Source organism: Blautia sp. DFI.6.71, from assembly GCF_020593585.1.
In the GTDB taxonomy this organism is placed as follows: domain Bacteria; phylum Bacillota; class Clostridia; order Lachnospirales; family Lachnospiraceae; genus Blautia_A; species Blautia_A wexlerae.
On sequence record NZ_JAJDMJ010000009.1, the window covers coordinates 57,672 to 101,975 of the forward strand.

Consider the following 44,304-nt stretch of genomic DNA (forward strand, 5'->3'; position numbering starts at 1 on the left):
TTTGCGGAACTTCCGTTAATCTTCTTTATACTTCTTTCAGATGTTGTGACACAGGCTTTCGGCACTGCTTTTACATAATAATAATATTCATCATCCTCATATTCCAGTCTCTCGGTACGGGTATAGTCACCACCAAATACAAAGAATTCAAGAAGTAATCCTATCACCACGGAGATCACTGTATAAATAATCAGCGTAACAACATCAATATCCAGTCTGAAATAAAATCCACCTGCAATAATCATCAGAACATACACAACTCCACCTGCAATAATGGCAATTCTCCATGCATAGTCAAAAGAGCGGGTACGTATCAGATTCACCAGCAGAATCACTGCGATAAAGGCAATCACTGTGATCCACATTCCCCAGTTCTGCACGATTCCATCTGTCAGAAGTTTTAATTTGTCAGCTATGGCAACATCCGGGTTTTCCAGAAGTTTATGCTGTACACGTATAAAACGGATAAAATAGTAAATAATCACTCCGCAGCCTGCAGGAAGTGCAGAAAACGCATTGCACAAAAGTCCGCTTCCGATAGGAAGAAGCGTCGGAACACTGAACCCAAAGGAAAGCGGTGTAAATACAAGTACTAAATTATTGTCTGAACTGAATCTCAGGAAGAGAATTGCCATAAACAGGATCAGCACAAGCATAAAACCTGCAACTTCTATCCCCAGTGCATAACCATGTGCGACCATCAGGGCAAATCCTACAAAAATCATTACACCCGAAGGAAGAATGGAACAGATCAGTGCAAGGATCAGAACAATAAATATATTATCGATCTGCTTCATATATCCCATATTGGTATTGATCCATATGAAATAAGCCATTGCCAGAACAAAACGTAAGACAGGCAGGATATAAATCTCATACTGGCTGTATAAATTCTTTATTCGCTGTTTTAATTCGAGTAATGCTGTCATTTTTTATATCCTCCTGTAACTCCTCTGGCTGAAGATTTTTTATCTTCGCGACCGTAGATTTTACTTAATTGTGTAAGTTCTTCATAATAATTTTTCACACTTTTCTTTGCTTTATGGTATTTCACCGTATATTGGATATATGTCAGGACAGAAAACAGTACCAGCACTGCCACATACCCCAGAATAACTTCCACGCCCAGTGAAACAAGGTTCATCTTATGAACATTATCTATCAGATATTCAGCAAAATATGCTGCGATACCGGCCAGAATCAGGCAATACCCAATCGTAACAAGGAAAAAATTCTTAATCATGGCAAGTCCGATATAATCACTACGGTAGTACCTGCTGACCGGAAGATATTTCTTTCCTTCACCCTGTTCATACATGGCAAGTTTATTCATGATTTTTATCTTCTCTTCATTTAACATAAATTACTCCTTACTGTATGCTTTTCCTTTTGCTATAATCCGCTATTACTGTTCACTCTGTTCTCAGCAACAACCTGATATCATTCATATAATCATACAGATTAATTGTAACATATATCATTATGTATGAAAAGTGTTTTTTCTTATCTCCTGCCTATGCAAACCGTAAGAAAATAAACATTTCCGGCACCTTTTCTCTTCAGGCATCCGGCCATTGCATCGATCGTACTTCCTGTTGTATACACATCATCTATCACCAGGATATTCTTTCCCCTGACATCTCCGGTCACGCAGAACGCTTTTTCCAGGTTTTTTCTTCTCTGCAAAGCATTCAGTTTTTTCTGCGACTTTGTCTTTAAGACTTTCTGCACAATATTGACATCTGTGGAAATCCCGGTATAATGGCCGAGTTTTTCCGCCAGATATGCAGCCTGATTAAAACCTCTCTGCCGCTCCTTCGACCTGTGTACGGGAACCGGCACGATCAGATCCGGCTTCCATTCCCGCAATTCTTTCTGCGCATATCGATACATTGCTCTGGCATAAAAATCACCGTATTCTCTGCATCCATAGTACTTATATCTGGTAACAGATCTTCTCATTATGTCATCATAGACAAAAATACCTCTTCCCTGTTCATACACATGCCTGTGTTTCTGACAGTCTCTGCAGTATTCCCCTGTTTCTATGGTTTTTCCACATTTATAGCATCTGGGATGACCAATCGGACGAAGTTCTTTCTCGCATTCCGGACAGATCATCCTTCGCTGATCTGCCAGTATTTTCTGACAGACCGGACAGCATCTCGGGTAAAAAATATCAGCAACCATGTTCAGAAACCGTTTCATTTCCATTTCCTTCCACTATTTTACTCTCTGTTTTGCTATCCTCTGTATTTCTGTATTTCTCATATTATCGGAATAAATTTTTCTCTGTTATTATTCAGTCATCAGATCACAGTCTGCAATATCATTCTTCACCATCTGTATGATTATCCCCTGTAGTCTCACTCAGTTCTCTGATCCGTTCATCCAGTGCACTGTATCTCTTCTGCTGTTTTTCATTGCGTATCATCTCTGCAAAGGTCTCCTCGTTTCCCACAACTGTCACACATTTTCTTGCTCTGGTAACTGCGGTATAAAGAAGGTTCCTGTTTAAAAGCATCTGTGGTCCGGAAAGCAATGGAAGTATGACTGCCGGATACTCAGATCCCTGAGACTTGTGGATTGTAATAGCATATGCAAGTTCCAGTTCCTCCAGCTGTTTGAACGAGTACATTGCAAAACGTCCATCCTCAAATTCCACTTCTGCTGTCTCAGCAAATTCATTGATTTCCCTGAGAATTCCGGTGTCTCCGTTAAATACTCCCACGCCTTTCTCAATGACAACCCCATATCGTCCCCGGATTTCCCATTCCATCTGATAATTATTTCTGATCTGCATGACCTTGTCCCCTGTGCGGAACAGCCGGTCTCCAACCGCCCTCTCGGATTTTCCGTCTTCCGGCGGATTCAGGTATCTCTGCAGAATCTGATTCAGCCGCTCTACTCCCAGAAGTCCCTTTCTCATAGGTGTCAGTACCTGTATCTCAAAGGGTTTGGCATCTACATAGCGCGGCAGTTTCTCCTGGATCAGCGCGATCACTACTCTTATAATGATATCTGCATCATATCTCTTCAGAAAAAAGAAATCCCTGCTCTTATTATTGATCTGAACCTGTTCTCCCTTATTTATCTTATGAGCATTTACAACAATATCACTCTCTGATGCCTGTCTGAATATCTTAGTCAGTTCCACTACAGGGAAACATCTGCTTCGGATAATATCTCTCAGCACATTGCCCGGGCCTACACTCGGAAGCTGATTCTCATCCCCCACAAGGATCAGTCTGGTTCCTGCTACCACTGCAAGAAGAAGAGAATGCATCAGATGGATATCCACCATAGACATTTCATCAATAATGATCACATCTGCCTCCAGCGGATTCTGCGCATTCCTCTCGAATTTAGCTGAATGCCCGTCCCTCTCTTCTTCCGGCATTCCATTCAGTTCCAGCAGACGGTGAATTGTCTGCGCCTCATATCCGGTAGTCTCTGTCATTCTCTTTGCAGCACGTCCGGTAGGTGCAGCCAGCCGAATCTCTGCACCTTCTCCCTCAAAAAAGCGGATGATCGCATTGATCGTTGTCGTTTTACCTGTACCGGGGCCTCCTGTAAGAATAAAGAGTCCACGATCCGCTGCTTCAGTGATTGCTCTCTTCTGCATTTCATCCAGAACAGTTCCTGTCTCTTTCTCGATCAGCTCAATTCTGTGCCTGACAAGCTCTTTATCCTCAGGACACACAATATTCAGTTCATTAAGCATCCTGGCAGTGTTCAGTTCCAGATAATAATACTGTGCCGGATAAACGATAGTTTCTCCGCTTTTTTCTTTCAGCACCAGCTTCCTGTCAATAACCATATCCATAAGGTGTTTCTCCATATAGGATTCATCTACTCCCAGAAGTCTGGCACATCTTGTAAATAACTGTTCCCTCGGAAGATAAGTATGTCCTTCTCCCGAAGCCTGCAGAAGAGTATACAGCATTCCGCTGCGGATTCTGTAATCTGAGTCTGCGTGAATACCGACTCTGGCAGCAATCTCATCAGCAATCTTAAATCCCACACCGGAAATATCTTCCGCAAGTCTGTAAGGATTCTCCTGAAGGATCGTATAGACAGATTCCTTATATTTCTGATAAATCTTTGCGCCCAGATTCAGGGAAATCCCATATTTCTGCAGAAAGATCATTACTTTTCGCATCTCTGCCTTCTCACTTACCTGCGCAGCGATCTCCCGGGCTTTTTTCTCACTGATTCCCTTTACCTCTGCAAGCCGCTCCGGCTCTTCTTCTACGATACGGAGTGTGTCATCTCCAAACTTCCGCACGATCCTGGCAGCCAGTGCAGCACCGATTCCCCTAATGGCGCCCGAACCCAGATAACGTTCTATTCCATATGTATCCTCCGGCATCTTCTCTGTAAAAGAACTGATCTGAAACTGTTTGCCATATACCGGATGATGGATATATACTCCGGTTGCTTCAATAGATGCCCCCTGTGTGATCGCAGGGAAACTTCCCACGCAGGTCAGCTCTTCCTCTTTTTTTGTACCTTTCAGTACCATAACTGTATATCCGTTATCTTCATTTCTGAAAATAACATGATCTATATATCCTGTGACAGTTTCACTCATGTGCTTTTCTCCACACCTCCTGCTTCTTTGATCCTCTGACAACGCAAAAAGGCACTGCACTGTGCAGTACCTCCTGCTTTATCCGTCAAAACGTGCCATTACCTCTGCATACTTACCGGTTCCCACTGCGACCACGCTCATTGCATCCTGCACAGTCAGTGTACTTACTCCGGTTCTCTGCTCGATCAGTGTATCCATCCCATGAAGAAGGGCACCGCCGCCTGTAAGTACGATTCCTCTGTCTACAATATCCGCAGCCAGTTCCGGCGGTGTCTTTTCCAGAATTCCATGAACAGTCTCCACAATCTGGCTTGTAGCATCCTTTAACGCCACACGTATTTCTTCTGAGGTAAGTGTCACTGTCTTCGGCAGACCGGTGATCACATTTCTCCCCTTTACTTCCATTGTTCTCGGATTTGATTCCTCTATAGCCGTACCAATCTGAATTTTGATCTTCTCTGCCATATCTTCTCCGATAAAAAGTCCATGATTCTTTCTCACATAGTTCAGTATAGCCTGATTAAAAGTGTCCCCTGCAACTTTCACAGAAGCGGAAACCACAACCCCCGCAAGAGAGATAACCGCAACATCCGAAGTTCCGGCTCCAATGTCTACGACCAGATTTCCAAAGGGCTTGGTCACATCCACCCCGGCTCCGATTGCCGCAGCTATAGGTTCCTCCACCATATAGACATCTCTGGCACCAGCCTGATAGGTTGCTTCCTCCACTGCCTTTTTCTCAATCTCTGTAATTCCACTGGGAACACAGATACTGATCCTGGGCTTGCGGAAAGCTCTTCTTCCTATTGCTCTGGATATAAAGTATTTCAACATCTTCTCTGTAACTGTATAATCAACGATCACGCCCTGTCTGATGGGACGGATGATCTCCATATCTGAAGTAATGCGCCCTTCCATCAGACGGGCTTCTTCACCGATCGCACGTATCTTCTCTGTATTTTTATCATAAACTACGATCGAAGGCTCATTTAGCACAAGCCCCTTTCCTGTAGAATAAGCCAGACTGTTCCTGGTTCCCAGGTCAATTCCAATATCACTTGTCGGCATGGAAATCCCCTTTCTGTTCTTACGTTCTCCTCATCCCCTTCAACTGATCATTACTTTTTACAGTCTCTACCGGGGACTTATCCGGTTTAGTTATAACAACTCCATAAAATAATGCGATCAAAACAGTCCAACAGGGCTTCACATCCTGATAAGCCGGATCAAAATATATTATTTACGAGAATTGCTATAAATAATCTCTTCTATTATATACAACTTCCATTTAAAAAGAAAGTCCTGCAATATGATTTCAAGATTATTTCAGATATTTCTTTACATATTTTCCGGTATAGGAAACCGGTGACTGTGCCACCTCCTCAGGAGTTCCCTGAGCAACTACGGTACCTCCTTTGTCTCCGCCCTCCGGTCCGATATCAATGATATAATCTGCGGTCTTAATCACATCCAGATTATGCTCGATCACAACTACTGTATTACCGCCCTCCGATAATCGTTTCAGAATCTCCACCAGCTTATGCACATCCGCAAAATGCAGACCTGTGGTAGGCTCATCCAGAATGTAGATAGTCTTACCTGTGCTGCGCTTGCTCAGCTCTGTGGCAAGCTTGATCCTCTGTGCCTCTCCTCCGGAAAGCTCTGTGGACGGCTGTCCCAGCCGGATATAGGAAAGTCCTACATCATAAAGAGTCTGTATCTTTCTTTTAATAGAAGGAACATTCTCAAAAAAAGTCAGTGCTTCCTCCACCGTCATATTCAGCACATCGTAAATATTCTTATCCTTATACTTTACTTCCAGGGTTTCTCTGTTATATCTCTTACCTTTGCAGACCTCGCATGGTACATATACGTCCGGAAGGAAATGCATCTCAATTTTGATAATACCGTCACCGCTGCATGCCTCACATCTTCCGCCCTTTACATTAAAACTGAATCGTCCTTTCTTATATCCTTTTGCCTTGGCATCTGCTGTTGCTGCAAAAAGATCTCTGATCTGGTCAAATACCCCGGTATAAGTCGCAGGATTGGAACGTGGAGTACGGCCAATAGGTGACTGGTCAATATTGATAACCTTATCCAGTTGGTTTGTTCCCAGAATATCCTTATGTTTTCCCGGAATCACTCTTGCCCGGTTCAGATCTCTTGCCAGACGTTTATAAAGAATCTCATTGATCAGAGAGCTCTTTCCGGAACCGGAAACTCCTGTGATACAGGTCATGATCCCAAGGGGAATTTTCACATCAATATTCTTGAGATTATTCTCTGCCGCTCCCTTGATAGTAAGAAAACCAGTTGGCTTCCGTCTCTCCAAAGGTACCGGAATTTTTAATTTTCCGCTCAGATAAGCTCCTGTGATGGAATCCTCGTTCTTCATCAGATCCTCTGCAGTTCCCATGGCAACCAGTTGTCCGCCATGCTCCCCTGCACCGGGACCTATATCTACAATACAGTCTGCGGCACGCATGGTATCTTCATCATGCTCCACAACGATCAGGCTGTTTCCAAGATCACGCAGTTTCATCAGAGAACCAAGAAGTCTGTCATTATCCCTCTGGTGAAGTCCGATACTCGGTTCATCCAGAATATAGGCAACTCCTACCAGCCCGGAACCAATCTGGGTAGCCAGACGGATTCTCTGCGCCTCGCCGCCGGAAAGAGTTCCTGTCGCACGTCCCAATGAAAGATAATCCAGTCCTACATCTGACAGGAAACTTACCCTTGCCCTGATTTCTTTCAGAATCTGTCTGCCGATAAGCTGCTGTTGCTCGGAGAGCTGCATATCCGCCAGAAAGGCTTTCAGCTTCTCTATGGAAAGATTGGTGACCTCATAAATATTCTTATCCGCCACAGTCACAGCCAGTGATTCCTTCTTCAGTCTCTGACCTTTACAGGTTTTACATGGAGTAATGCGCATGAAAGATTCATACTCCTGCTTCATGGCATCAGAGCCTGTCTCTCTGTAACGCTGCTCCACATTTCGGATCAGCCCCGGAAACGCCACATCGTAAACGCCCTCTCCGCGCTGCCCTTTATAGTAAACCTTTACAGAATGTCCATTAGTTCCGTTGATCAGAATGTCCTGTATCTTCTCCGGATACTCCTCAAAAGGTGTTGCCAGGCTGAAATCATATTCTCTGGCAAGAGCATCCAGGATTGCCCTGGAAAAGCTTCCCTCATTTGTGCAGGACTGCCATCCTGTGACCACAATGGCACCATCCAGGATACTCAGAGATCTATCCGGGATCATCAGATCAATATCAAATTCCATTTTATACCCAAGTCCCAGACAGTCCGGACAGGCGCCAAAAGGATTATTGAAAGAAAAGCTTCTCGGTTCGATCTCATCTACACTGATACCACAGTCAGGACAGGAGAAACTCTGGCTGAAATTGTGAATATTTCCATCCATAGTATCTACCATCAGAAGGCCCTCTGCCAGATCCAGCACTGTCTCAATGGAATCTGAGAGTCTTTTCTCAATCCCGGGCTTCACGATCAGACGGTCTACCACAATCTCTATATTATGCTTGATATTCTTGTCCAGACTGATCTCCTCGGAAAGCTCATACAGGTTTCCGTCAATCTGCACACGTACATATCCGCTTCTCTTTGCCTGCTCCAGAAGCTTTGCATGAGTTCCCTTGCGCCCCCGCACAACAGGCGCCAGAAGTTGGATCTTCGTTCTCTCCGGAAAAGACATGATACTGTCCACCATCTGGTCAACTGTCTGCTTCTTAATCTCTCTTCCGCACTTCGGACAATGAGGGATTCCCACTCTGGCATACAGAAGTCGGAAATAATCATAGATTTCTGTCACTGTTCCTACTGTGGAACGTGGATTGCGGTTGGTAGATTTCTGATCAATGGAAATGGCCGGCGGCAGACCTTCGATGCTCTCCACATCCGGCTTCTCCATCTGTCCCAGGAACTGTCTTGCATAGGAAGAGAGAGATTCCATATAACGGCGCTGTCCCTCTGCATAGATGGTATCAAAAGCCAGTGAAGATTTACCGGAGCCACTCAGTCCTGTAAATACCACAAACTTGTCTCTGGGAATATCCACACTTAAATTCTTAAGATTATTAACATTGGCACCTCTGATCCTGATAAAGTGCTTCTTCGTTGTATCTGCTGCCATTGTGGGCCTCCTGTTTCTCATTTATAAATAATAACTGTTTCTTACCTTGACAGTTACACCTTTTTCGTATGTTATGATATTCATGGATTGTGCGCAGTTTCGCTGCCCCGCAATCCTCATGGCATCAGTATAATACAGGAACATTTGTTCGTCAAGGCGTTTACGGCAAAAAATCCGCCATAACGGAATTGCTTACATGAATTCCCTCTCTGCTCAGAAAAATCCTTCCGTTTTCTTCCAAAAGCAGTCTCATTGACTTATATTTTCTCAGAACATCCCCGTATATTGCATCTATTTCACTGCCAAACTGCCGCTCAAACTCAGCTTTTGAGATTCCTCTGGTCATACGAAGTCCCAGAAACATGAATTCCGCCATCTCATCCTCCCTGGTGAGGGGCGGCTCTTTTTCTCTTATTTTTTCCGGAGTTCTGCTGTTTTCCAGATATTTTTTCATATCCTGTGTATTGGCAAAACGTTCCTTTCCATAAAGAGAGGAAGCTCCCAGGCCAAACCCCAGATAATCCTGTCGGATCCAATAGCCCACGTTATGCCTGCATTCTCTGCCTTTCTTTGCGTAATTGGAAATCTCATACTGCTCAAAGCCATATTCTCTCAGAATCTGTGCTGTTGCCTCATACATATTGTACTCCGCATCTTCATCCGGCAAATTCAGCGTCCGCGATGCAAAAGGTGTGCCCTCCTCAATGATCAGGCTGTATGCGGAAATATGTTCCGGATCCAGTCCTGCAACAGTGCGAAGATTGTGGATCCATCCTTCATAAGTCTGATCCGGGATCGCACTCATCAGATCAATATTGATATTGTCGAACCCTGCCTCTCTTGCACTTCTGTAAGTCTCCAGAAACTGCTCATAATTGTGGATTCTTCCAAGGATCTTCAGTTCTCTGTCATCCGGCGACTGTAAACCTATGCTCAGGCGGTTGATTCCATATGTTCTGTATGCCTGCAGTTTGTTTCTGTCTGCAGTCCCCGGGTTTACTTCTATTGTGATCTCAGCATGATCCGCAATCTGAAATTTTCGTCTTATATGATTTAAAATTTCTCCTATGAATCTCTCATCCAAAACAGAAGGAGTGCCCCCTCCAATAAATACAGAGGATACACTCCTTCCTTTTCCTTCTTCTGCTGCATTGATTTCTTCAAGCAGAGCATCTACATAATCAGCCTGCTCCTTTGGACCTGACGGACCGGAAAGGAAATCACAGTAATCACATTTTTTTATGCAAAATGGAATGTGGATATAGATTTCCATGGGAGAATCTGTGATATTCCTTCTCTCCATTGTAATCTGCTCCTGTTATGACCTGTTTTCTATTCCTCAGTATCTGATGTACTGCTGTCTTGCTCATTGTTATCTGCTGAGTCGACACTGTTATCTGTACTGTCGGCATCACTTTGGCTGTCTGAACTTTCCGCAGATGAGATACCTGCTGCATCCTGCTCTGCCAGATACGTATTTACCATTGTCAGATTACCATTGGTGGTAACTGCTGCGGAAGCTACCTGATCCGGTGCCGGAGTGGGACTTGTCTCTTCCGGCGCAACACTGATCTGGATCACTTTGGAGGACGCTTCATCTACCTCCCTGGTTTTCCCACATCCGGAGACAGAAATTCCAAGCAATAACATACATAGTATAACTGTTTTTCGCTTAATCATTTTCTTCAATATTTTAACCTTCTGTTGAGATGAGCACTATTCACAGATAACTGTTCAGTACCTTCACAGTTATGTGGACAGCAGGCTGCCAAATAGTTACCATTCATACTTTATTTATCATCCAGTTTCAATACACTCATAAATGCTTTCTGCGGAATCTCCACATTGCCTACCTGACGCATACGTTTCTTACCTTCCTTCTGTTTCTCCAGAAGTTTCTTCTTACGGGAAATATCACCGCCGTAACATTTGGCAAGTACATCCTTACGCATGGCTCTGACTGTCTCTCTGGCAATAATCTTGCTTCCGACAGCTGCCTGGATCGGAATCTCAAAAAGCTGGCGGGGAATCTCGTCTTTTAATTTCTCGCACATCTTACGGCCTCTCTCATATGCTGTATCTGCATGTACGATAAAGGAAAGAGCATCCACTTCTTCTTTGTTTACCAGAATATCCAGTTTCACAAGCTCGCTGCGCTCATATCCGCAGAGTTCGTAATCCAGAGAAGCATAGCCTCTGGAGCGGGATTTGAGGGCATCAAAGAAATCATAGATAATCTCATTTAACGGCAGCTTATATTTCAGAAGCGCACGTGTTTCTTCCATATAATCCATTCCCAGATACTGCCCTCTTCGTTCCTGGCAAAGATCCATAATGGCGCCGATAAATTCAGTTGTTACCATGATCTCGGCATTTACCATTGGTTCTTCCATGTATTCAATCTCTGATGGATCCGGCAGATTGCTTGGGTTTGTCAGATTGATAACTTCGCCGTTAGTTTTGTATACTTTATAAATAACACCGGGAGCTGTGGTCACAAGATCAAGGTTGTATTCTCTTTCCAGACGCTCCTGAATAATCTCAAGATGGAGCAATCCCAGAAAACCACATCGGAAACCAAAGCCAAGGGCTACAGATGTCTCCGGTTCATAGAACAGAGAGGCGTCATTGAGCTGAAGCTTCTCAAGAGCATCTCTCAGATCACCGTATTTGGCACCATCTGCCGGGTATAATCCGCAGTATACCATAGGATTTACTTTCTTATAGCCCGGAAGTGCTTCTGCACATGGTCTTTCCTTATCTGTAACTGTATCACCTACACGAGTGTCACCAAGGTTTTTAATACTCGCAGTGATGTATCCTACCATGCCTGCTGTCAGTTCCTCGCATGGAATGAACTGTCCTGCACCAAAGTATCCGACTTCCACAACTTCTGTGGTGAAGCCTGTTGCCATCATATGAATCTGGGTGCCTCTTTTCACACGGCCATCCATGACACGGCAGAATACGATAACGCCTTTGTATGCATCATAAATTGAGTCAAAGATCAGGGCTTTTAATGGTGCATCTACATCGCCATGAGGTGCCGGGATCTTTGTTACGATCTGTTCCAGGACTTCTTCTACATTAAGTCCTGTTTTGGCAGAAATCCTTGGTGCGTCATGGGCTTCAAGGCCGATGACATCTTCGATTTCATTTACCACACGATCCGGTTCTGCACTTGGCAGATCGATTTTGTTGATGACCGGAAGGACATCCAGGTCATGGTCAAGGGCAAGATATACATTTGCCAGTGTCTGGGCTTCGATTCCCTGAGCTGCATCTACTACCAGGATTGCACCGTCGCAGGCTGCAAGGCTTCGGGATACTTCGTAATTGAAGTCTACATGGCCGGGGGTGTCGATCAGGTTGAAGATGTATTCTTCGCCGTCTTTGGCTTTGTATACGATTCGTACTGCCTGAGATTTAATGGTGATTCCACGTTCTCTTTCAAGTTCCATGTTATCCAGTACCTGTGACTGCATTTCACGTTCTGTCAGAGTGCCGGTCATTTCGATGATTCGGTCGGCAAGAGTGGATTTGCCGTGGTCTATGTGTGCAATAATACAGAAATTTCTGATTTTGCTCTGGTCTATCATTAAGGAATTCCCTCCTGAGTTCTTTCTTATATACTATAATTGATGGGTTTGCTAATTTTGTATTATAACATATGGGGGAAGGGTTTGTCATCTATTTATCTACATGGACGCACAGAAACATCCTGGTAATTATTATCTTTGCCGTGCGTCGGCACGCCTGCAGGTATCTTCCTTGTCCTTCGCACTCTGCTGAACTGTCTTGATTGCATTATTTTATGGAATTGCTATAGAATTTATCCTTGCAGTACCTTGTCTAAGATGTCGGCAAATGGTTCCATGGCATTTTTTACTTCCTGGACTGTGTTTGTCTGGGCTCCGGCTTCCAGGAGAAGGGAGCGTGGACGGAGATGGAGATTGTAGCGGTAACCTGCAAGGTAAATTCCCCGGTAAAATTGAGGATAGTATTGGGCTGCCTGGTATTCCAGCTGAAAGGAGAATGCCAGATTTTGCTGTATGTATGGATTTGGCAGATAGTCCAGGGAACCTTTGGATGTCGTATAACTCAGTCCATTGTAAAAAAGGATCTGAGCTGTGGGTTTTCCATTGATCTCTGTTACAAGATGCCGGTCTTCAGGGACGCCGTCCCGGTGCAGGTCTATGATCACCTGGATATCCGGGTTTTCCTGAAGATAAGGTTCCAGATAATCGCGGGCATAATCATAAGCAGCGCTGCGGTCCAGTTCACCGCCTGCCATGTCAAACTGCTCTTTGAGATGGACTACCTGATAACCGTAGTTTTCTGTGAGAAGCTGTGTCAGATAATCTCCTACTCCTACAATCGTGTCGGATTCTTCCCCTTCTCTGGAATCTGCGAAGGTTTCCTGCGAATGGCTGTGATAGATCAGAATCTGAGGGGTATCGGTTTCTTTGGTAATTTTTAAGTCCTGTTTCAGAAAATCCCCGGCATTGATCTGTACGGCATCTGCTTCTGTGTTGGAATCTACGATATAGAATTGTCCCAGAAGATAATTATAATCTGCCAGTTTTTCGGGGGACAGGTCGATTATTGGATGAGGAACTGCAGCAGCAATGGTTTCTGTGCTGTTCTGAATATTTTGGTCATTCTGCGCTGCTGACTCTTGCGGCTTCTGTGATTTGTCCGTTTCATGATTTTCCGGTGACGCAGTTATCTTTTTCGGTTTAGGTGTCTTGTCTGATTTTTTTGAAGTTTGTTCTGATTCTGATATTTTCGCTGACTCTGATATTTTCGCTGATTTTACTGTTTTCGAAGGAATTGCTGTTTCTTTCGGTACCGGTGTAGATTCTGGTATCTGTAATTCTTCAGATTCACCTTTTTCTGCCAGCAATTGTTCGGACTGTGCACGCTCTCCCAGATATTTTCCGTTTTCTCCTGCTATTTTTTTATAAGTTTCAATATCTTCATAGGAACTCATATGAGCTCTTTTTTCCAGAAAGCGGTACAGGGGCAGATGCCTGTACACATTTTCTCCTGTAAAAAATGTCCCTGGCAATACTGCCAGAGTGGCAAAAAAGCACATGCTAAGCAGAATGCAGAACGCTTTCTGAACGTTTGTCACATGGATCACCTCTTGACTTATCCTATGTCCATGTTTTCCCATTTATACCCTGTTCACACTGACGGAACAATTTTCCGGTCAGCCGCCTATTTCCTCAAACGCCATGTTCAGTCCTTCTGAGATTGTGAAACTCAGGTATTTTACTGTCTCATCCACATCTTTGGGAGTTACAAACATGGTGTGAAGATGGGGCGATATCATTTCTTCCAAAAATTCTTTCTGTTCTGCCTCTTCCAGCGCTTCCAGAAGGTGTGCCATGGAATCATGGACGATAGTTGCCGCATCTACTACGGTGGGTACTCCGATCCCGATCACTTTTACCTGCAGATTTTCTTCTGTAAGCCCCACTCTGTGATTGCCTACACCGGAACCCGGGTTGATTCCTGTGTCTGTGATCTGGATCGTACGGTTCAGGCGTCTGGTGCTTCTTGCTGCCAGCGCATCAATGGCAATCACTATGTCCGGCTTTGTCTCTGCCACGATTCCCTGTATGATCTCAGACGTCTCCATGCCTGTCTGTGCCATTACTCCCGGGATAATTCCACTGATACGGTGCATTTTTTCTTTTCCAAGGCTCTGCAGGCCATACTCTCTTATCATATGTCTCGTTATATGAAGATTTTCTACCACATGAGGCCCCAGGGAATCGGCTGTGATCGCTGAATTTCCCAGACCTACTACCAGAATGGACAGCTCACGTTCCAGATTGATCACATTCTGTAAATGACGGGCGATTTCCAGGGAAATTTCTCTGTGATAATCCTCATCATGTACAGAAAGCCCCGGAGCTTCTATCGTAATATAGCTTCCCTGGGGTCGTCCCATTGTCCGGGCACCGTTTTCTGTGGTGATTTTTACCACAGTGGTACGGATATCTTTCTCTTCATTATAATCTTCGTGGATCTCCACTCCCCGGACTTCTACGTTTTCCTCTGTAAACCGTTCGGTTGCCTCCAGCGCCAGGTCTGTTCTTATTCCGTAATTATCCAGCATCTCTTTTCCCTCCGTACTTCATTCAATATTTGTTACTGTTTACTCCGTTCTTATAACAACTTTTTATATCTATTTTTAGCTTTTTTTATGGAAATATGTATTGACAAGGAAGATTATTTGAGATAATATATATAAGCATGTTCATAGGAGCGCCCGTGTCTGTTTCTATGACAGGAGTATAATAATATTTTATCGAATTAAATTGGAGGTGTACGAATTGGCTAACATTAAATCTGCTAAGAAAAGAATTTTAGTAAACAGAACTAAAGCAGCAAGAAACAAAGCAATCAAATCTGCAGTTAAAACTTCTATGAAGAAAGTTGAAGCAGCAGTAGCAAATAAAGATAAGGCAGCTGCAGAAGTAGCATTAAAGGATGCTGTTTCCACAATCAGCAAAGCTACATCCAAAGGTGTTTATCATAAAAACAACTGTGCAAGAAAAGTTGCCCGTTTAGCTAAAGCTGTTAACAGCATTGACTAATTATAGATTGAATTTTTAATTATAAGCTTATGATTAAAAAGGACAGCCATCACCGTCATGTGGCTGTCTTTTTTGTTATTATCTTTTGTAACTGCCAGAATATCCGGCAGTTACCGTTTTTCCTATTTTACTTTACTGCTGTACTTAATGATCAGTAATTCTACGCTCAGCTTATCTTCCAGTCGTCCTGTTTTTACTGATTCTTCCGCATCCACAAAATCTTTTACTGCCTGTTCCAGTTCAGATATGGCGTAAGCTCTGGCACATGTTGTAATGTTTCTCACAACAAATCCGGGAACTCCCAGTTTCGAAGCTATTTCTGTCTGCGCAAGTCCTGCTGCCGCAAACTGTTTTGCCAACAGTAGCTGGCGATACTGCTTCGCAAGAAGAAACAGGATCCTCATCGGCGGTTCTTTCAATGTCAGCAGATCATAATAAAGTTCCAGTGCACGCTTCTGATTTTTCTCTGTTACTGCACGCACCATATCAAAAATTCTGTTGGTTGTCTGGGTGGTGCAGATTTCTTCAATATCCTCTGCAGTCACCACATCCCTGCCTTCTGTATAACTGATAAGCTTCTCCATCTCCATCCTGAGATTCCCCATATCAGTTCCTGTTTTGGTCAGCAGAAGTTCCATGTCTCTCTGGGTGATCTTTTTTCCGGCTTTCCCCAGGATCCCTGCTGCCCAGCGCATCAGAGTTTTTTCATCCTGTCTGATAAATTCCGCAATACTTCCGCAGGCTTTTACTGCTTTGTACATGCGGTTTCTCTTGTCTACTTCCGTTTCTGCAAAAACCAGATACAGATAGTCCGGCAGCTCTTTCATATAATCTGCCAGTTCCTCACACTTATTTTTGAAAAAACCTGTATCTTCCAGCAAAACAACTCTGCGCTCTGCAAAAAATGGCATGGTTTCACAGAGGTCGATCAACTGTTTTACATCAATCCCCTTGCCTTCATAGTGATTGAAGTTCATAGTATCCCCATCCGGATTCAGTGCCTTTACCAGATTCTGTTTATACTGTTGTTTCAGATATGCTTCCTCTCCATAGAGAAGATACACCTGTTTAAAATTTCCTGATTTAATGTCTGCCTGTATGTTTTTCAATTTTCTACTCCTGAGGCTGTTTTGTCTGTAACTGTTCAGCAATCTGTTGTTCTATTCACAGATACCAAGATATCAGACTGCAGAGCAGTTACTTTGTTACTGTTCTCAGTAACGTTACTTTTATTGTATCAATTCCATGACATAATAGCCAGCAGAAAATTTCAGATTATTATTCAGCCGCCCAGCTCCACCATTCTGTGAATGCATCTTCCGGCGCCTTCCATGATATTTTCCGGAAGGAGGATTTCTTCCCCGCCCTGTCCTTTCAGGCAGTTGTAGATGTCCATTAAGGTGGTAACCTTCATATTCATGCATGTAAGCTGTACTGCAACCGGGTAAAATTTCTTATCAGGACATTCAAACTGAAGATGCTCTACAATGCTGTTTTCTGTTCCGATGATAAATTCTTTATGTTCAGATTTCTTTGCAAATTTCATGATTCCTGTGGTGGAGCCTACATAATCAGCCTGCTCTACTACTTCCTGACGGCATTCCGGGTGTACCAGGAAAAGTGCATCCGGATGCGCTGCGCGGGCTTTTTCTACATCTTTTGCACTGACCACGATATGTCTCGGACATCCGCCTTTATAAAATGCAAAAGTTTTCTCCGGAAGCTTTTCCGCCACATAATGTCCCAGGTTCGGATCCGGAATAAATAAAATCTTATCCTGCTCCAGCTTTTTGCAGATTTCAACTGCTGATGAGGACGTAACGCATACGTCACATTCTGTTTTCAGTTCTGAAGTTGTATTAATATAGGCGACAACTGCATAATCCGGATACTGTGCTTTTAATTCACGCAGACCTTCCAGATCCAACTGCTCTGCCATAGGACATCCGGCTACAGGATTAGCCAGCCAGACTTTTTTCTTCGGGCTTAAAATCTTGCAGGTTTCTGCCATAAAACGAACGCCGCACATGATCACACCGCTGCAGTCTCTTTTGGATGCCTGTACACTCAGGCCATAGGAATCTCCTGTATAGTCCGCCACTTCCAGAATCTCCTGACCCTGATATGCGTGTGCAAGAATACAGATATCCTGTTCTTTTTTCATTCGCAGGATTTCCTGCTGAATTTCTGCTATTGTCATCTTCTGAATCCCTTCTTACTTATATATTATGATGTTTTTCCTTTTCCCATGGCTGAAGTGGTGCAAGGAAACCTGCTTTCTTTAACTGTTCTCCGATCAGATCCAGCCTTTCCTGGCTGGATGCTTCTATCAAATGATAGTGATACCCGGAAGTAGCACTGCTTAATACGCTGGAATGGCTGCTGTTGATTGCCTGGACAAATTCATTCACATCCTGTCTGGAACGAATATCCATTTCTGCAGTGACACGGCCATAAACCCTGTGGCTGATGCTGATATTTTTCACTCGCCCGCCACAGTCCACGATCAGATTCAGTTCCTCCGCTGCCTGCTCCTGCCCATGGCGTACTTTAAATTCTCTGGTGCATGCAATATCTTTATCCTGCTGCAACACATATCCTCTGGTCGTTGACAGGATTCCCGGTGTAGATGCACGTATCACAGCCATATCCTGCACGATCACCTGTCTGCTTACTCCGAACTGTGATGCCATCGCCCTGGCAGCCACAGGTTTTTCTTCCTGCTGAAGGAGCTTTAAAATTTCAGTTCTTCTCTGAGCAGTATTCATACTTTCCCATCCTTTCTCCACGATATAATCCTATAGCAAATTATCCGCTGCAAAACAGCTTCGCTGCCATGTTATTATATTGCATGAAGATTCTTCATGGAAATGTCAAGGATTGGAGCAGAATGTGTCAGTGCACCGCTGGAAACAAAATCCACACCTGTTTCCAGGATTTTGGCGATATTTTCCTTTGTGATATTTCCGGAGCATTCTGTCTGTGCCCGGCCTGCGATAAGCTCTACTGCTTCTTTCATCATTTCCGGTGTCATATTGTCAAGCATAATGATATCTGCTCCTGCTTCTACTGCTTCTTTTACCTGTTCCATAGTCTCTACTTCAATCTCGATCTTACGGACAAATGGTGCATATTCTTTTGCCATGGCCACTGCTTTCGCTACGCTTCCGGCTGCTCCGATATGATTATCCTTAAGCAGTACTCCGTCAGAAAGATTATATCTGTGGTTGCATCCGCCGCCTATACGTACAGCATATTTTTCAAAAACACGACAGTTCGGAGTTGTCTTTCTGGTGTCCAGAAGTGTTACCTTACTTCCTTCCAGAAGCTTTGAAACCTGTTTTGTATAAGTAGCGATACCACTCATTCTCTGGAGATAATTCAGGGCAACTCTCTCTCCGGAAAGAAGCACCCGGATATCTCCTGTTACTGTTCCAAGAAGATCGCCCTTCTTTACTGCCTCACCGTCTTTAAAGTTGAAACTGATCTCTGTTTTCTCATCCAGAATCTGGAATACTCTCGCATATACATCCAGTCCGGCAATGATTCCGTCTTCCTTTGCGATCAGATCTACGGTTCCTTTTACTGCGCTTCGCATCACTGCATTCGTGGAAACATCCTCACTGGTAATGTCCTCCTGAAGCGCCATACGGATCAGCTTGTCTGCCTGCATTTTCATTGTAATACTATTCATGACTTTTTTTCATCCTTTCAATCTCTTTTAATACGGTTTCGTGGCAGGCATTAAGCAGTTCTTCTCTGCTTTCATACATATTCATATCAATTGCATCTGCCCGCACATATTCCGGTGTCTGTCCAAATATCATATCATCTGCAGCCTTTCTTGCAAAGACCAGAGATTCCAAAAGAGAATTACTTGCCAGACGGTTTCTTCCATGAACACCATTACAACTTGTCTCTCCACACGCATAAAGTCCCTTCATGGAAGTTTTGCTTCCCAGATTTACCTTGATCCCACCCATAAAATAATGCTGTGCCGGAACAACCGGGATTGGCTCTTTTCTCGGATCAAAGCCTTCTTCCACGCACTGTTCATAAATATGAGGAAAATGTTCCAGAATTGTTTTCTCTCCCAGAGGGCGCATATCTTCCCATACAAACTCTGTTCCATCCTTTTCCATCTGGGCAAAAATCTTCTGGCTCAGCAGATCTCTCGGCTGTAATTCGTTTGTAAAACGCTGTCCGTTCTTATCATACAGAAGAGCACCTTCTCCTCTGACTGATTCTGAAACCAGGAAACGCCGTCCGGGTTTCTTTGAATAGAGAGTTGTCGGATGAATCTGGATATAGTCCAGATTTTCCATTTCCACATGGTGCTTCATTGCAATTCCCACACCATCTCCCGCAATATGCGAAAAGTTGGTAGAGTTTTTAAAAAGCCCGCCGATTCCGCCGCAGGCAAGAACCACATACTGAGAATAAACAGGAAATGCCTGATCATTCCGGTCCATTGCAATGATTCCGCAGACTGTATTATCTTTGGAGATCAGGTCTACCATAGTCATATATTCACAGATTTCAATATTTTCTTTTATTTTTGCAGCAGTTAAGAGAGTCTGTGTGATTTCTTTTCCTGTAATATCCTCATGAAAAAGAATTCTTGGCTGGGAATGTGCTCCCTCTCTGGTAAATGCCAGATTTCCCAGACCATCCCTTGCAAAATCCACATGATAACGCAGAAGATCTCTGATAATATCATTGGAGCTGCGGATCATCAGATCTACTGCCCGTTTATTATTCTCATAATGTCCTGCCCGCATGGTATCTTCAAAATAATTTTCATAGTCATCTTCGCCGCGCAGCATACAGATTCCGCCCTGTGCCAGGAATGAATCTGACCGGTCTGCCTCCTGCTTGGTGATAAGCAGGATTTTCATTTTCTCCGGAAGGTTCAGTGCACAGTACAGTCCGGCTGCCCCTGTTCCCACAATAATGACATCATAATGTTCTTTCATCTTTCTTTCCTCACATCATGCCTGATTTTCGTTTGTCTGTGCAATTATACTCCCCGGATATATAGGTGTCAAGACACCTGTATATAATTATGACAACATTGTTTGCTTTGAGTTACTGTGAACGTAACCACTTTGAAAATCCTACTGCTTATTGCTTTTCACATCTCCACAGGGGGCTTACTTGATTCGGTTAAAGGCAGAAACAGATTTTCCATTGACTATTGTAACCGCCCCACAGTCTCTGGTGATCAGCACTCTGCTTCCACTCTTCTTCAGCCGTTCCAGCGTATCCGGCGACGGATGCCCGTATGTGTTTGTTGCAGAACAGGAAACAACAGCCAGTTCCGGTCTGACGATTTCCAGAAACTCTGCTCCTGTAGAATATCTGGAACCGTGATGAGCAGTTTTCAGGAAGTCCACATCTTCAAGACACCCATTCTGTATCAGTTTTTCTTCTGTCACCATCCCGATATCTCCGGTAAAAAGCCCTTTGAAATCTTTGCTTATCATTTCCAGAACCATCGCATCTTCATTTACTTCCTTCCCTGATGCTGTGGACTCCGGCCACAGAACCTTCAGTCTGACAGTTCCATATCTGATCTCATCTCCTGCTTTCATAGTAAGCACCCGGACTCCCGCTGACTCTGCCAGCTCTGTCAGCTCCCGATAATTTTTATTCTCCTGAATATCGCTCCATTTGGGCAGGATCAGATTCTCTATGCGCAGAGAAGTCAGATCTTTCTCAACAAATTCCAGAAGTTCCCGCACCCCGCTGATATGATCTTCATCTGTGTGAGAAACATAAATTCCGTCCAGTCTGGAAATCCCTCTGCTCTTCAAGTATGGGAGCAGCTGATATTTTCCCAGTTCATTCTTATTCGTACTGCCCCCGTCGATCAGGATATTCCATCTGTTTTCTATTTCCACCACAATTCCGTCTCCCTGTCCCACATCCAGACAGGCGATACGGAAATCTTCATACGGTCTGTAACTGATCAGCAGAATTGCAAAGCATACCATACCTGCATATACAGCCCGGATTTTCCACGCAAAGATCTTACCATTTTCACTTTTCTTCACACCCGCTCTGTACATCCACACCGCTGTTGCCAGAACCAGATAATATCCAACGATCTGCCACACTTCCGGCTTTCCGCCGATCCATGTACAAAACGAAAGTCGCCCCAACAGCACTGTCAGGAACTCATATCCTCTCAGAATAATCCTGCCCGGAACAACAGCCAGAAACGCTCCTCTGACAGTGACTAATCCAAGTAATGCACCGGCAGTTCCGCTTCCCAGTACAATCCCCACAGTAGGAAGCACCAGCAGATTCAGAAAAATCCCCATCACCGACACTTCTCCGTAAAACCACAGCACTATGGGAAGTGTGGTAAGCTGCACAACTCCGGATGCCAGAAATGACATCAGAAGTTTATTTCTGATTTTTCCCTTCTCATTAACCTTACTTCGTTTTTTCCGGTTTAATACATCCATCCCCTCCTGCACCATTGGCCAGACACAGCCAATCCCAATCACCGATCCAAAAGACAGCAGAAAACCTCCATCAAGCAGATACGCCGGATTTTCCATAAGGATCAGGATCGCCGCAGCCGCCATTCCTGTAGGCATATCATAAATCCGTCCTGCAATCTTTGCACCTACAGAAAGTAAAAACATACATACTGCCCGCATAGTTGAAACAGTCCCTCCGGTCATCATCCCATACTGAAGCATGATCACCAGCGCCAGCAGGCCTGCCGGCCAGATACCCAGACCGATTTTTTTCAGCAGATTATACAGTCCCATTCCAAGAAGACTGATATGGAGCCCCGAAATCGCCAGAATATGTATAATTCCTGCCATCTGATAACGCATTTTCAACTCCGGATCCAGATTTGTTTTATCTCCCAGCACGATTGCTTCAAACGCTCCAGCTTCCATTCCACAGGTCTTCTCCAGAATACCTGCAAATTTCTGCTGCATATCGATCAGGAACTGCCCATATACAGAATGACTCTGCGACTGCTTCTTTATCTTTCCTTTCTTCATCACATAATAGATCCTCTGGCAGCCATAGTATGCTTTACTGTCAAACTCTCCCGGATTCGTGGGGCTTTGCACCTCTTCCAGTTTTCCGGACACCAGAACAAGACTTCCTGCCAGAAGTTTATCAACATCACTGTTACCGCTATGATTCTTTTTTTGTTTTAAATAAACCTTTATATTATCAATGGAAACTTTTTCAGAATTGTAAATAAGATAAGTATTTCTAAGATATACAGATTGAAAATCTTCATTCTCCCGGCACCTGACCACCTCCCCGCAGATGGTGGATTCCGGATGCTTTCTGATCCATGTCTGCACAGACTGTGGCAGTGGATTCCCCCTTATCAGGGAAAATCCCAGCCAGTCTGTCACACACAGAAAAACAACCAGAAGCATGCACAGGATACACACAGGGCGTCTCCTCACTTTTGTGCCTCCTCTTCGTTTATGAATATCACTCTTTTTCCTTGACTACCAGCTTATCATTTCTTTCATAAAAATGATACAGCTCCATCTTCTTACCAAAGGTATCCAGCCTGTCCTTCCCGCCGACCGTAATCTGCACTTTGTCTGCATCCAGCGCATCCAGCAGCGAATTTACCACAGAATATACCGGTATTTTCTCCGATACATCCAGCGCATAGGAAGAAAATACTCCGTCAAATGCCACATAGCAGATTCTGTCTGCTATGGTCACATTCAGAACCTCCGTATTCTCCGGAATTGTGGGGTAATGCCCTTTTTCCAGCGGTCCCTTCATTAACTGTTCCAGAACGATCCTCTCTTTGGGGATACTGCGTTTATACCGCACAGTACGCTGTTCTTTTACCAGCTTCTGACCACTCTTATCAGTAAAATAAAGCGTAAAGGTATTGCTGCAATAGGCATCCGGTTCAGTTCCTGTGAACTCGGCAAAGGTATCTGCAGTCATATTTCCCACAGCCTGTCCCCTGGAATCTGTCAGATCTTCATTTTCTATTGTAAAACGCACAGAATTAATCCCCGGAACCTGAAGGAAAGTCTTCACAACACCTGCCCGCACAAGTAATTCCCTGGCGCGGCTCATGCTGCTGTACTGACTGTTAAAGTTGACCACCAGCACGTCCTCTTCTACACTGTAATTCATCTGTACTCCTTCAGGAAGCAGACTGACCCGGTTCTGCGAATCTGTCTGCTGGCTGTTCATCCGCTGCATCATATCCTTAAGCATATAGTCTGCAGTTGTCTCCTCCGGAGAGTAGCTTTCCTTCTGAAGCTGAGTTTCATCAGAGCTGATATCGTACAGATAATATTTGGCATCCTGTTTACCCGAATCTTCATGTATCTCCACAGAACACCCGGCCGCAAGGATGCTTAGTATTAACGCTGTTATAATGATTGAAAGTTTCTTTTTCACAATGGCACCTCCTATGACGGTATATAAGACAGAGGAATACGCACAGAGAATGTAGTTCCCTCTCCTTCTTTACTGAATACTTTGATCGTTCCATGGTGCATTGCAATAGAACTCTTGGTGATCGCCAGTCCCAGACCGGTTCCCCCGATTTCCTTGGAATGGGACTTGTCCACACGATAGAAACGCTCAAAGATTCTCTCTATACTGTCCTCAGGGATTCCCATACCGGAATCCGCCACTGTTATATAGAAATATTTATGGTCTGCATCCAGAGACACACGCACCCATCCATCATCCACATTATATTTAATTCCATTCTCCACCAGATTGCTGACAGCAAGAGTAAACTTCACCTCATCCACATCTGCATCCACAGGTCGGAAGCAATCCAGGATCAAATCGATATTGCGCCTGTCTGCAATGGGACGCAAGCGCTTGAGGATATCCTCCAGAAGCTGATTGATATCCATATGGGTGATGTTTACATCTGCTGCTTTCTTATCCATCTTTACCAGCGAGAGCAGATCTGTAATGATCTTATTCTCTCTGTCGATTTCAGCAGTAATATCACTCATAAACTCCTGATACAGTTCCTCCGGGACTCCCTGCTGTCCAACCAGAGAATCTGCCAGAACCTTCATGGAAGTCAGGGGTGTCTTCAGTTCATGGGACACATTGGATACAAACTCCTGCCTGGATTCATCAAGAATTTTCATGCGGTTGACCATCTTGTTGAATGCATCTGTGATCAGCTCTGTCTCCGTATAGTCAGGAACACTGATCTCTTCATCCAGCATGCCATCTGTCAGATCTTCAATGGCCTTCGTCACTCTTGCAAGTGGTTTTACAAGTATTGTAGAGAGCAGCCATGCCAGAAATACCGAAAGAACAACAATACTTCCGATCAGCATCACGCCTCTCTGTTCCATCTCTGCCAGTGTTTCCGCAATATCAACAGCCGAAACGCTTACCAGCATCACGCCTTGAAGCTGCTGCACATCCGGACTCTGTACAGGAACCGCAAGCTCCAGTACTTTACTTCTGGCGTCATAATTGCTTGTCTCTTCTCCTTTCAGACAGGCTACAGCCAGTGAACTGAGAAGCGTCTTTCCCTCCTCTGTGTGGAAGGTATCACTTACTATCTTAAAATCTCTGTCAGCCAGCAGAATGCGTCCGTTATACACATTGGAAAACAGTTCCAGCTTGCTGTTTACAACCTCTGAATCTGTATCATTGAGATAATTCTCCCTGATGATCAGATTACATAAAATATCGCACTGATCACCCACTGTCTCTGTAAGCATTGCAACCGCCCGGTTCTGATAGTTATGAAGCATCGTATATGTTACAATAACCCCCGGCACGATTCCCAGAATGATCAGGATGACCAGAATACGAAAACGCAGACTTCTGAAAAAATTTTTTCTTTTTTTCACCTTTTCAACTCCGTTCTCTTCTGTCATGCAGTTTGATGCATGCTTTCTGTCTGTTCGTAAAACAGTCATTGTTTATCGAATCCTTATCATCTTATCACAGAAAAATGGGCTTTTCTACATCTTAGCGAAAAGTAATTTATTTTTTGCAGCAATCAATGCGCAAGACATATCTCAGGAAATATTACCTCAATCGCTCTTTTATTATATACGCTCACTTTTGCTTCTCCGAACAGATATGACATATTCAAGCTATACAGCAACTGTCCTTACAAAATTTACATTTCATGGTTTTTCACCTCTTTTTTCTTAAAAATGGGTACAAAAAGAACGGTCGGTGGGGTGAAATGCCAACCGCTCTCTTTTGTTTTAAAGTTATTCCTTCCAAAAATCATTATAATATTTTGTCATTAATTTTTGATATTCTTCGGGTAAAAGTTTATAAACCTCAGGATTTTCAATTAGTCCAGACAAATAGTCCAGCCAATTTATATCTTGATATTTCAGTGCTATTTTTATTGCATATATGTAATTTTCCATTATACAATCTACATTCATTCGCTTAATTCTTGCATATATATCAAATGCACCCGGCCAATTCATATCTTTTATCCATTCAAACATATTATTCATATATTTTTTTAATTCATTATCTGATTTTGAGCTAATTACCTTTGCACAGTTTTCCCATACAGATTTATCTTCTATTGGTTGAAATAAAACGGAAAGATATTCTATTTTTTTCGCTTCGTCTATTCCTCTCAATTGTTCTTTTTCTGAACTATTCCAACTTAACATTTTAAAAATAGTATCAATATCTGTTCCCATTTAGTTTCCTCCATCCCATTTTACTACAACACTCTTTACCGCTTGAGTCCGAATTGAACCACTCCCTGCATTTATCCATGTTTGAATACTTACTCCTACTGGCACCACACTAACATGTGTTAATTTGTCCTGATATGCATAAACTATCCCTGTCTTATTTAATGTATTAATTGTTGTAACAGCTGCTTTTCCTCCCATCCTAGGTGGAATTGTTGAGAACGATAAGCCTGTATCTGAATCTTTCTGAGAAGGCGTTAAATTTCCAGGATTCGTTCCTCCATACCTATAAATAACAACATCTTTTTTATTTCTAGGCAAACTTAAAATCTTTGTTTGTGTATTATCGTGAATTTTATCCTTATAATATTCATAAATACTAAAACCTAATACAATTCCGGCTGCTACAAAATCCATTACTGGAGATGGTCCATCTGATGTCGCAATAGCAACCGCAGAGCCTCCAGATATCGAAATGCCTTTACTTACCGCACCGACAATATCCTTTACAAATGATATTGATTTTTTTTACAAACGATATAAATGAATATCCGTTAACATCAACATTCATAATCGGATTATTATTACAATACAAAAACATATTACAATCATGTTTTCCTACTCCAGTAGAAAAATATCCATCTGCGCAAATAAATCTTTTAATTTCCGCATCATAATATCTACTTTTCAGATAATACATACCTGTTTCATTATCATAATAATATCCCTTATAGCGGAATGGATTCTGAACACCTACTGTATCTGCCAGCTCACCTGTAACAGCAATCACTTTTCCCCAACTGTCAGAAGTATATTTTACTACCACTTTTCCATCTGCGTCAACAAGGGCAATGATGTCACCCTGTACATTTCGTACATAAAAATAGGTGATTCCCCTGATAGTCACAAAGATCAGATTGGCCTGGGAGTCATAACAGTACCAGATGATTCTTCCGTCAGTTTTCTCAGAAAGGAGAAGATCTCCTGCCCACTGATATTCAGTCACTGTATTGTCTACTGTTTTTTTTCACTCTGGCACCAATATTGTCGTAAAGATATTTAATACTCTTTCCATTTTCTACACCGGAAAGCCTGCGTCCCTGTGTCCAGGTATAAGTTGTTCCTCCTCCGGTAAGCATATTTCCAATGGCATCATAAGTCATTGCTGTGCCATCCCAGCTCAGGAGTTTATCCTTCCATGCACTGTCATAAGTTCCTGTCATTGTCTTCACAGGTGTATCAGGAAGAGTTTCCGCAGTCGTAAATGCGTACTCTTTTTCTACTGTCAGATTACCACCCAGATCATAGGCATAAGTGATGGTTTTGTTTAACTGATGATTATTTTCCCGGATCAGCTGATTTAATTCGTCATATCGAAATGTACTCTCACCTGCAGAATCTTTGATACTTATGATATTTCCGTTTGCGTCATACGTATAGTTTAAGGTTTCAGAACCATTCTTAACTGTTTTAGGAAGACTGTAAAGATTCTCTTTAATACCGGAAATGCATCAACAATTTGCTCCGTTAGACTTTTCTGAAATAAGTAAGCATTCAATTACTCGCTTATTTTTGCCGCAACATAATACCAGCCTTTTTCTGACAGATTAATTTCATATTCTTTCACTATCTGAATCACATCCGTCCGGTTATCATTCTTGCTATAAGCAAATAAAGAAAATCCACTGTACAACCACCATTATTCTGCCAGACTACAGTTCCTTCAACCAGATAAGTCACATTTAAGTTGTACAGCAACTGTCCTTATCTCTCAGATATTCTGTTCCCATCAATGCCTCCAGACGGGCAGCAATGAGAACATACAACAATGTCATGCCTTTTCTGCACAACCCTTTCTAGCCTGCTCTGCTTTCCAGTGCACCATTTTCAGATTTCGGACTTTTTCCAAATACTGCCGGAAGAAGGATTCCCCCTGTAAACCAGTCGATTGCCATAAACAAAAGCAATGTCTGCAGGAATTTATCCCAACCTCCAAAACACACTGCCAGAGTACTTTCGGCAAGACCAATTAATGTAATTATTCTGTATTTCATAGTTTTTCACCTCTTTTTTCTTAAAAATGGGTACAAAAAAAACGGTCGGTGGGGGAATGCCAACCGTTCTCTTCATAATCAACTTTATTCATCTTTAACTTTGTTCCTGTCAAACAATCATAATATCACTTTCGTTCCAGTCTATAGATATCTCTTCGCCATCTAAGTGAATCACATAATTTTTTGGTTTTTCTTTTCCAAGATAGCCATTATAACTTATCTGTTCTCCATTTTTATTTACAAATTCTTTTTTTGTAAAAATTGTATTTTGTGTATCTGATATCTGGAAATCTTTATTATCTTTCTTTCCACAAATAACACTGATATACAGTTCTCCGGTTATCGTACATTCTCGCACAACAATTGTATTATCTTTCTTAAAATCAGCCCTATTATAAAGACATTTTATCTCAGAATGTGATGTACATTTCCACCCTCCTTCTTCTTTATAAATTATTTTACTATTCATTTGTCTATCTTCAAGATATAATACCTCTATGGAATCTTCACCATATATTTCATCTATTTTATTTTTTTCAATTCCATAATACTTTTCTGCCTAATCTGCTGTTGAAAAACTCACATATGCATTTTCTATTTCGCAAAACGACATTACAATTAGAAATACCGTACATAATATCGCCCATGTTATAATCCACTTTGACGCAAGCTTTTTCATTTTCTTCATGATTGCCAGGCCTAAACAAAAGACAATACTATAAATAAATATACGTACATTATTATATGTAATCCCTGCCTGAAATTTACTCTCTCCCGGGTGAGTTCGATGATAATTAGTTCCAGTTACCATAGCATAGAATATAAGGTTTATCAAAAACATAATTAACGTTTTTAACGATATTTTTCCTTTTTGTTTCTTTTGTCTGTATATCCTTATACAAGTACAAATCATGAAAACAAATAGTAACAGTTCAGCAATATTTAGTATTTGTATATCCATATTTCTGTTCTCCTTAATTCTAATTTGAACCGCCAGACATATTTCGCTTTCATTTTCTCAATTACTCACCGACTTTTGCCGTAACATAATACCAGCCCTTTTCTTTCTCAGACAGATTAATTTCATATTCTATTCCTCCATATTCTTTTACCATCTGAATCACATCTGTCCGACTGTCATCATTACTATAGGCAAATAAAGAAAATCCACTGTCCAAAAAGCCTTGTGTATACCAGAATCCCACTGTATAACTGCCATTATTTTTCCGGACTACAGCTTCTCCACCTGAAGAACATTTTTTATAATCTTCTGGTAGTTCGATTAATTCCATATCTTTCCTTATTTTTATCTGGTTATTCTGTACCATCTGAACAATTTCAGTCCTTTTTTCCTTATATACCTGAAAGTTTAATTTTTTTATTCCATCATTAAACAAAAATGCCAGATATATTCCAAATAGAAAAACTGGTATTGCCGCAAACCAAAATACACGAATCTTTCTCAAACAGCAAAAACTCCGTATGATATATATAAAAGTTAAAATAAATGATGCAAAAATAACATACCAAAATCCCCTGAAAAAAAGTTCTTCGAAATACCAGATTGTAATAAAATTTACAGTTATCACAGCTATGCATTGTAATATAATTAATTTTAATTTTTTTCTCTCATCCTTCATTCCCGATCCTCCAGCCAAATACCAATTCTTATACTCAGCCATAATCACCACCCTTATTCTCTAATGTTGAAAATACATCAACAGTTCATTTTGTCAGCTATTCCTGTAATAAGCAATCAAACGTTTCTGTCGACTCTCATCACAGTTTTCCAATTGAATCTAAAATGATTTCTCGCTATTTCTTTATATGTTTCCGAATCATTGATATTGGAAAAATACCAGGCCGCAGCCTGGCTTTCGTAGCATTCGTATCCATTTTTCCGCAGAAAAGCAAAGACTGCGCCTTTCCGCTCTGTGATTTCTTCAAGCATGGCATCTGCCAGGTCTGTACAGTATACTCCCATAAGAGGTTCCTCATGCCCGCCGTGGCTCAGTATCACTGCTTTTGCATCTGAATGCAGAGATTGGCGAATCAGTGCAGCCAGTTCCTCTGCCGGAACCAGAGGAACATCTACACCAAGTACCAAGCAATATGGATTCTTTGCTTTACGAAAACAGGCTTCCAGCCCTCCCAACGGACCTTTTCCCGGGAAGCGGTCTGGTATAATGGGATATTTATATTTATTTTCACCATGATAGCCAGACAGAAGAATATCACTGATTCCAAGCTTTTCCCCCTTTTCTATCTGCATCTCAAGAAATGTCTTCCCATCTATCGTCAGATCTGATTTGTCCCGTCCCATGCGGCTGCTGGCACCGCCAGCAAGAATAATCATAGAAATTTCTTTCTTTCTCATTATCAGTTTTCCTTTTTGTTTATATAAATCATCAATAAAAGTATTGATTTTTTTCTTCATATTACATATAATAAAATCACAGACAGAAATGTCTGTATAGCGGTTAGAGTGTCCAGCCAAAACACTCGTTTAAAAGCGGTTAGGTTGTCCAATTAAAACAATCGATTAACAGTAATGGGTGGAGTAATCCACCCACTTTTTACTTTCAGGAGGTTTTATGAATTGGTATATTGTTGATAAAAAATATATAAATTACCTAACACAATTTGATTCCCACGTTGGATATGTGGAATATGGGGAACGTTTAAAACTTCATGTAGGAACTCTTCTTACAATTGGAAATTTTCATTACTATGTTCCTATCTCTTCCGCCAAACCCAAACATCAAAAAATGTCAAACAGTCTGGATTTCCACAAACTTCAGGATGAATCTACCAGATATCTTTATGCAGTATTAAATATCAATAACATGATTCCCGTTCCAGACAATTGTCTTACGCAATTAAAATATAATCAGATTGATTGTTTCCGTTCTTTTAAAAGTGACAAAGAAAAAACCGATTATATTTATCTGCTCCAAAAAGAAAAATTTCTGATTGACAATATTCAGAATACTTTGCAAAACAAAGCCATGAAATTATACCAGAAGTGTATTGCCAAACCAGATTCTTCCCTTGCCGCAAGATGCTGCAATTTCAAAATGTTAGAAGAAAAGTGTCTTTCTTATTTACATATCTCACCCGCCAATCTGTGACATTCCTCTGATTTCATCCTGCTCTGTCTTCGTTTGATAAAAATTATGGCTCACCGGTTTATTCCAGATCACCTGATAAATTGCTTTTTTCAGTTCCGAATCTGTGCAGCCGCCGCGCATAAGCCCCCGCAGGTCTGTACCTTTCTGATACTGGAGGCATCCTTTCATGAATCCTTCGGATGTAAGACGTACTCGGTTGCACTGACTGCAGAATTTGTGGGTCATTGCACTGATAAATCCGATTTTTCCCTTAAATCCTGCGATTTCATAGTAATGGCATGGGCCGTTTCCGTAGCGTTCATTGACTGCATGCATCGGACCGTAGGCTTCTTCCAGTACTGCTTTGATAGATTCTTCATCCTGGAATGGGAACTGTTTTCCGAATCCGATTGGCATCATCTCGATAAAACGCACATGGATTGGATATTTCTGCGCCAGTCCTGCAATCCCGATGAAGTTTTCTTTTTCCTTGATCACCGGAACGCTGTTGATCTTCAGGGAAAGTCCCGGATGTGCAAGTGCTGCTTCGATTCCCTCAAATACCTTTTCCAGTCCGTCACGTCTCGCTACTTTTTTGAACAGTTCCGGATCCAAAGTATCCAGACTGATATTAATGGCGTCAATTCCTGCATCCAGTAATGCATCCAGCTGCTCGGCGAGCAGGATTCCATTTGTTGTTAATGTCACTTTCTCAATTCCCGGGATCGCCTTGATCTGTTTTGCAAGACTTGCACAGCCTTTACGAACAAGTGGCTCACCGCCTGTCAGTTTAATCTTACGGATTCCCAGATCTGCTGCGCACCTGCAGATGCGGAGAATCTCATCGTATGTGAGGATTTCTGCATGAGAAAGGGATTTTACGCCTTCTTCCGGCATACAGTAAATGCATCTCAGATTACATCTGTCTGTCAGGGAAATCCTTAAATAATCTATTTCTCTTCCATATTTGTCTATCATCGGCTCTACCTGCCTTTTACTTTCTAATAATTGATTTTCCTGTTACCGGATACGGGTGAACCGCAACCTTTGTAACCTTTTCTTCTGTTATTCGCCGTCAAAATCACAGGCAATATTTTCTCTCATAATCGTTTGACACTCCATACTCCGCAGTCTATACTTAATGTATCAAGATTATTAAAATCCTTACCGGACGAAAGGAACTGTCCTATGAAAATCAACGAACAATACCACAACCTGAATCTGCTCGAGAATGTTACCTATGAGTTTCTGGGTCGTGACGGGGAAACTCATGAAGAAACAGAACCAATCCTTGTGGAACACATGATGGATGTATATGTAAATGAACGCCTGACCATGAAACTGGTCTGTATCCCACAACATCTGACAGAACTGGTTCTCGGCCGCCTCTTTACGGAAGGTATCATCTCATCTGCCGAGGATGTGGAGCAGATCTACATCTGTGAATTCGGCAAACGTGCCCGCGTGATCCTGAGTAAAAATAAATCCGGACAGTCTCATGAGGAAAATGAAGATTATGTAGCTCCTACTCCGACCTGCTGCACCGGAAATCGTGTTCTTAATGATTATTTTATCACAGATCAGCCAATGACGCCAGTTACACCTGTCCCATGGAAAAAACAGTGGATCTTTGATCTTGCAGACTGTTTCGCCAATGGTACCCCGCTTCACAGCCAGACCTGGGCAACTCACAGCTGTTTTCTTGCCTGTGACGGAGAACTGCTCTTTCAGTGCGAAGATATCGGACGTCATAATGCTCTGGATAAGGCCATCGGTTATGCCCTGCGCCATAATATTGACCTGAAGAAATGCGTGGTTTATTCCAGTGGACGTATCCCTACAGATATGGCGATCAAGGCAATCCGCGCCGGAATACCGGTTCTGGCAAGCAAGGCATCCCCTTCCGCCGAGGCAGTTGCCATGGCCAAAGAATACCACCTTACCCTTATCTGTGCCGCGCGACGTGACCGTATGAAACTCTTTACCGGAAATAATCCGACAGAATAAATTCTGCAATACACTCTGCATTGTCCAGTTCAAAGAATGGAACATTTTCCAGTACAGACAGTGCATCTCTTTCCTCTGCATCCAGGTTTGTGGCGATTGCCATCAGTTTTTCCGGATTGCAGACACTTTCTGCCGAATTTCCCTTACGGATAATTTCAATTTTCGGATAAGTACTGTATTTAAATCCTTCCAGTAAGATCAGATCTGCCTCCGGAAAAAATTCTGCCAGCTCTTTTTCGGAAATCTGCGGCTGCTGTTTTACCAGCATATATTTGCCTGCTGAAAAAACTGCTGTACCGTAAGCTCCGGACTGAAGCTGACAGTATGTATCCGTTCCCGGTACGTCCGGCACGAAATCATGCCCGTCATGCTTCAACACCGCCACTTTAAGGCCCTTGTCTTTAAAAATCTCCAAAAGCCTGCAGATCAAAGTTGTTTTCCCTGAATTCTTTACACCGCTGATTGCAAATATTCTTTTTCTTTCCACCTGTTCGCTGCTCCTCTCAAAGCAAAATCGCGCCCACTTTATCCCCTGCGTTCAGGCTTCTGCTTTCCTGATTTTCCATGGTTTTTGTATCAATCAGGCAATTGCAGCCGGCCATGGAACTGAGGACTCCGTTAGAGTGAAGACCATTGGGAAGATGAAATTTTCCATTTTCCAGATATGCCCGGATAAAGCGGCGGCCCTTGATTCCTTTTTCAAAATTATCAGCCATAATGCCATTTACTTCTTTCAGACCGATTGATGGATCCTGCATCATTTTTTCCAGTGCAGGACGAATCAAAAGTTCTATGCTGACTGCAACACCAAAAGGATTTCCGGAGAGACTGATGATCGGAATCTCTCTTTCTGAAGCGCAATTATCTGTTGCAGTTATATCGGAAGTCTTTTTATATGCAGAAAACAGTGTAGGCATTCCTGGTTTCATCTTTACCCTCCAGAAAATCCGCTCTGCCCCCATCAGTCTCAGGGACTCATGCATAATGTCCTTCTTGCCTACAGATACACCTCCCGTAGTGATGATCATATCTGCCGCTTTTGCTGCTTCTTTTAATTTCTCAGACATAACCGTCGGATCATCTTTGACTGCTTCCATATGGAAAGATTCGATTCCCAGTTCACGCAGTCTGGCAGACAGCATTGTCATATTGCTGTTGTAAATTTTTCCTTCCGGCAATGGAATTCCCGGTTCTACCACCTCATCTCCTGTAGTCAGAAGCACGATTCTCGGCTGACGGTAAACCGGCACTTTCGCCACTCCCATTCCGGCCAGAATTGCTGCCTCCACATATCCGATATGTGACCCTTTCTTCAGAAGTGTAGTTCCCTTTTTAAAATCCTCTCCTGCGAAGCAATAATTACTCCATCGCTTCTGCTCGCTGTAAACTTCTACCGTATCTTCGCCATAATCGGTATCCTCCTGATAAATACAGCAATTGCAGCCATTGGGTATTGCAGCACCTGTCATAATGCGCACTGCCTGTCCCTGCTGGATTTCTCTTTCCGAATACTGTCCTGCATCAATCTCTTCCATGACTTTCAGCCTCACCGGATGCTCTTTAGCGGCACCTGCAAGGTCCTCTGCCTTACACGCATAGCCATCTACCGGAGAGCGGTCAAAAGGAGGATTGTCAAACTCTGCCACCATATCCTGCGCCAGGACTCTTCCCCCTGCTTTATTCAGTTCTGTTTCTTCTGTCTCGTTTATTACAGGCGTATGCTGCAGAATCTGTTCCACTGCCTGTTCTACACTGATTCCCTCCACGCACTAATTCCTCCTCTTGTATATTACATTTTTTATAGTCTTTTCAATACCTTTATAACCACCGGGTCAATTGACGGATATATTAGTTTTACCCTTTGAACTCTATAGCAATTTCAAAGAATAATATCACTAAGGCACTCCATTAGAGCCTTATTTTTTACAAACCAGATTGTCTTCAGTATTTTGGAAATTGCTATAACATCATAATATTCAGCCCACTGCTGAAGAATTACATATTTTTCATCTCTGTTGGAGAATGATTTCTCCTTCTCTCAGCCTCCCTGCCTCCAGAATCTGACAGAATACAAACCAGGGTTCCATGGGCGTGCATACCTTTTCTCCCTTATAGGCATCTGATGCAGGACCGCCCGCACCGATCCTGACTGCTTCCAGAAGTACATCTCCACAACGAAATCTGTTCCCCTCCGCAATACTGTTCCAGTCAATCCCTTCCACAAGGAGATTTTCTCCAAACCGGCCATATCTGAATTCTTCTTCGGACTGTTCGAAATATTCTTTTACCTTCTCATAAGGAAGAAGACTGACCTGCTTTCTTCCGCCCATTCCATAATGCACATCTCCCACAAGTCCCTGCAAATCAGCTTCGCATTCATGAATGTTCTGCGAGCAGGTCTTGCGTTCCTTACTGATGCATACACATAATATCTTCGCCATTTTCTGTCTCATCCTTCCTGATGTGTTACTGTTCACTCCGTTCACAGCAACACGCTTCGCGATGCACAGAATTTATGCTAATCGCATAAATTCGCGCGGTATGTCTCGGGTTTTCTGTGACCTTCGCTCACAAAAAACACCTCGCGGGATATTACCAGTGAACAGTAACCCTGATATCTCTTTATAAAACCATGTACTGCTGTTTTTCCTGCTTTCTCAGATCGCCCAGAATGCAATATTCACATTCTTTCCTGCATTCTGCAGATGCTCCACAAGTTCTTCTGCTGCCTGTTCTTTCCTTTTTTCTGTGATTCCCAGTTCCACATTACTCTTATTGATAGCACCACCGAAGTAGAAATTAATATCCGTTGCCTGCTCAAACAGCATCACACCAAGCAATGCTGCCGCATCTTTTTTTCGTTTCAGCCTGTTAAAGGACAGCCTGTCCTCCATCCATTCTTCACAATATTCAAGCAAATGCTCAATCGTAAGAAATCCCTCTGTCACCAGCTCTGTACCTTCCAGCTTATAATAGGCAGGAACGTCTCCGCAGGCAGTTTCACTAAGAGAGATCAGCTCTTTATCCAGATATCTGGCAGCACACTGTGCAGTAGTTCCGCCGCAGATTACATGATATCCCTCTGAATTGAAAAAGGACTTCATATATCGCTCATCATGTTCCTCCTTACTTGGCGGGCCGATCATAAGGTTTACCACCTGTTTATGCCGCATCCGCAGGACAATGGCTGTAATATCATCATCCGTTTCATTCAGATTCAGATCCAGGCTGGCCTCTGCCAGATAGCCTGCCATCTCCTGTGCGCTCATCCCTTTATGGTACTTTGCCCTACAGAAAGCCATTACATCATCTCTTCCCCAGCCGCCGTTGGTAGTTTTTCCCATTCCCGCATTGGTGACACCGTCGGACATAATGATCAGCATATCCTCGTCTTTCAGTTCAAAACAGCTTTTATGGATTTCCTTCTCTTCGATCATACTTGTCTCCACCGGATAATCAAAGAGCTTGCCATCCCGGATCAGAATTGCATCCGGATTATCAAACTGATAAAGACTTACCTGTTTCCCCTGAAAATTCAGCACTGTAAAGGTGGCATATGCCAGATTTCTCACACTGCACACAGGAAGCGTTTTTGCCACTGCACGCACTGCCTCATCCAGTTCCACCTGATTAATGATCATGGTACTGAGCATGGTTGCAGTCAGCGTGGAAAGGATATTCGCCTTTACTCCGCTCCCAAGTCCGTCAGAAAGCACCAGAACATGGTCTTCATCATTTTCTTCAATCTTATAGCAGTCCCCACAGAGAAATTCTTTCTTTTTATTCAGGCTCACATGACCAAAATCCATGCATAAGCCGTCAAATTCCACATTCAGTCCATGATGCTTATTTCTTTTCATTCTCTTCTTCACTCTCCAGAAGTATGGTATTTTTCAGTTTTTCTACTGCCACTTTGGTGTCCGCAGCAGTTTCTCCAAGAAGTCCGGCGATCTGCTGCACGATCTTCAGCTGTTCTTCTACCAGCTTATCTGCCATACGCGCAGCTTCAATCTGGGCATTATGAATCTGATCTTTATGCTTTCGTTCCTTTGTAATATCTTTCATAATGCAGAGGATCATTTTATTTTCTTTATCATTCGTCATTACACGGTCCAGATAACATTTCTGATCTTCCAGATAAATCTCATCCTGCATCAGATTCCGTTCAAAAGCCAGTATACTCGCAAGACTGTAATCATCCATGATCTCCGATACCGGTTTCCCGATCAGGCGCCGCTTTTTCGGCATATTGAACAATTTGGACGCCGCCTCATTCATCTGAATGATCTTCAGATTATAATCCACAGTTACCAGAAGTCCGGGCATGGCATTAAAGACTTTATTGGAGTAACTTTCCTGTTTTGCCCGCATATATGGAATGCACATGGCAACCTCAGCTTTATTCTGGATAATGGCAATTGCCTTTTCCCTGCATGTGTTGTACCCGCAGGCACCGCAGTTTAATTCATCCTTTGGAGAAAATTTTCCCATTTCCGCCAGAGCATCCCTGATTTCTTCCTCTGAGACCTCTTCCTGTTCCTGTGCAGAACAGTAACCGAAATTCTTTCTCAGCTCAAATCCCGGAAGTTCATAGTCTCCCTGCTCTCTGTGAAAATCTTTTCCAAAGGCTGCATTCTTCACTGCCAGAACATCTGCCAGATAATGTCCCTTCTTCATCTGGAAAGAAGGACCTGCCACACAGCCGCCGCTGCATGCATACATCTCAAGAAAGCAATTTTCAAAATCCTCCGGATGAAGTTCTTCCAGAACCTCCCTGCACTGCTCCATCCCACTTACAGAAAGCCTGCGGATTCCCTTTACAGCCCCAAGCAGGTCTGTTAAACCGTCCGCAATGGCGATTTCTCTGGAACGGTAGGCAATCTGCTCAGGTTCTTTCTCAGTTATGGAAATCCCTTCTTTTTTCATCCATTGCACCAGCTCTTCCAATGTAATCACATAATCCACTTCATTTCCTGAGTCTCTCAACTCTGACATAGCTGAAATACAGGGACTTACATAGACAATCTCTGCCTTCGGATATTTTTTTTTCAGATAACTGGCATGAAACTGCATCATAGAGGCAGACTGTACCAGATTTCCCAGAAGATGCGGATAGTGTTTCTTGACAAGCTGTACGATTACAGGGCAGGCAGAAGAGATCATTATTCCCGGCTCTTTCTGTTCCGCAAAAAGTGCTCTGTACTGCGAAATCATCAGGCTTGCACCTTCTGCTGCATCCGCTGCATCTGCAAATCCCAGCTTCTTCATCGCTTCCCTTATTCCATTGATACCGGTTACCCCAAAACGTGCCAGATATGCCGGATGAAGAGAGGCTATAACCTGCGTCTTATTCTCCATTGCATTGCAGATTGCAGGAATCATATTCTGCTCTTCCTTGGCATCCTGCGGGCAGACAAGGATACACTTCTCACAGTAAATACACTGACTTTCTATGATCCTGGCCTGATGATCATGAACACGTATCGCCTTGACCGGGCAGTTCCGGACACATTTGTAACAATTTTTACAACTGACTTTTTTAAACTGAAGGATTGACTGAAATCTCTGCATGCCTCGTACTCCTTATTATGTAACACTATATTTTTCACAAAAAATTATCTGTAACCGTTCCGTACTTTCACAGAATGATGTACTGCCGAATGATTATTTTTGCCTTTCCATAAAGGAATATGGAGCTGCCGCAAGGACAGCAGATCCATGTGCGACAGCCCCATATAATATTTACGATATCAGATCCGAAACATTGTCTCCGATATTGTTTTATGCTTTCTCAATCTTAATTGCGCATACCTTATATTCAGGAATTCTTGCGTATTTGTCAAGTGCGGCGTTGGTCAGCCAGTTTGCATTTCCATCCGGGAAGTGGAATGGCATCCAGCTCTCACCCGGTGAGGTCTTTGTACCTACACGAGCGGTAGATTCAATGGATCCTCGTCTGGAAGAAACTCTGACTTTATCACCGTTTTTGATACCCAGCTTATCGGCATCTACGATGTTCATTTCGATAAATGACTTACCTTCGATCTCCATAAGCTCAGGTGTCTTTCCTGTCATGGCTCTTGTTGTGTAATGATACAGAATACGTCCTGTCATGAGGATGATTGGATATTCCTCATCCGGAAGCTCTGCTGACGGCACATATTTTGCAGGATAGAACCAGCCAAGACCGCGGGAGAATTTACCAACATGCATGATCGGTGTTCCCGGATGATCCTTAGAGGTACATGGCCACTGAAGTCCCTGTCCATGAACTTCTTCACTGTCAAGACGTTCATGGCTGATACCTGCGAAGCTCGGTGTCAGGGATGCGATCTCATCCATGATCTGAGCAGAAGTCAGATGTGGCTGCGGATATCCCATACGGTTCATCAGATCAATAATAATATCTGTATCCAGTCTCATTTCGCCAGGTACTGTGACAGCCTTGCGGACTCTCTGTACGCGGCGCTCTGTATTGGTAAATGTACCCTCTTTCTCTGCATAGCTTACACCAGGAAGGATAACATCTGCATACTGAGCTGTCTCTGTCATGAAAAGTTCCTGAAGCACAAAGAAATCAAGACTCTTTAATGCTTTGATAATGTGTGTGGTATCCGGATCAGTAACTACCGGGTCCTCACCATAGATATACAGACCTTTGATCTCGCCTGTGATTGCTTTCGGGAATACATCAGTTGCATGAGTTCCTATATTCGGATCAAGTTTTACACCCCATGCTTTCTCAAATTTCTCACGAACTGCAGGATCAGTAACCTTCTGATATCCTGGATATACATTCGGCTGAGCGCCCATATCGCAGGCACCCTGTACGTTATTCTGTCCACGAAGCGGGTTAACACCACAGCCTTCACGTCCAAGCTTACCAACCATCATTGCCATATTGGACATGGACATAACGCCCTCTGTACCTGTGGAATGTTCGGTTACACCAAGACAGTAGATGATTGGAGCGCGGTCAGCTTTTGCATACATGATCGCTGCTTTTCTCAGATCGTCTGCGTCAATGTGGCAGATTTCAGCTACCTTCTCAGGTGTGTAATCTTTTACGATTTCCTTTAATTCTTCAAAACCTTCGGTACGCTCTGCAATGAACTTGTCATCCTGAAGACCTTCAGAAAGGATCACATTCATGATGCCGTTTGCAAAAGCAACATTTGTACCAGGTTTCAGTTTCAGATGGATATCTGCTTTCTTAGCCAGACCGATATCACGAGGATCAACTACGATCAGCTTGCAGCCTCTCTTGATGGCCTGACGGATCTGCATGCCGACTACAGGATGTGCTTCCTCAGGGTTGGAACCAACCAGCATGATCAGATCTGCATTCTTTGTGATATCCTCAATTGGGTTTGTCATGGCACCTGAGCCAAGAGTCATCGCAAGACCTGCTACAGATGCGGAATGACATACACGTGCACAGTTATCTGTATTGTTGGTGCCGAAGCAGCAGCGAACCATCTTCTGTACCATGTAAATATCTTCATTAGGTGATCTGGAACATGCAAAGCCTGCAAGAGAATCAGAGCCGTACTGTTTCTTGATCTCCATAAATTTGGAAGCAACAAGATCCAGCGCCTCATCCCATGTTGCACGTTCGAATTCACCTGTCTCTTTATTCTTGATCAGCGGATATTTAATACGCTCCGGTGACTGTACGAAATCGAAACATCCGCTGCGTCCCTTAACACAGAGCAGCCCTTTGTTGGACGGTCCGTTTACAGCTTCTGTATCTACGATCTTTCCGTCTTTTACAAGGAGATAATACTGGCAGCCTGTTGCACAGTGAGGACAGGTAGTCAGAACCTTCTTGTCAATCTGGTACGGACGGTATTTCTTTCTGCGCTTCATGGTCAGTGCACCTGTCGGACAGGCCTGTACACAGTTACCGCAGGATTCACAGATACCTTCGTTCCATTTATGTTTGTAATGTGCACCGATCACTGACTGGAAACCACGATTCATAGTGTCGATGGCACCTCTTCCCACAATCTCCTTACATGTATTCACGCAGCGATGGCAGAGAATACACAGGCTTGGATCATAGGTAAAGAATTTATTGGTATCATCTATCGGCATATCCTTCATTTCACCGGGATAGCTTGTCTCAGTCACACCATATTCAAAACAGTAGTCCTGTAATTTACAGTCACCGTTTGCCTCACAGGAGAAGCAGTGTACACGATGATCGGAAAGAAGGAGGTCAAGGGTATCTTTACGATATGCAACTACCTTCTCTGACATTGTCTGTACTTCATCCCCCTCTGAGCAGCGAAGTGTACATGCCGTATCAAATTTGGTTCTTCCATTGTTTGTTACTTCTACCACGCACAAACGACAGGAACCATCCGGCAATACATCTTCCAGATAGCAGAGTGTAGGAATCTCCACTCCGATCTGTCTGGCAGCCTGCAGAATGGTCGTACCTTTTTCCACTTCTACAGGAATTCCATCTATTGTCAAATGAATCATCTTTTCACCCTCCTTAATTCACAGAAATTGCGCCGAATACACAATTTTCCAGACATGTTCCGCACTTAATACACTTGGAGGTATCAATGCTGTGAGGCTCTTTCTTATTGCCTGTGATCGCACCAACCGGACAGTTTCTCGCACACTTGGTACATCCTTTACATTTCTCAGGATCGATCACATAAGAACGCATTGCCTTACATACATGAGCCGCGCACTTTTTATCAACAATATGCTCTACATATTCATCTCTGAAGTTCCTTAATGTGGAAAGTACAGGAAGCGGTGCACTCTTTCCAAGTCCGCAGAGTGAACGGTCCTTGATGAAGTTTCCAAGATGCTCCAGTTTATCCAGATCCTCTACTTCACCCTTTCCGTCTACGATCCTCTCAAGGATTTCAAGCATACGCTTGGTGCCAATACGGCAGGGACCACATTTACCGCAGGATTCTCTCTGGGTGAAGCCCATAAAGAAACGTGCAACCTCTACCATACAGGTATGTTCATCCATAACTACCAGACCACCGGAACCAACGATCGCACCGTATTTCTTAACAGAGTCGAAATCAAGAGGTACATCCAGATGTTCTTCTGTCAGACATCCACCGGATGGTCCACCGATCTGAACAGCCTTAAACGCAGCACCGGATTTCAGTCCTCCGCCGATATCAAAAATGATTTCTCTTAAGGTTGTTCCCATCGGGACCTCGATCAGACCTGTATTCTCAATAGAACCTGTCAGTGAGAAAGTTTTTGTTCCAGGTGATCCCTCTGTACCGATACTTCTGTACCAGTCTGCACCTTTGAGAATGATCTCCGGAATATTTGCATAAGTTTCTACGTTATTCAGAACAGTAGGTTTCGCCCATAATCCCTGTTCAACTGTACGGGGCGGTTTTACACGGGGCATACCTCTGTTTCCTTCGATAGATGCAGTCAGGGCAGAACCTTCACCACATACGAAAGCACCTGCACCACGGTTGATATGCATATGGAAGGAGAATCCTGTTCCAAGGATGTCATCACCTAACAGTCCCACTTCTTCCAGAACTGCGATAGCGTGTTTCAGTCGTGCTACAGACTGAGGATACTCCGCACGTACATAAATATAACCATGCTGTGCTCTTACTGCGTAAGCTGCAAGCATCATACCCTCGATCAGACGGTAAGGATCACCTTCCATTACGGAACCATCCATAAATGCTCCCGGGTCACCCTCATCACCGTTACAAACCACATAATGAACAGGATCAGCCTGGCGTGCTACCTGAATCCATTTCTTACCTGCCGGGAAGCCGCCGCCACCACGTCCGCGGATACCGGATTTATCAACCTGATCAATAACCAGATCCGGATCCATCTCAAACATTGCTTTCTCCAGAGCCTGGAAACCGCCGCTTGCTATGTACTCATTCAGAGATTCTGCATCAAACTTACCACAGTTCTTCAGAACAATACGGGTCTGTTTCGCGATAAACGGAATATCTTCCGGTCCACGGCTTACTTTACCACCTTTCTGATAAAGCAGTCTCTCGATAGTCTCATTACCCTGAACACTCTTCTCAAAAATCTCCTGACAGTCTTCGATCTGAACCTTCGTATACTGGATCACATCGTCACCTTTCTGGATACGAACAAGTGGTCCAAGCTCACAGACACCCTGGCATCCTGTTTTCTTTACACCTACATGTGCATCTTTGTCATGAGGTCCAAACTCAATGGTAACTCCCGGAGCATCTTTGGCAATCTCCATGAATTTCTCATAGATTTTCTGAGAACCGGTTGCCACACATCCGGTACCTGAACAGACAAGAATACGACAGTCATAAGAATTAAGTTCTTTCACAGCTTCTTCTCTGATCTGCTCCAATACTTCCTTATTCTGGATCATCCCTGTTCGCCCCCTCTCAGTTTATCAATCAGCTCATCTGCCTTCTCCGGAGTCATTCTCGGATATACCTCTTCATTGACCATCATAGTCGGTGCAAGTCCGCAGGCACCAAGACAGGAAACTGTTTCCACAGTAAACATCATATCGTCTGTCGTCTTCTTTGTCTTTGACAGCCCCAGTTTCTTATAAAGTTCCTCCAGAACCGGTATTGATTTTCTTACATGACAGGCTGTTCCGTCACAGACCTTGATCACATATTTACCTTTCGCATCAAATGAGAAATTCTCATAGAATGTGGCAACACTGAACGCTTTCGCTTCTGTCACACCGATCTGCTCCGCAACATATGTAAGCAATTCTTCCGGGAGATATCTGTACACCCCCTGAATATCCTGCATGATCGGAATCAGTGATGCCGGCTTTTTACCATAGAAAGCAATGATCTCATCCGCTTTCTGATAAAATGACTGATCTAGCATTTCGCACCCTCCTTATACCTGTTTTTTCTCTTTTTATTGCACTCTTTACATATTGTAACGTTAATTATATGCCTTTTTCGTCATTTTCACAAGCGCATTTATAGAAATTTTCTAATTTTTTATCATTTTCCTCTATAGATGTTTGTTTTGTTTGTCTAATTTTTATCAGCTTTGGTGAACCTCACATGACTGAAGTCACGTGCTTCCAGACGCTTTAGGCGTCAGAC

39 protein-coding genes (1 of these 39 cut by a window edge) are annotated in these 44,304 nt (G+C 43.1%); 3 read left to right on the top strand and 36 right to left on the bottom strand.

What is annotated here, in order from left to right; all coding sequences use genetic code 11:
- The 11 genes from LJE12_RS06120 to gpr all read right to left on the bottom strand — a co-directional run.
- Nucleotides 1–929, bottom strand: partial view of a hypothetical protein gene (locus tag LJE12_RS06120; protein WP_025578502.1) — the 5' portion only. It extends 169 nt beyond the left edge of the window; 929 of the gene's 1,098 nt are visible here — the first part of the coding sequence; it begins with the start codon at nucleotides 927–929; its stop codon lies beyond the left edge, outside the window.
- Nucleotides 926–1,360 (bottom strand): hypothetical protein, encoded by a 435-nt coding sequence (locus LJE12_RS06125; RefSeq protein WP_008706141.1) that lies wholly within the window; start codon nucleotides 1,358–1,360, stop codon nucleotides 926–928. Before LJE12_RS06125 ends, LJE12_RS06120 begins: the two co-directional genes overlap by 4 nt.
- A gap of 143 nt (nucleotides 1,361–1,503) precedes the next feature.
- Nucleotides 1,504–2,208 (bottom strand): ComF family protein, encoded by a 705-nt coding sequence (locus LJE12_RS06130; RefSeq protein ID WP_173698726.1) that lies wholly within the window; start codon nucleotides 2,206–2,208, stop codon nucleotides 1,504–1,506.
- Nucleotides 2,209–2,329: 121 nt separating this feature from the next.
- On the bottom strand, nucleotides 2,330–4,594 hold the full coding sequence (gene recD2, locus LJE12_RS06135) for an SF1B family DNA helicase RecD2 (RefSeq protein WP_227226649.1): 2,265 nt from the start codon (nucleotides 4,592–4,594) through the stop codon (nucleotides 2,330–2,332).
- A gap of 78 nt (nucleotides 4,595–4,672) precedes the next feature.
- Entirely contained in the window at nucleotides 4,673–5,662 is a 990-nt protein-coding gene (locus tag LJE12_RS06140; protein ID WP_008706145.1) for a rod shape-determining protein, read from the bottom strand.
- A gap of 253 nt (nucleotides 5,663–5,915) precedes the next feature.
- Nucleotides 5,916–8,756, bottom strand: a complete 2,841-nt coding sequence (gene uvrA / locus LJE12_RS06145) for an excinuclease ABC subunit UvrA (RefSeq protein WP_118617085.1) — start codon at nucleotides 8,754–8,756, stop codon at nucleotides 5,916–5,918.
- 160 nt (nucleotides 8,757–8,916) lie between these two features.
- A complete protein-coding gene (hemW, locus tag LJE12_RS06150; protein ID WP_227226648.1) occupies nucleotides 8,917–10,059 on the bottom strand; it encodes a radical SAM family heme chaperone HemW in 1,143 nt (380 codons plus the stop codon).
- Between the two features lie 29 nt (nucleotides 10,060–10,088).
- Nucleotides 10,089–10,445: a hypothetical protein gene (locus LJE12_RS06155; RefSeq protein WP_025578510.1), complete on the bottom strand. Its 357-nt coding sequence runs from the start codon at nucleotides 10,443–10,445 to the stop codon at nucleotides 10,089–10,091.
- Nucleotides 10,446–10,546: 101 nt separating this feature from the next.
- On the bottom strand, nucleotides 10,547–12,355 hold the full coding sequence (gene lepA, locus LJE12_RS06160; protein ID WP_022380111.1) for a translation elongation factor 4: 1,809 nt from the start codon (nucleotides 12,353–12,355) through the stop codon (nucleotides 10,547–10,549).
- A gap of 233 nt (nucleotides 12,356–12,588) precedes the next feature.
- Complete coding sequence (locus tag LJE12_RS06165) at nucleotides 12,589–13,893, bottom strand: stage II sporulation protein P (RefSeq protein WP_022380110.1); 1,305 nt, start codon at nucleotides 13,891–13,893, stop codon at nucleotides 12,589–12,591.
- Nucleotides 13,894–13,971: 78 nt separating this feature from the next.
- Nucleotides 13,972–14,886 carry a GPR endopeptidase gene (gene gpr, locus LJE12_RS06170; protein WP_022380109.1) on the bottom strand — a complete coding sequence of 305 codons (915 nt, stop codon included), beginning with the start codon at nucleotides 14,884–14,886 and terminating at the stop codon, nucleotides 13,972–13,974.
- Nucleotides 14,887–15,103: 217 nt separating this feature from the next.
- Between gpr and rpsT the strand changes: the two genes are divergently transcribed.
- A complete protein-coding gene (rpsT, locus tag LJE12_RS06175) occupies nucleotides 15,104–15,367 on the top strand; it encodes a 30S ribosomal protein S20 (RefSeq protein WP_020993497.1) in 264 nt (87 codons plus the stop codon).
- Nucleotides 15,368–15,489: 122 nt separating this feature from the next.
- Here rpsT and holA read toward each other — a convergent pair whose 3' ends face one another.
- From holA to mobA, 16 genes are all read right to left on the bottom strand, one after another.
- Nucleotides 15,490–16,476 (bottom strand): DNA polymerase III subunit delta, encoded by a 987-nt coding sequence (gene holA / locus LJE12_RS06180; RefSeq protein ID WP_227226647.1) that lies wholly within the window; start codon nucleotides 16,474–16,476, stop codon nucleotides 15,490–15,492.
- A gap of 173 nt (nucleotides 16,477–16,649) precedes the next feature.
- A complete protein-coding gene (nadA, locus tag LJE12_RS06185) occupies nucleotides 16,650–17,567 on the bottom strand; it encodes a quinolinate synthase NadA (RefSeq protein WP_227226646.1) in 918 nt (305 codons plus the stop codon).
- A gap of 19 nt (nucleotides 17,568–17,586) precedes the next feature.
- Nucleotides 17,587–18,135: a transcription repressor NadR gene (locus LJE12_RS06190; protein ID WP_022380106.1), complete on the bottom strand. Its 549-nt coding sequence runs from the start codon at nucleotides 18,133–18,135 to the stop codon at nucleotides 17,587–17,589.
- Nucleotides 18,136–18,209: 74 nt separating this feature from the next.
- Nucleotides 18,210–19,061 (bottom strand): carboxylating nicotinate-nucleotide diphosphorylase, encoded by an 852-nt coding sequence (nadC, locus tag LJE12_RS06195; protein WP_022380105.1) that lies wholly within the window; start codon nucleotides 19,059–19,061, stop codon nucleotides 18,210–18,212.
- Nucleotides 19,054–20,343, bottom strand: a complete 1,290-nt coding sequence (locus LJE12_RS06200) for an L-aspartate oxidase (protein ID WP_227226645.1) — start codon at nucleotides 20,341–20,343, stop codon at nucleotides 19,054–19,056. The genes nadC and LJE12_RS06200 overlap by 8 nt, the downstream gene beginning before the upstream one ends.
- A 177-nt stretch (nucleotides 20,344–20,520) precedes the next feature.
- A complete protein-coding gene (locus LJE12_RS06205) occupies nucleotides 20,521–22,818 on the bottom strand; it encodes a DNA internalization-related competence protein ComEC/Rec2 (RefSeq protein WP_227226644.1) in 2,298 nt (765 codons plus the stop codon).
- A 28-nt stretch (nucleotides 22,819–22,846) separates the two neighbouring features.
- A complete protein-coding gene (locus LJE12_RS06210) occupies nucleotides 22,847–23,788 on the bottom strand; it encodes a GerMN domain-containing protein (RefSeq protein WP_008706166.1) in 942 nt (313 codons plus the stop codon).
- Between the two features lie 11 nt (nucleotides 23,789–23,799).
- Complete coding sequence (locus LJE12_RS06215; RefSeq protein WP_227226663.1) at nucleotides 23,800–25,251, bottom strand: sensor histidine kinase; 1,452 nt, start codon at nucleotides 25,249–25,251, stop codon at nucleotides 23,800–23,802.
- A 345-nt stretch (nucleotides 25,252–25,596) separates the two neighbouring features.
- Complete coding sequence (locus tag LJE12_RS06220; RefSeq protein WP_025578529.1) at nucleotides 25,597–26,049, bottom strand: DUF5071 domain-containing protein; 453 nt, start codon at nucleotides 26,047–26,049, stop codon at nucleotides 25,597–25,599.
- Complete coding sequence (locus LJE12_RS06225; protein WP_055059790.1) at nucleotides 26,050–26,463, bottom strand: hypothetical protein; 414 nt, start codon at nucleotides 26,461–26,463, stop codon at nucleotides 26,050–26,052.
- A gap of 64 nt (nucleotides 26,464–26,527) precedes the next feature.
- Nucleotides 26,528–27,052: an RHS repeat domain-containing protein gene (locus tag LJE12_RS06230; protein ID WP_055059789.1), complete on the bottom strand. Its 525-nt coding sequence runs from the start codon at nucleotides 27,050–27,052 to the stop codon at nucleotides 26,528–26,530.
- Entirely contained in the window at nucleotides 27,045–27,278 is a 234-nt protein-coding gene (locus tag LJE12_RS06235) for a hypothetical protein (RefSeq protein WP_227226643.1), read from the bottom strand. The genes LJE12_RS06230 and LJE12_RS06235 overlap by 8 nt, the downstream gene beginning before the upstream one ends.
- A 624-nt stretch (nucleotides 27,279–27,902) precedes the next feature.
- Nucleotides 27,903–28,100, bottom strand: a complete 198-nt coding sequence (locus LJE12_RS06245; protein ID WP_055059787.1) for a phage holin family protein — start codon at nucleotides 28,098–28,100, stop codon at nucleotides 27,903–27,905.
- Nucleotides 28,101–28,209: 109 nt separating this feature from the next.
- Nucleotides 28,210–28,569: a hypothetical protein gene (locus tag LJE12_RS06250; protein WP_008706170.1), complete on the bottom strand. Its 360-nt coding sequence runs from the start codon at nucleotides 28,567–28,569 to the stop codon at nucleotides 28,210–28,212.
- Nucleotides 28,570–29,122: 553 nt separating this feature from the next.
- On the bottom strand, nucleotides 29,123–29,782 hold the full coding sequence (locus LJE12_RS06255; RefSeq protein WP_147612019.1) for a CPBP family intramembrane glutamic endopeptidase: 660 nt from the start codon (nucleotides 29,780–29,782) through the stop codon (nucleotides 29,123–29,125).
- 74 nt (nucleotides 29,783–29,856) lie between these two features.
- Nucleotides 29,857–30,477, bottom strand: coding sequence for a molybdenum cofactor guanylyltransferase (gene mobA, locus LJE12_RS06260; RefSeq protein ID WP_020993502.1), 621 nt, complete (start codon nucleotides 30,475–30,477; stop codon nucleotides 29,857–29,859).
- A gap of 217 nt (nucleotides 30,478–30,694) precedes the next feature.
- On the opposite strand from mobA, the gene LJE12_RS06265 reads away from it, so the two are divergent.
- Nucleotides 30,695–31,231, top strand: coding sequence for a type III toxin-antitoxin system ToxN/AbiQ family toxin (locus LJE12_RS06265; protein WP_008706177.1), 537 nt, complete (start codon nucleotides 30,695–30,697; stop codon nucleotides 31,229–31,231).
- Here the strand turns inward: LJE12_RS06265 and moaA are convergent.
- Nucleotides 31,214–32,188, bottom strand: a complete 975-nt coding sequence (gene moaA, locus LJE12_RS06270) for a GTP 3',8-cyclase MoaA (RefSeq protein ID WP_022380643.1) — start codon at nucleotides 32,186–32,188, stop codon at nucleotides 31,214–31,216. The genes LJE12_RS06265 and moaA overlap by 18 nt on opposite strands.
- Before the next feature lie 210 nt (nucleotides 32,189–32,398).
- Between moaA and fdhD the strand changes: the two genes are divergently transcribed.
- Nucleotides 32,399–33,217 carry a formate dehydrogenase accessory sulfurtransferase FdhD gene (gene fdhD, locus LJE12_RS06275; protein WP_226852729.1) on the top strand — a complete coding sequence of 273 codons (819 nt, stop codon included), beginning with the start codon at nucleotides 32,399–32,401 and terminating at the stop codon, nucleotides 33,215–33,217.
- Here fdhD and mobB read toward each other — a convergent pair.
- From mobB to LJE12_RS06315, 8 genes are all read right to left on the bottom strand, one after another.
- The gene (mobB, locus tag LJE12_RS06280; RefSeq protein ID WP_008706182.1) at nucleotides 33,192–33,704 is read right to left on the bottom strand and encodes a molybdopterin-guanine dinucleotide biosynthesis protein B; all 513 of its coding nucleotides are present in this window, start codon (nucleotides 33,702–33,704) and stop codon (nucleotides 33,192–33,194) included. The genes fdhD and mobB overlap by 26 nt on opposite strands.
- A 16-nt stretch (nucleotides 33,705–33,720) precedes the next feature.
- A complete protein-coding gene (locus LJE12_RS20240; protein WP_161233486.1) occupies nucleotides 33,721–34,983 on the bottom strand; it encodes a molybdopterin molybdotransferase MoeA in 1,263 nt (420 codons plus the stop codon).
- A gap of 240 nt (nucleotides 34,984–35,223) precedes the next feature.
- Nucleotides 35,224–35,658, bottom strand: a complete 435-nt coding sequence (locus LJE12_RS06290) for an MOSC domain-containing protein (protein ID WP_022380639.1) — start codon at nucleotides 35,656–35,658, stop codon at nucleotides 35,224–35,226.
- Nucleotides 35,659–35,874: 216 nt separating this feature from the next.
- The gene (locus LJE12_RS06295) at nucleotides 35,875–37,077 is read right to left on the bottom strand and encodes a PP2C family protein-serine/threonine phosphatase (protein ID WP_227226642.1); all 1,203 of its coding nucleotides are present in this window, start codon (nucleotides 37,075–37,077) and stop codon (nucleotides 35,875–35,877) included.
- Entirely contained in the window at nucleotides 37,064–38,788 is a 1,725-nt protein-coding gene (locus tag LJE12_RS06300; RefSeq protein ID WP_008706189.1) for a [Fe-Fe] hydrogenase large subunit C-terminal domain-containing protein, read from the bottom strand. The genes LJE12_RS06295 and LJE12_RS06300 overlap by 14 nt, the downstream gene beginning before the upstream one ends.
- A gap of 210 nt (nucleotides 38,789–38,998) precedes the next feature.
- Nucleotides 38,999–41,707, bottom strand: coding sequence for a formate dehydrogenase subunit alpha (fdhF, locus tag LJE12_RS06305; protein ID WP_161276375.1), 2,709 nt, complete (start codon nucleotides 41,705–41,707; stop codon nucleotides 38,999–39,001).
- A 13-nt stretch (nucleotides 41,708–41,720) separates the two neighbouring features.
- Complete coding sequence (locus LJE12_RS06310) at nucleotides 41,721–43,598, bottom strand: NADH-quinone oxidoreductase subunit NuoF (RefSeq protein ID WP_008706191.1); 1,878 nt, start codon at nucleotides 43,596–43,598, stop codon at nucleotides 41,721–41,723.
- A complete protein-coding gene (locus LJE12_RS06315; protein ID WP_008706192.1) occupies nucleotides 43,595–44,077 on the bottom strand; it encodes a complex I 24 kDa subunit family protein in 483 nt (160 codons plus the stop codon). The genes LJE12_RS06310 and LJE12_RS06315 overlap by 4 nt, the downstream gene beginning before the upstream one ends.
- Nucleotides 44,078–44,304 lie beyond the last annotated feature (227 nt).

What these genes read in the sequence shown, in the direction of transcription:
- recD2 (WP_227226649.1), bottom strand. Translation starts at nt 4,594, where the DNA reads ATGAGTGAAACTGTCACAGGATATATAGATCATGTTATTTTCAGAAAT.
- LJE12_RS06265 (WP_008706177.1), top strand. Translation starts at nt 30,695, where the DNA reads ATGAATTGGTATATTGTTGATAAAAAATATATAAATTACCTAACACAA.
- LJE12_RS06200 (WP_227226645.1), bottom strand. Translation starts at nt 20,343, where the DNA reads ATGAAAGAACATTATGATGTCATTATTGTGGGAACAGGGGCAGCCGGA.
- LJE12_RS06315 (WP_008706192.1), bottom strand. Translation starts at nt 44,077, where the DNA reads ATGCTAGATCAGTCATTTTATCAGAAAGCGGATGAGATCATTGCTTTC.
- uvrA (WP_118617085.1), bottom strand. Translation starts at nt 8,756, where the DNA reads ATGGCAGCAGATACAACGAAGAAGCACTTTATCAGGATCAGAGGTGCC.
- LJE12_RS06125 (WP_008706141.1), bottom strand. Translation starts at nt 1,360, where the DNA reads ATGTTAAATGAAGAGAAGATAAAAATCATGAATAAACTTGCCATGTAT.
- LJE12_RS06215 (WP_227226663.1), bottom strand. Translation starts at nt 25,251, where the DNA reads ATGACAGAAGAGAACGGAGTTGAAAAGGTGAAAAAAAGAAAAAATTTT.
- hemW (WP_227226648.1), bottom strand. Translation starts at nt 10,059, where the DNA reads ATGGAGAGAAGGAATATCACAGATTCTCCCATGGAAATCTATATCCAC.
- LJE12_RS06220 (WP_025578529.1), bottom strand. Translation starts at nt 26,049, where the DNA reads ATGGGAACAGATATTGATACTATTTTTAAAATGTTAAGTTGGAATAGT.
- nadC (WP_022380105.1), bottom strand. Translation starts at nt 19,061, where the DNA reads ATGAATAGTATTACAATGAAAATGCAGGCAGACAAGCTGATCCGTATG.
- LJE12_RS06245 (WP_055059787.1), bottom strand. Translation starts at nt 28,100, where the DNA reads ATGAAATACAGAATAATTACATTAATTGGTCTTGCCGAAAGTACTCTG.
- LJE12_RS06225 (WP_055059790.1), bottom strand. Translation starts at nt 26,463, where the DNA reads ATGGATTTTGTAGCAGCCGGAATTGTATTAGGTTTTAGTATTTATGAA.
- LJE12_RS06140 (WP_008706145.1), bottom strand. Translation starts at nt 5,662, where the DNA reads ATGCCGACAAGTGATATTGGAATTGACCTGGGAACCAGGAACAGTCTG.
- mobA (WP_020993502.1), bottom strand. Translation starts at nt 30,477, where the DNA reads ATGAGAAAGAAAGAAATTTCTATGATTATTCTTGCTGGCGGTGCCAGC.
- LJE12_RS06290 (WP_022380639.1), bottom strand. Translation starts at nt 35,658, where the DNA reads ATGGCGAAGATATTATGTGTATGCATCAGTAAGGAACGCAAGACCTGC.
- LJE12_RS06310 (WP_008706191.1), bottom strand. Translation starts at nt 43,598, where the DNA reads ATGATCCAGAATAAGGAAGTATTGGAGCAGATCAGAGAAGAAGCTGTG.
- fdhF (WP_161276375.1), bottom strand. Translation starts at nt 41,707, where the DNA reads ATGATTCATTTGACAATAGATGGAATTCCTGTAGAAGTGGAAAAAGGT.
- LJE12_RS06250 (WP_008706170.1), bottom strand. Translation starts at nt 28,569, where the DNA reads ATGAATAGTAAAATAATTTATAAAGAAGAAGGAGGGTGGAAATGTACA.
- LJE12_RS06300 (WP_008706189.1), bottom strand. Translation starts at nt 38,788, where the DNA reads ATGCAGAGATTTCAGTCAATCCTTCAGTTTAAAAAAGTCAGTTGTAAA.
- LJE12_RS06190 (WP_022380106.1), bottom strand. Translation starts at nt 18,135, where the DNA reads ATGAATACTGCTCAGAGAAGAACTGAAATTTTAAAGCTCCTTCAGCAG.
- nadA (WP_227226646.1), bottom strand. Translation starts at nt 17,567, where the DNA reads ATGACAATAGCAGAAATTCAGCAGGAAATCCTGCGAATGAAAAAAGAA.
- fdhD (WP_226852729.1), top strand. Translation starts at nt 32,399, where the DNA reads ATGAAAATCAACGAACAATACCACAACCTGAATCTGCTCGAGAATGTT.
- LJE12_RS06255 (WP_147612019.1), bottom strand. Translation starts at nt 29,782, where the DNA reads ATGGCTGAGTATAAGAATTGGTATTTGGCTGGAGGATCGGGAATGAAG.
- LJE12_RS06295 (WP_227226642.1), bottom strand. Translation starts at nt 37,077, where the DNA reads ATGAAAAGAAATAAGCATCATGGACTGAATGTGGAATTTGACGGCTTA.
- gpr (WP_022380109.1), bottom strand. Translation starts at nt 14,886, where the DNA reads ATGCTGGATAATTACGGAATAAGAACAGACCTGGCGCTGGAGGCAACC.
- LJE12_RS06130 (WP_173698726.1), bottom strand. Translation starts at nt 2,208, where the DNA reads ATGAAACGGTTTCTGAACATGGTTGCTGATATTTTTTACCCGAGATGC.
- moaA (WP_022380643.1), bottom strand. Translation starts at nt 32,188, where the DNA reads ATGATAGACAAATATGGAAGAGAAATAGATTATTTAAGGATTTCCCTG.
- lepA (WP_022380111.1), bottom strand. Translation starts at nt 12,355, where the DNA reads ATGATAGACCAGAGCAAAATCAGAAATTTCTGTATTATTGCACACATA.